Genomic DNA, 57179 nt, shown 5'->3' with positions numbered 1-57179 from the left:
CACCGCGCCCAAGGAATACGCCTTCAACTTCACCGCGCGCGACGACGAAGACCTGTGCGCCGTCGAGCAGCGCACGCTGCAGATCACCCACACCGAGGCCGGCGCCTGGCTGATCGAGCGCTGGCAGCTCGATTCCTTCCTGGCCGACGCGGTGCTGTATCACCACGAGCCGAGCGAGCGCCTGGAGTCGGCCCATCCCCTGATCCGCATCGTGCGCCTGGCCCACGTGCTGTCCAGCCATCCGCATGACGAGCAGCTGGTCAGTGAAGCCGCGGCCCTGTGCGGCATCGACGGCGAGCAGGCGGCCCAGATGCTGGCCGGCGCCGCGCGCCAGGTCGACAAGGCCGCCGCCCACCTCGGCATCGACCTCACCGGGGCCGACGACATCCCCGCGCCGCCGGCCTATGCGCCGCCCGCGCTCGACCCGGTGCAGCAGCGCCTGTCGGAAGAAGTGCGCAACATGGTGCTGGTGTCGGAAGTGGGCCAGAGCTTCGCGCGCCAGCAGGGAGAAAACGGCCTGCTGGAAGCGATGACGCGCTCGGCCCGCATCCTGTTCGACTTCGGCAATGCCGTGGTCCTGCTCGAGAACCCGACCGGCCACGCCCTGGTCGGCGCGCCCACCCAGGGCAGCCAGCGCATCGCCGAATTCGCCGTGCCGCTCGCCAAGGGCGGCGCGATCGCCAAGAGCGCACTGGAGCGCCGTCCCGCCTTCATCGGACGCGAACCCCAGGACGGCAGCCCGCTCGGCCTGGCCGAAGAACAGCTGCTGCGCATGCTCGGCACCGAGAGCATGGTCTGCGTGCCGCTGGTCGCCGGCGCGCGCTGCCTGGGTGTGCTGATCGGCGGCATCGCCAACTGGCAGATCCCGTACTGCCAGCGGCGCGAGCGCTTCATGCAGTCCTTCGGGGCGCAGGCCGCCGGCGCGCTGGAAAACATGCTGTCCGAACGCGGCCATGCAAAACGACAGCTGGCCCACGTGGCCGAGGAATACCGCGAGGCCTCGCGCCGCGTGGTGCACGAGGTGAACAACCCGCTGTCGATCATCAAGAACTACCTGAGTGTCCTCGACAGCAAGCTGGCGCGCCAGGAACCGGTGAACACCGAGATGTCGATCCTGAACGAGGAGATCGACCGCGTCGGCCAGCTGGTCTCCAGCCTGGCCGACCTGAAGCCGACCGAATCGGGCCCGATGCCGACCGACGTCGCCAAGGTGGTGGACGAGGTGCAGCGCCTGTTCCGCAGCACCGGTTTCGTACCGAGCTCGGTGGACATCCTGGTCACCATGCACGAGGAGGCGACCCGCATCGAGGGCGACGCCGACGTGCTCAAGCAGATCCTGGTGAACCTGGTGAAGAACGCGATCGAGGCCCTCGGCGCCAACGGCGGCCGGATCGAGATCGTCAACCGCGGCCATGTGAACCGCGAGCGCCAGCTGTACCTGGAACTGGTCGTCAGCGACAACGGCCCCGGCCTGTCGCGCGAAGTGCTGGCCCACCTGTTCTCGCCGGTGAAGAGCACCAAGGACGGCGCCCACCATGGCCTGGGCCTGTCGATCGTCCACAGCCTGGTCAAGAAACTGGGCGGCCATATCGCCTGCCGCAGCGGCCGCAGCGGCACTGCATTCGAAATTCTCCTGCCGGCGTGGTCCGGCGCCGGCACGGGTTTTGGTGAGCCTGTCGCGCTGCCGGCCCGCGCGCTGGGATCCGCATAAAGTGATGATGAACGCGCAAAACGCCCTGTTTCCCGGCGATCCGTCTCCCTACTCCCCGTCCCTGGAAACCGACAGCCAGCCGCGCCTGTTGCTGGTCGACGACGAGCCGCGCCTGCTCTCCTCGCTGTACGAACTGCTGCGCGACCGCGGCTACCAGCTGACCACCGCCAGCTCGGGCAGCGAAGCCCTGGCCAACCTGTCGCGCCTGCGCTTCGACCTGGTCCTGCTCGACCTGCGCCTGCCCGACATCGGCGGCCACGAGATCATGGACTTCATCAACGAGAAGGGCATCAACGCCGACGTGATCGTGATGAGCGGCGAAGTCGGCATCGATGCCGCGATTGGCGCGCTCAAGCGCGGCGCCTACGACTACCTGCGCAAGCCCTATTCGCGCGAAGAGCTGCTGGCCACCGTCGCCAACGCGCTCAAGGGACGCCGCCTGGCGCTGGAAAACCAGCGCATGGCCACCCAGCTGGAAAACTCGGAGAAGATGTACCGCTACCTGGTGGACTCGTCGCCGGACATCATCTACACGCTGAACCACGAAGGCCGCTTCACTTTTGTCAACGACCGCGCCTACCAGCTGCTGGGCTATTCGCGCGACGAGCTGCTCGGCAAGCACTACTCGGTGCTGGTGCACGAAGAAGACCTGGAACGCGCGCGCTACGTCTTCAACGAGCGCCGCGTCGACGAACGCGCCTCGCGCAACGTCGAACTGCGCCTCAAGTGCCGCGGCGGGAACAGCCAGGACCGCACCTTCAACAATACCCTGATGACGATCTCGCTGAACGCGATCGGCATGCACGTGCCCGACCAGGAAGTGAAGAAGCTCGAGTTCTTCGGCACCTACGGCGTGGCGCGCGACATCACCGACCGCAAGCGCGCGGAAGAGGTCATCTCCTACCAGGCCTACCACGACATCCTGACCGACCTGCCGAACCGCATCCTGTTCAAGGATCGCCTCGGCCTGGCGGTGATCCAGGCCAAGCGCAAGAAGACCGAGCTGGCGGTGATGTTCATCGACCTCGACCGCTTCAAGCTGGTCAACGACACCCTCGGCCACGTCAAGGGCGACGAGCTGCTGCAGCAGGCCGCGACGCGCCTCAAGGATTGCCTGCGCAAGGGCGACACCCTGGCGCGCCAGGGCGGCGACGAATTCACCATCGTGCTGCCGGAGCTGCGCGACCGCGACGACGCGCGCGTCATCGCCGACAAGTTCCTCGAGACCCTGCAGCGTCCCTTCGACCTGGACGGCCACGAAGTGCACATCTCGGCCTCGATCGGCATCGCGATCTACCCGACCGACGGCGAATCGATCGACGAGCTGCTGCGCCACGCCGACATCGCGATGTACCAGGTCAAGGCCCAGGGCAAGAACGGCCACAGCTTCTACCACACCTCGATGCTGGACATCTCGCACCAGAAGATCGCCCTCGAGCAGGCGCTGCGCCGCGCGCTCGAGCAGGACGAACTGGAGATGTACTACCAGCCGCAGATCGATGCGCTCACCGGCCGCATCGTCGGCGCCGAAGCCCTGATGCGCTGGAACCACCCGACCCGCGGCCTGTTGTCGGCCGGCGAGTTCCTGCCGTTTGCGGAAGAGAACGGCCTGATGCTGCCGATCTCGGACTGGATGATCGGCGCCCTGTGCCGCGACATGCTGCAGTGGAACGCCTCCGGCACCGATCACGTGCGCCTGTCGCTGAACCTGTCACCGCAATACCTGGACCGCGGCGACTTCTTCGAAAAGATGCGCAACGCGCTGGTGCGCTACGGGATCGCGCCGGGCCAGATCGAAGTCGAGATCACCGAGAACATCTGCATCCGCAATCCGCAGTATGCGATCGAGCAGCTGAACAAGCTGTGTCAGCTCGGCGTGTCGGTGGCGATCGACGACTTCGGCACCGGCTACTCGTCGCTGTCCTATCTGCACCGCTTCCCGATCCACACCGTCAAGATCGACCAGTCCTTCGTCAAGGAGATCCACGAAGAGGGCGGCCACTATCCGGTGATCCTGGCGATCATCTCGATCGCGCGCGGCCTGGGACTGAACCTGATCGCGGAAGGCGTCGAGACCGAGGAACAGGCGCGCTACCTGCGCGCCAACGGCTGCATGACGATGCAGGGCTACCTGTACTACCGCCCGATCCCGCTGGGCGAATTCATGAAGTCGCTGCGCACCCAGCCGACTTTGTTCGGCCTACGGGCAATACAAGCGTAAACCCGGCGTAAGAAACCATCATGCTCGACATCCCCGCCCAGCCGGGCGACCTCGAAGGTCGCCACACCGCAGAATTCCTGCGCGTGAAGGGGATGGCCGAGCGCGGCGTGCCGAGCGCCCAGCACAGCCTGGGCTTCATGTACGCCAGCGGCCAGGGCGTGCCCCGCAACTACGAGCTGGCGGTGGCCTGGTACCGCATGGCGGCCAGCGCCGATCTCGAACTGGCGCAGTACAACCTCGGCGTGATGTACCAGAAGGGGCAGGGCGTGGCCCAGGACTACGGGCAGGCCGCCTACTGGTACCGCCGCGCCGCTGAACAGGGCTACGCGCCGGCCCAGTACAACCTGGGCTGGCTGTATGCGAAAGGCCAGGGCGTGTCGAGCGACGTCGGGCAGGCGCTGCACTGGTTCAGCCAGGCCGCCGACCAGGGCGAGCCCGGCGCCCAGCACAACCTCGGCATGATGTACGAGACCGGCAAGGGCGTGCCCCAGGACCAGGATGCCGCCACGATGTGGTACCGCCGCGCCGCGGAGCAGGGCTATGCGCGCTCGCAGTTCAGCCTCGCCCTGCGCTCCAATGGAAGCCAGGCGATCGACTGGTTCCGCAAGGCCGCCGAACAGGGCCACGCGCCGGCGCAGTTCAACCTGGGCCTGCGCTACGACAAGGGCCAGGACGTCGAGCAGGACAGCGCCCTCGCGGTCCTGTGGTACGGCCGCGCCGCCGGACAGAACCACGCCAGTTCCCAGTTCAACTTGGCCCTGATCCATGACAGCGGCCACGGCGTGCCGCGCGACGAAACGCTGGCCCTGCACTGGTACCGCCGCGCGGCCGAACAGGGCCACGCCGGCGCCCAGGACAACCTCGGCGTGCGCTACGAGCACGGGCAGGGCGTCGAACGCGATGCGGCCAGGGCAGCGCACTGGTACCGCCAGGCGGCCGAGCAGGGCATGCCGTCGGCCCAGTACCACCTCGGCCAGCTGTATGACGCCGGCAGCGGCGTACCGAACGACCCAAGCCAGGCGGTGCACTGGTACCGCAAGGCGGCCGAGCAGGGCCACCTGCGCGCCCAGTTCGACCTCGGCCTGCGCTACGAGGGCGGCGTCGGCGTGGCGCGCGACGAAGCCCAGGCGCTCGAGTGGTACCGGCGCGCGGCTACCCAGGATTACGCGCCGGCCCAGTACATGGTAGGCACCCTGCTGGACCGCGCCGACTACGCCGATCCACGCGAGGCAACCGAGTGGTTCCACAAGGCGGCCGACCAGGGACACGCGCTGGCGCAGTTCGAGCTCGGCCTGCGCCACGACTGCGGCAAGGGCATCGAGCGCGATTACGAAGCGGCCCACTTCTGGTACCTGTGCGCGGCGCGCCAGGGACACGCGCGGGCGCAGTTCAACCTGGGCGTGATGTACTCGGCAGGGCAGGGCGTGCAGCGCGACCTGGTCGAGGCCTATGCGTGGCTGCAGCGTGCCGGCGGCGCCGGCGTGGCGGCGGCGTCAAGCTACCTGAAGAAGATCGCGGCGCGCATGGAGCCGCAGTTGCTGGCGCAGGCGCAGTCGTTTTCCTGACCGCGTGGGCGGCATAGCCGCCCACCCTACGTATGTACCTATTTCTGCTGGCGTCAGCTCATTGTTTATTGTAGGGTGGGCGGGTTTCCGCCCACGCGGTCAACCGGCGCGTGATCGGACGGGACGCATACATACAACAACTGTCCACGAGACGCCCATGAAAAAACTCGCCATCCCTTTCCTGCTCGGTCTCGCAGCCGCAGCAGCGCTGCCTGCCCACGCCGCCGCACCGACCACCGCGCCACTCAAATTCGACCGCAAGGCCTACAGCATCGAGCATAAAAAATTCGTGCTGCCCAACGGCTTGACCCTGCTGGTCCACACCGACCACAGCGTGCCGGTGGTAGGAGTGAACATGTGGTACCACGTCGGTTCGCGCAACGAGAAGCGCGGCAAGACCGGCTTCGCCCACCTGTTCGAGCACTTCTTCTTCAACGGTTCCGAGAACTACCCGCACGGCTTCCGCGAAGCGATGGACGACCTGGGCGCGAACAACCGCAACGGCACCACCAATACCGACCGCACCAACTTCTTCGAAGACGTGCCGGTGTCGGCGCTCGAGCGCACCCTGTTCCTGGAATCGGACCGCATGGGCTTCCTCGGCAACTACATCTCGAAAGAGATGCTCGAGCGCGAGCGCGGCGTGGTGCAGAACGAGAAGCGCCAGGGCGAGAACCAGCCCTATGGCCGCGTGTGGCAGGAAATCTCGGCCAAGATGTACCCGTATTCGCACCCGTACTCGTGGTCGCCCATCGGCAGCATGGAAGACCTGCAGGCGGCTTCGCTGGAAGACATCAAGGAGTGGTACCGCACCTATTACGGCCCGAACAACGCGGTGATCTCCCTGGCCGGCGACATCACCCCGGAGCGCGCCCTTGAACTGGTCAACAAATACTTCGGCGCGATCCCGCCGGGACCGGCGCTGCCGCGTACCGAAAAATGGATCCCGCAGCTGGACCGCAACATCCGCGACGAGATGGAAGACCAGGTGCCGCAGGTGCGCATCTACCGCGCCTGGCACGCCTCGACATGGAAGGACGCCGACACCGCGCGCCTGAACCTGCTGGCCGGCGTGCTGGCCGGCTCCAAGAGCGCGCGCCTGACCAAGCGCCTGGTCTACGACAAGGGCCTGGCGACCAGCGTCTCGGCCGGCGTCAACGATGCGGAACTGGGCAGCACCTTCAACCTCATCGTCACCGTCAAGCCGGGCGCCGATCCGATGGAAGTGGAACGCGAGATGGAGCGCGTGCTGGCCGAGCTGCTGGACAAGGGCCCGACGGACGCTGAACTCAAGCGCGTGAAGACCAGCGACCTGGCCGACTTCTCGCGCAGCCTGGAGCGCCTGGGCGGCTTCGGCGGCCGTTCCGACGTGCTGGCCGAGAGCATGACCTATGGCGGCAAACCGGACGCCTACCTCGACCGCCTCGAGGTCTTCGCCACCAGCAGCCCGCAAGACGTCAAGCTTGCCGCCAACCGCTGGCTGCGCGCCAACCACTACACGATGACGGTGCGTCCGGCGCCCAAGCTGGCCGCCACCAAGTCGACCATCGACCGCAAGGTCCTCCCGAGCCTGGGCGACGCGCCCGAGGTCAAGTTCCCGGTATTGCAGCGCGCCCAGCTGAAGAACGGCCTGAAGGTCGTGCTGCTGGAGCGCCATTCGGCGCCGATCTTCAACGTCGCGCTGGCGCTCGACGCCGGCGCCGCGTCGGACAGCGCTGCCAAGGCCGGCGCCGCTTCGCTGGCGCTCGACCTGCTGGACAAGGGCACGAAAACCCGCGACGCCTTTGCGCTGTCGGATGCGCTGGAAAACCTGGGCGCGCGCCTGTCCACCGGCACCGGCCAGGACATGTCCTATGTGCGCCTGCAGGGCACCAGCGCCAACCTGGCGCCGTCCCTGGCCCTGATGGCGGAAGCGGCCCTCAGCCCGAGCTTCCCGCAGGACCAGTTTGCCCTGTCGAAGAGCCGCCGCATCGCCCAGATCGGCCAGGAGAAGGCCCAGCCGAACAGCCTGGCCATGCGCCTGGTCCCGTCGGTGCTGTACGGCGCCGAACACGCCTACGGCAAGCCGGCCAGCGGCTATGAGGGCAGCGTGCAGGGCCTGAACCGTGAAGACCTGGCCGCCTGGCACGCCACCTGGTTCAAGCCGGGCAGCGCCACCATCGTGGTTGCCGGCGACACCACCATGGACAAGCTCCTGCCGGCATTGGAAGCCAGCTTCGGCAAGTGGCAGCAGGGCGCGGCGCCAGGCAAGCAGATGGCGGTGGTGCCGCCGACCCAGGGCAAGCGCCTGATCCTGGTCGACAAGCCGAACGCGCCGCAGTCGACCATCGTCGCGACCCACGTGTCGCAGGCGTATGGTCAACCGGAAGACCTGGCGATGGAACCGGTGATGGCCAACTTCGGCGGCATCGCGACTTCGCGCCTGAACCGCAACCTGCGCCTCGACAAGCACTGGAGCTACGGCACCCAGGCGCGCCTCACGGAAGTGCGCGGCCAGCGTCCCTTCATCGTGATCGCGCCGGTACAGACTGACAAGACCATCGAGGCGATGCGCGAAGTGCAGAAAGAGCTGCGCGGCGTGGCGGGCGAGCGTCCGCTGGTGGGCACCGAGTACGAAAGCATCATGCGCAACGTGACCGCGCGCCTGCCGGGCCGCTTCAGCACCCTGGACGCGCTGGAATCGGCGGGCCTGTCGACCGTCAATCTGGGACTGGCGGACGACTACTGGAACAAGTACGCGTCGAACGTGCGCGCCCTGACCCCGCAGCAGCTGGGGACGGCGTCGTCGAAGTTCATCAAGCCGGACGAGGTGGTGTGGATGGTAATCGGCGACCTGCGCAAGATCGAGGCGGGTGTGCGCTCGCTCGGCTGGGGCGAGGTCAGCGTCGTGGATGCGGATGGCAAGCCGATTCGCTGATCGGTAGGGTGGGCGGGTTCCCCGCCCACGCGGTGATCGTTAGCGGTCGATGCGACGAACGGGCTAATCTCGCCACGTTTGAACGCGTGGGGTGATCTGGTCCAGTGGACCAGATCACGAGCCGCCCACCCTACGCACGACCCGAATATTTGTGATGATGTCCCAGCTTTGAACCGCCGACACGCTCGCACACTTGACCCCGGTCGCACTGTGCATACGCGCGCGATAGTATACTGTATGCCCATACAGTTCAGGCATCGCGATGGAACTTACCGACAAGCTAGAAATCCTGGCCGACGCCGCGAAATACGATGCGTCCTGCGCCAGCAGTGGCGCGCCGAAACGCTCGTCCGAGGACAAGGACGGCTTCGGCGCCACCACCGGCATGGGCATCTGCCACAGCTACACGCCCGACGGCCGCTGCGTCTCCCTGCTCAAGATCCTGCTCACCAACTTCTGCATCTACGACTGCCAGTACTGCATCAACCGCCGCAGCTCGAACGTGCCGCGCGCCCGCTTCTCGGTCGAGGAAGTGGTCAAGCTCACCCATGATTTCTACGTCCGCAACTACATCGACGGCCTGTTTCTGAGCTCGGGCATCATCCAGTCGGCCGACTACACCATGGAGCAGCTGGTGGCCGTGGCGCGCCAGCTGCGCGAAGTGCACAAGTTCCGCGGCTACATCCACCTCAAGACGATTCCCGATGCCGATCCGCTGCTGATCGAGGAAGCGGGCCGCTGGGCCGACCGCCTTTCCGTCAACATCGAGCTGCCGACCCACGACAGCGTGACCCGTCTCGCGCCCGAAAAGAACGTCCACACCATCAAGCTGGCGATGGGCTCGATCCGCCGCAAGCTGGACGAAAAGGCGGAGGAGCCAAAGGCGCCGAACTTCGCGCCGGCAGGGCAGAGCACGCAGATGATCGTCGGCGCCGACAGCAGCGACGACCACACCATCCTGAACACGGCCGAGACCCTGTACGGCAGCTATAAACTCAAGCGCGTGTACTACTCGGCCTTCAGCCCGATCCCGCAGAGCCCGAAGAGCGTGCCGCTCGCTCCGCCGCCGCTGCTGCGCGAGCACCGCCTGTACCAGGCCGACTTCCTGCTGCGCGGTTACGGCTTCACGGCGGGCGAGCTGATGCCGCAGTCCGGCAACCTGGCGCTCGACGTCGACCCCAAACTCGGCTGGGCCCTGTCCAACCGCGAGCACTTCCCGCTCGACCTGAACCGCGCCGACGAGACCATGATCGCGCGCGTGCCGGGCATCGGCATCCGCAACGCCAAACGCATCGTCGAGCTGCGCCGCATCCGCCGCATCCGCTGGGAAGACCTGTCGCGCCTGCGCTGCAGCATGAAGAAGCTGGCCCCCTTCATCGTCACCGCCGACTACAGGCCGGCGCAGGACGCGGCCAGCTCCCACATCCTCCGGCGCCACCTGGCCGACGCGCCCGAGCAGATGAACCTGTGGCCGGAACTGCAGGCGGCATGAGCCCTGGCGCCGCCGCGGCAAGCTTCGTCGCCGCCAGCGGCCAGCCGCTGGCGGTGAGCGACTTCGCCGAGTGGCGCGAGGCGGCGCGCGAACTGCTCAAGGCGGGCGTGCCGCCCGAGGCGGTGAGCTGGGGCACGCCTGAGGGAGGCGACCTGTTCTCGGGTGCGCCCCCTGCGGCTGGGCCGGACGATAATGCGGGCAACCCACCATTGCAATCGTCGCAACCGCCGCGACCTGCCAATCCGGGTTCGTCCCCGCGCGTGCCGCGCGCCCTGATGGAGATGCTGCAGAAAGCCGCCTGCTTCCGTGCCCCGGACCGCTGGGCCTTCCTGTACCGCGTCCTGTGGCGCTGGACCCGGGGCGAGCACGACGTGCAGTCGCCCGCCGACCCGGACGGCAGCCGCCTGCATGGCATGGTCAAGGCGGTGCGCCGCGAGGAGCACGACATGCATGCCTACATCCGATTCCGCGAGCGTCCCATCGATGCCGGCCCGCCGCGCTTCGTGGCCTGGTTCGAACCGCGCCACGACGTGCTGCCGCAGGTGGCCCAGCATTTCGTGGCCCGCATGGGCAAGGTCAGCTGGATGATCGCCACGCCCGACGCCAGCGTGCTGTGGGACGGGAATACCCTGCACAATACCGGACCACTGATGTCGAGCGCGGCCGACCTCGACGACGCCGGCGAAGCGCTCTGGCTCACTTATTACCGCAGCATCTTCAACCCGGCGCGCGTCAATGCCCAGCTGATGCAGAGCCACATCCCGTCGCGCTTCTGGAAGAACCTGCCGGAGGGCGCCATCGTGCCTTCCCTGGTCAGCCAGGCCGAACTCGGCGCCCGCAAGATCGGCCAGGTACAGGCGGTGGGGCGGCGCAGCGGCGCCACCATCCCGATCAGCGCCGAGGCGGCGCAGCCGGACCGCGAGCAGCCGTCCAAGCTGGACGAGTGCCGGCGCTGCGAGCTGTGGCAGTACGCCACCCAGGCGGTGGGAGGGGAAGGCTCGAAGCGTTCGCCGATCATGATCGTGGGCGAGCAACCGGGCGACCAGGAAGACCTGGCCGGCAAGCCCTTCGTCGGCCCGGCCGGCAAGCTGCTCGACCGCGTGTTCGCAGAAGCCCAGGTCGACCGCAAGTCCATCTACCTCACCAACGCCGTCAAGCATTTCAAGTGGGAGCCGCGCGGCAAGCGCCGTCTGCACAAGACCCCGGTCCAGCGCGAAGTCGAGGCCTGCCACTACTGGCTGGAAAAGGAACTGGCGGCGGTCAAGCCGAAGGTCATCGTGGCGATGGGCTCCACGGCGCTGAAGTCCGTCATGCGCAAGGGCACGGTGACCCTGAAGGACTTCCTCGGCAAACCGGTGCGGGTGGATGGCTGCTGGGTGGTGACCATCTACCACCCTTCCTACGTGCTGCGAGTGCCGGATGAAGCCTCCAAGCACGAAGCCTTTTCGGTGATGGTGAAAGGGCTGAAGCTGGCCTACGAACTCCTGGAGCGGCCGGACGTGCCGGAGCCGGAATGAAGCGGCGTCGCATGCATACAAGATGCCGCGCGCATGAAATGCGGGCGCGCCCTCATCCTTAAGTATTCGCTCATATTGCAGAGCTAAGCTTGACGGACAACCAACAACAAGGAAGTCCTGATGCTGAAACTCGCGCTTCTGCCCACGCTGTGCCTGGCCCTGTGGGCCGCGCCTTCCTGGGCCCAGTCCACCCCTGCCGAAACCGCGCCTCCTGCGGCAGTCGCTGACGCGCCCGCGCCCGAGCAGATCCTGGTGGTCGGCCAGAAGCCCGGCCCCGGCATGTGGAAGATTTCGAAGGGAGACCATGTGCTGTGGGTGTTCGGAACCTATGCACCGCTGCCAAAGAAAATGGAATGGCGTTCCCAGCAGGTCGAAGCGGTGATCGGGCGCTCGCAGGAATACCTGGCGCCACCGGGCGCCACCGCCTCGCCGGGATTTTTCAAGGGCTTGACCCTGCTGCCGTCCCTGATCGGGATACGCAAGAACCCCGACGGCGCGCAGTTGCGCGACCTCATGCCGCCAGAGGAGTATGCGCGCTGGACGGAACTGAAGACCAAATACATGCCGAACAACAGAGACGCGGAGCGCGAGCGTCCGATATTCGCGGCCCAGGCTCTGGCGCGTGCCGCCCGCAAGCAGGCCGGCCTGGATAACGACGAAGCCGTGCGTAATCGCATCCAGGAACTGATCAAGAAAAACAAGCTGAAAACGACGAACTCGGTCGTCGACCTGCCAATGGACAATGCGGGGGCCATGCTCAAGAATTTCAAGAAGACGCCGCTCAACGACGTCGCCTGCCTGTCTAAAACCATGGCTACGCTCGAGACCGACATTGCCGAGGCTAGCGCACGTGCAAATGCCTGGGCCAGGGGCAACCTGGACGAGATGCGCAAGCTCGATTTCGTCGAGCGCGAGCAAGCCTGTTTCAGCAGCGTCTTCGACAGCGCGGTATTCGACAACGAGCCTGCATTCAGGAACATGCGCTCGCTGATGCGACAAAAGTGGCTAGCCGCGGCAGAAAATGCGCTCGCCACCAATACGTCTACTTTTGCGCTCATGACGATCAAGGACATCCTCGATCCGAACGGCGTGATTCCGGCGCTGGCGGCGAAGGGCTACCGGGTTGAAGAGCCGGACTGAGGACCAGCCTGTTTGATGCAGTGCCAGACTATTCGATCAGGAAGAAAGCTGTCGTGACGTGATTCTGAGCAGGGCCGCCGTGCGCAAGGACCGGAACTTCCAGTCGGTACGCCCGCGCTTGAAGCCGCTGTGGGTGACTTCCGTGGAAAGCGCGCTGAAACGCAATGCCTTGACCTTCGCGCTATTGCCGATCAGGGATATCTTCGATCCGAAGGGCATGGTGGCGGCACTCGCAGCCAAGGGCTATACGGTCGAGCAGTCGGGTGAAGCGCCGGGTACAGGTTGTCGAAAAGCTTTACAGTGAAACAAGATGAAGCAGATGCAGAAAATATAGCACCGGCTAAATCTTTGTTTCTAAATGTTAATTTCTTTTAGTAAATTGCGGGCACGGTTTTTGCTCGATATCCTGCATTAATGCTTAAGGAGATTCAATGAACACCGTATCCCGTCTTACCCTGACCCTGCTGCTGGGCGCCATGTCGGCCTTCGCTACCGCCGGCCCCATCACCCCGGAGTTCTCGGTTTTCGGTCCGCTGCTGCAAGCGACCTATGGCGGCTCGGGCATTCCCAACGATGCTAGCGCCATTACTTTCCGTGAAGGCTTCCTGTTGGGGCTGACGGCACACCAGCGTTTCAGCGGTCCCAACCTGGAAAATGACGAGCAGGGCACCTTCTTCGCCAACCCGGGTACTACGACCTCGCCTAGCGGCCTGAATGGCTCGACCTGGAACATCGGCTATTACATCCAGGTCGACCAGGACTCGATCGAGGATAGCGGCCTGACTTTCAAGCTCCTGTACGACTTCGATGCCGGCACCGATACCGACGAGGCGCAACTGGGCGTGCTCAACCTGAGCGCGATCTTCCCGTTCGGCGCAGGCGGTTCGGCAGCCGCTACCAAGCAGGATTCCCAGAACCTGCTGTTCGGCTACCTGGCCACGCCTTCCTTCTTCGTGGCGCCGCCGCCGGGCGCGTTCAACCCGAACGCCAACGGTCAGTACAGCTTCGCGCTGGTCGCGTATAACGGCCAGGGCGATGAACTGGGACGCAGCGCCATCAATGTGCAAGTCGGTGCGCAATCGGCCGACGTGCCGGAACCAGGCGTCTTCGCGCTGCTCGGTCTCGGCGCCGCCGGCCTGGCCGCCGCACGCCGCCGCAAGCAGCAGGCCTGAGCGATCCCTTTGGCTTGCCCGCGCGGCGTTCCATGCCGTGCGGGCTTGAGAATTTGTCAAACAAGCGGTATGCCGCGTAGAATGCGAATTCACGCGGGTGTAGCTCAATGGTAGAGCAGAAGCTTCCCAAGCTTACGACGAGGGTTCGATTCCCTTCACCCGCTCCAGTCCCCCTCTTCCCCGACCTGATTCCTTCATGCCGACACACCAGTTGCGCGCACTGCTGCAACGTACGTGCGGCTGACCGGCACCTCCAGCCCATTGTGCAGCGTGAGCGACAGGCGCCCTTTGTCGCGGCCGAGCGAGCGCACCGCGCCATGCGCCACCCACCAGCTGCGGTGCACCTGCAGGCCGGCGCTGTCGCCCAATTCGACCAGCGCGTCGGCAAAGCGCATCAGGATCAGGTCCGAGCCGGCGGCCGTGATGATGCGCAGGTAGTGGTCTTCGGCGCTCAAGGCCAGCAATTCCTGGCCGAGGTGCGGAGGGATGCGCCGGTAAAAGGCAGGGGTGGCCTCAGGAACAGCTACCGGTGCGGGTGAATCCGCCTGCTCCCGACGTAGTAGCAGGGCCGACAGCGAAGGCTGCAGCCGGGTCAGGAACAGCAGCATCACCAGCTGGATCAGCGCGACGCAGCCGTACACGCGGGGGAAGACCGACAGCGGCACCGAATGCGCCAGCCGCGTCACTGATTCGACCCAGGCCACCGCCAGCGTGGTCGGCACGCTGGATACCAGGGTCACGACCATCAGGGTCCAGCGGTGGCGCAGGCCGGGCCGCAGGCTCGCCACCGCATGCGCGGCCAGCAGGATGTTCAGGTAGCCGACCAGCACCAGGCCGATCCAGTAGGCATAGCGTACCGGCACGCTCAGGTCGGTATAGGTGCCGAAGGGGCCGAGCACCGCAAGGCACAGCGCCAGGCCGAAGACGCTTGCCAACTGGGTGAGCAGGGGCGGATTCATTTCACGCTTCGTGAACGGCATGCGGGTGCAACTCGCGAAAAAGGGGTGTCGATCGGCGCAACCATGCTGGCCGGGGCCGGGCACGGTCAATACAGTGGGCATTCTAACCGCAAGCGCCGGGCCTGCCGAGGCCCTGGCTTGCGGCCCCATCGACCTCTTGGAGAACCCATGAAACGCTTGTTGAGTATGCATGCCTGCGCGCTGGCGCTGCTGTCGGCCGCCATCCTGCCGGTGCAGGCCGCCGCCCCCGCCCTTGCCGCCGTTCCGTCGGCCCCATCCGGCGGGATCGCCGACGTGATGACGGCGCTGGCCGACCGGTCCGACGCTGTCTGGAACCGGCGCGATGCCACAGCCATGGCGGCGCTGTATGCGCTTGACGCCACGACGACCATCGGCCGCGATATCCGGCTCAAGGGCCGGCCGGAGATCCAGGCCCATTTCACGCGTTCCTTTGCCGGTCTGCCGGCGGGGATGACGCACCGGACGGTCGTGCAGCGCATCGAGCCGCTGGGCGACATGTTCGCCGTCGACTCCCAGGTAGCGATCGAGATGCCGGACGGCGCCGGGGGCAAGCGCGTGCTGCGCGAGTTCTTCACCTTCGCGCTGGTGCGCCCGGTGGCCGGCGGTTGGGAATTCCTCGCGGTGCGCGCCACGCCGCTGGGCGCCGCGCCCAGGGCTTAACCGGGTGGCAAGCGCCGGCGCATCAGCCACACCCGGCTGCCCTGGCTAGGGGCCAGGCTGCTGTTGACCAGCGCGACCAGCCTGTCGCCGGCCGCCAGCTTCCTGCCGAGCAGGCCTTGCTGGCTGCCGTTGCGTCCCGCGTCCGCGCTGCCCGGGACGGCAAGGGGAGGGGTGAAACCGCTTCCCGCATCGACCGTGTAGCGCAGGCCGTGCGGGGGTGTGTCCCAGGCGACGTGCAGCCTGTCATCCGCGTCGAGCGCCAGCTGCGGGGCGCCGACCCCTTCGCCGGGCGCGGACAGCGTCCGCGGCGGGCCGAACACCAGGTCGCTGCCGGCGTGCGCGTAGCGGATCACAGCCGGGCCCTTGCCAGCCCCCTCCAGGTAGACCAGGTGCAGTCTGCCGGCCCGGTCCAGCGCCAGGCGCGGCGCATCGGCACGGGCTCCGGGCGCGCCGACCAGCACCGACTTCCCATCCTCACGCGCGACGCGGATGTCGGCATCTGCATCCTCGCCGACGGTCCAGGCCAGGTAGACGTGGCCATCGGCGCTGACAGCCAATGCCGGCGCCCGCGCCGGACGGGCCGCGTCGCCGGCGATGCGCCGCGGCGCGCCGAACCTGCGTCCGCCGTCGGGCGAACGCGCCAGCCACAGGCTGCCCTCGTAGTCGGTCCAGGCCGCGTGGACAGCACCACCGGGATGCGCCACGATGTCCAGGCTGCCGTTCGACCAGGTGGCGCGGTCGAGCCGCCCCTTGCCGTCGCCGGCGCGCGAAGCCGACAGGTTCACGGGGCGCGAGAAACTGCGTCCGCCATCTAGGGACCGCGCATACAAGATGTCGCCGCCGTGCGACCCGCCCGAGAAGATGATCTCCTGCCAGAGCAGGTGCAAAGTGTCCGCTCCGCTCGTGGCAATGCGCGGCATCCAGGAGAAGGTGTCCGGACTGCGCGAGACGTCCACCGGGGCCGACAAGGCCCGGCCATCGGCGCCGCGCAGCTGCAGCAGCACCTCCTTGCGGGCCTGGTCGGCCCAGGCGACGGCGAGCTTGCCGTCCTGCGTGAAGGCGATGGTGCCGTCGTCCACATAGTCGTAGCGCGAATCGTTCTGGCGCCAGGGGCCTTTGGTTCCGCCGCCGGCGGCGATCTCCACGACCGGCAGCCAGGCGTCCGCCCAGGAAGAAGCAGGAACGGGTGCGCAGGCGAGCAGCAAGGCGGCAAGGGGATGACAACGCATGGGACGAGCCCTCCGGCTGGTGCGCCGCGTGGAACGGCGGCGCGCTATGCTCGCATCCTAGTCCTGCTATCCGACAAGGAGCGCCCGCATGCCCCACGTGTCCCGCTCGCGCCGCCGCCTGCTTGCTTCGCTGCTGGCGTTGCCCGCGCTACCTCATCTTGCCCACGCACAGGGCCCCTTGCTCACGCGCGCGATTCCCTCGTCCGGCGAGCAGATCCCGCTGGTCGGCCTGGGCAGCTGGATCACCTTCAACGTCGGGCGCGACCCTGGCGCGCGTGCCGAATGCGGCGAGGTGATGCGCCAGTTCTTCGCCGGCGGCGGACGGCTGATCGATTCCTCGCCCATGTACGGTTCGGCCCAGGACGTGATTGGCGAAGCCATCGCCAGGCTCAAGCCCGGGCGGCTGTTCGCCGCCGACAAGGTATGGATCGGCGAAGGCGCGCAGGGCCCGGCCCAGCTTGAAGCCTCGCGCCGCCTGTGGCGGGTGCCACGCTTCGACCTGCTGCAGGTGCATAACCTGCTGGCCTGGGAAGCCCACCTGCCGATGCTGCTGCGGATGAAGCGCGAGGGCAAGCTGCGCTACGTCGGCATCACGACGTCCGAAGGTCGGCGCCATGGCGAGATCGAGAAAATCATGGCCAGCCAGCCGATCGACTTCGTGCAGATCTCCTACAACCCGCTCGACCGCGAGGTGGAGCAGCGCATCCTGCCGCTGGCGCGCGAGCGCCGCATCGGCGTGATCGTCAATCGGCCCTTCCGCCAGGGCGACCTGACGCAGGCGCTGGCGGGCAAGCGCCTGCCCGGCTGGGCTGCCGACATCGGCTGCCGCAGCTGGGCCCAGGCCCTGCTCAAGTTCATCATCGCGCACCCGGCGGTAACCTGCGCCATTCCTGCTACGTCGAGCGTGGCCCACGTGCGCGAGAACCTGCTGGCGGCGACCGGACCGCTGCCGGACGAGGCGCTGCGCCGCCGCATCGTCCAGGATGTCGAAAGGCTGGCATGAGCGAGTGGTGGACCTATTCGCTGTCCGACTTCCTGATGTTCTCGGCACGGACCTATTACCGCCAGTTCGAACTGATGAATCGTGAGTGGTGGCCGCTGCACCTGCTGGCGCTGGGTGCGGGGGGCGCGATCCTGGCCTGCATGCTGCGTCCGCGCAGCGCCGGCGCCAGGATCGCGTTTGCGCTGCTGGCCCTGGCCTGGCTGTGGACCGGCTGGGCCTACCACCTGGAGCGCTATGCCGATATCAACACCGGCGCCCCGTATTTTGCGGCCGGATTCCTGGTGCAGGCGCTGCTGCTGGCATGGGCGGCGCTGAAGTACGGGAGCAGGGTCCCGGCCGCCGGGCTGCCCGCAGGATTCGGATCGCTCTGCATGCTGCTGGCGCTGGCCTATCCCGTGCTGGCTGCGTTGGCCGGACGCAGCTGGTGGCAGGCCGAGACCTTCGCTATCGCGCCCGATCCCACCGCGCTGGCCACATTCGGCGCCCTGCTGTGCTGGCGCGCGCCATGGCTGCTCTGGGTGTTGCCGCTGTTGTGGTGCGCGGTGAGCAGCGCCACACTGGCCGAACTCCATGTGCGGACGGCCTGGATGCCGCTGGCGGGCGGTCTGCTGGCACTGGCAGCGGGCATCTGGTCCAGTGCCGTGAGAAAGCGTGCGTTTTCGGTCTGAATGCCGCGCTATCATGACCGCTACCTTGAGAAGGGCCACCCCATGACGCCACGTCGCACGCCATTGCTGCTGGTTTTCTCTGCCGTTCTCGCCCTGCCGGGAATGGCCGCCGCCGCGCCCATCGACTGCACCCTGGCGCGCAGCGACGTCGAGCAGGCGATCTGCGCGCATCAGGACTTGCTGGCAAAGGACCGGGCCATCTCGCAGCGCCTGGCCACGCTCGGGCAGCAATGCCCGGCCAACAAGGCGCTGCTGGCGCAGGGACAGACGTTCTGGTTACGCGAGCGCTGGGATTGCCGCAATGGTGAAGGCGCGCTGGGTCCCAGCGGCAAGCTGGCCGCCTGCCTGGGTGAGCGCATGGATAAGCGCTTGCACGACCTGGGCGCCGTCAGGCAGGGATGCGATTTTTCGTCGCTGGCGGGCACCTACCGCTTCGTCGACCCCGGCTATCTGCGCCAGTTCAGCCGTGCCTATGTCGGCAAGCCGGTCGCGGTATTCGGCTGGATGGATCTGGGCGCCTGCCACGACAGGACCGGCCCGCGCACCGTGGCCGAGCTGGTCGGTCAACCGGGGAAGACCCGCTTCCCTGTTCGGTTCAGCAGCATGCCCGACCAGGAAAAGGACTTCCTGTGTGCCCAGCAGCCTGCGGGGCACTGGCAGGGCGTGGTGAAGGACGACGGGCAAGGCGCCTATCTGTACCTGACAGATATCCTCGGCCAGAAGCTGGCCCCCTGAGCCAACAAGCGCTCAGGCGCTCAGCAGGTCGCCGCTGCGGAAAGACTCGGTCCCGGCGATCTTGCAGACGTGCATGCCACGCAGCAGGTGGCGGTGCGCCGTGCTGGCGAACAGCAGCCCGGGGTGCCCGGCCGAGAGGGTCGTCACCTGGCCGCTGACCGGGTTGACGATGTCGGCCACCGGTTCGCCCGCTTCGACCAGCTCGCCCAGCCGCTTATGGAACACCAGCACGCCGGCATGGGGCGCCGACAGGGGTTCGACCGCGTTCAGGGGCGTCGCCCGGCACGGGGTTTCCGGCAGCGGCGCGAGGTCGATGTCGAGCACGCCGGAGTGGCCCAAGTACTGGAGCAGGGCAGCCGCGTCCAGGCGCGCGTAGTCGTAGCGCACGTCGTTCTCGCCGCGCAGCTCGACCGTGACGGCGGCGCAGGCGGGCGGGATCGCGGTGCCTTCGAAATGGTCGGCCAGGTCCCACCACAGGCGGCTGCAGGCTTCATCGAAGGCTTCGCCGCCCGAGGCCTTGGCCACCAGCAGCACGCGCGCGCCCAGCAGGGCGGTCAGCGGCGCCACGGTCTCGACCAGCGGGGTGCCGGTGTACATGTGCAGCAGCGCCTCGTTATCGCAGTGCAGGTCGAGCACGATGTCGGCGTCGATCGCCATCGAGAGCAGGGTCTTCTTCAGGGTCTCGGTGTCGTCCTTCGGTTCCCAGCTGGCGACGTGCTTGCGCGCTTCCTCGCGGATCAGGGCGACGTTGGCGTCGATATCGCTGCCGAGCCGGCCCTCGAGCGACTTTTTCAGCTCGTCGGCGACGTGCTTGTAGGCGCGGTTGAAGTTGGTGCCTGACTTGAGATCATAGCGGCCGAAAGGGGTACCGTGCACGACCTGGGACAGCCCGATCGGGTTGGCGGCCGGGACCAGGATGACTTCGCCCTTGATCCGGCCTTCGGCCTCGAGGCGTTCCAGTTCCTGGCGCAGCACGTGCGCCACCAGCATCGCCGGCACCTCGTCGGCATGGACGGCGGCCTGGATATAGACCTTCTTGCCGCTGCCCGGGCTGCCGTAGTGGAACGAGGTCAGGTGGGCGGTGGCGACGTTCTCGTCGACGGCGATCGGGTGTTTCAGGGAATGCATGGAAGGGGCTCCGGTACGCGGCAGTGGCGAAAGCACGATTATGCGCGATTCTGCTGACGGACTTCGCACGCGCCGCCTGGGCTATAATGACAGCCGTTTTTTTCCCTCACTACCCATCCCCATGTCTGAAGAAAAGCCTACCAACGGCCCGGCGCGTTCCATGCTGTACGACCCGACTGAACACCGCATCCGCAGCTTCGTCACGCGGGCCGGCCGGCTGTCGACCGCGCAGGCGCGCGCGCTGGAGGAGCTCGGTCCCCAGTACCTGATCGACTACAGGAAGGAATTCCTCGACCTGGAGCAGGCCTTCGGCCGCAAGGCGCCGGTGATCCTGGAGATCGGCTTCGGCATGGGCGACACCACCGCGCACATTGCGCGCCTGATGCCGGAAAAGGATTTCATCGGCGTCGAAGTGCATACCCCTGGCGTGGGCAGCCTGCTCAAGCAGATCGGCGAGCAGGGCATCACCAACCTGCGCCTGATCCAGCACGACGTGGTCGAGGTATTGAACCACATGATCGCGGACGGTTCGCTCGCCGGCGTGCACGTGTTTTTCCCGGATCCGTGGCACAAGGCGCGTCACAACAAGCGCCGCCTGATCCAGTCGCCCTTCGTGAAGGTCCTGTGCGACAAGCTGGCCCCCGGCGGCTACATCCACTGCGCCACCGACTGGGAAGACTACGCGGTGCAGATGCTGGAAGTGCTGGGCAACGAGCCCCTGCTCCAGAACACGGCCGAAGGCTATGCGCCGCAACCGGCATACCGGCCGCTGACCAAATTCGAGAACCGTGGCCTGAAACTCGGCCACGGGGTCTGGGACCTGGTGTTCACCAAGAAGTAAAGCTAACGCGCCGCAGGGCGCGTTTTTTCATTAGGCGCCGTGCGGACGGCGCGCGTACAGCCCGAAATACACGATCACGGCATAGCACACGGCCGGCACGATCAGCGACATCTTCAGCCCCGCCATGTCGGCCGCGAAGCCCATGAGCAGGGGCACGATGGCCCCGCCCACGATCGCCACGCAGATCACGCCCGAACCTTCCGCGGTGCGCGCACCCAGGCCTTCGCAGGCCAGCGTGAAGATGGTCGGGAACATGATCGAGTTGAACAGGCCGATGGCCAGCAGCGACCAGCCCGATACGGCGCCGGTGGTGTTCGCGGACACCAGCAGCAGCGTGATCGTCACCGCTGCCGCGAAAGCGAGCACTTTACCTGGCGAGAACATGCGCAGCAGCGCCGCGCCGATGAAGCGGCCGACCATCGCACCGCCCCAGTACAGCGGCACGTGCTTGCCGGCTTCCTCCGCCCCCAGCCCCATCACGTGCGACTCCATCAGGTAGTTCACGATGACCGAGCCGATCGCCACTTCGGCGCCGACGTACAGGAAGATGCACAGCGCGCCGAGCGCAAAGCGCGGCTGCTTGAGCAGGTCGAAGGCATGCAGGATGTTTTCCGACGGCGCTGCCGTTTCCACCAGCTTGCGGCGGTTGATCCACACCGCGCCGCCCAGCAGCGCCAGCGCGATCGCCAGGCCGATGTAGGTGTTGACGACGACACGCGTTTCTTCCTGGCGGTAGGCGTCGAGCGCCGCGCCGCTCAAGGTCGAAACGTCCACCGTCGCCAGCGAACCCAGGATCAGGATTGCGCCGACGTAGGGGAAGACCGTGGTGCCGAGCGAATTGAAGGCCTGGGCAAAGGTCAGGCGGCTGGACGCCGTCTGCGGCTTGCCCAGCATCGAGATCAAGGGGTTGGCCACCACCTGCACGATGGTGATGCCCGAGGCCAGCACGAACAGCGCCAGCAGGAAGGTAATGAACATGCCCGAGTACGAGGCCGGGATGAACAGCAGGCAGCCCGCCGCCATCGTCAGGAGGCCCACCACGGCCGAACGCATGTAGCCGATGCGCTGCACGACGGCGGCGGCGGGGATCGAGACGAAGAAGTAGGCGGCGAAGAAGGCCGACTGCACCAGCATCGCCTGGGCGTAGCTGAGCGTGAACAGGTCCTTCAGCTTGGGGATGATGACGTCGTTCAGGCTGGTGATGCCGCCGAAGACGAAGAACAGGGCGAACACGAAGGTCTGCAGGCTGGCCGCATTCTGCGGGACCTGGGCCTGGGCGCCGTCCTTGGAAGGCGCGGCGGTGGTGCTGGTGGGAGTGGGGATGGACATGGTGTCTAAGGTTGAACGGATTCAACCTTAGACCTTACATCATCTCATTGATGATGGCGACAATTTCATCGCCGTAGGACACCAGCTTCTTTTCGCCGACGCCGGACACCCCGCGCAATGCGTCGATCGAGGACGGCTTGACCTTGGCGATCTCGCGCAGGGTGGCGTCCTGGAATACCACGTAGGCCGGCACCCCATGCTCGCGCGCGGTGCCCATGCGCCAGGAGCGCAGGCGCTCGAAGATCTGCTGCTCGGAACGCGACAGTTCCATTTCCTCGTAGCCGCCGCTGCGCGAGGACGAGGGGCGCTTGGCCTTGACCGGCTTCTGGTACTGGCGCAGCTGCACCTTCTGCTCGCCCTTGAGTACGGGACGGGCGGCGTCAGTCAGCTTGAGCGAGCTGAAGGCGTCGTGGTCCACAGTGACGAAGCCGAGCGCGATCGCCTGGCGCACGATGGCGCGCCATTCCTGCTCGGAGCGGTCGGCGCCGACGCCGTAGACGGTCAGCTTGTCGTGGTGCCACTGGGTGATGCGTTCCGTCTGCGCGCCGCGCAGCACGTCGATCACATGGCCGGCGGCGAAGCGCTGGTCGACCCGGTAGATCGCCGACAGCAGCTTTTGCATCGGCACCGTGCCGTCCACCTGGATCGGCGGGATCAGGCAGGTATCGCAATTGCCGCAGGGGCCGGAGCGCTCGCCGAAGTAGTCGAGCAGGCGCATGCGCCGGCAGCTCAGCGTCTCGCACAGGCCCAGCATGGCGTCGAGCTTCATCGACAGCACGCGCTTGAAGGTCTCGTCGGCCTCGGATTCGTCGATCATCCGGCGCTGCAGCACCACATCTTGCAAACCATACGCCATCCAGGCGCTGGCCGGCATGCCGTCGCGGCCGGCGCGGCCGGTCTCCTGGTAGTAGCCCTCGATGCTCTTCGGGAGGTCGAGGTGGCAGACGTAGCGCACGTCCGGCTTGTCGATGCCCATGCCGAAAGCGATGGTGGCCACCATCACGATATTGTCTTCACGGAGGAAGCGCGACTGGTTGGCGGCGCGCACGCTGTGCTCCATGCCGGCGTGGTAGGGCAGGGCACGAATGCCGTGCTGGCACAGGAAGTCGGCGGTTTCCTCGACCTTTTTGCGCGACAGGCAGTAGACGATGCCGGAATCCTGCGGGTGCTCGCTGCTGATGAAATCGATCAGCTGCTTGCGGCCGGTGGTCTTCTCGACGATGGAGTAGCGGATGTTCGGGCGGTCGAAGGACGACACGAACTGGCGCGCATCGTCGAGCTGCAGGCGGTGCGCGATTTCGGCGCGGGTCTGCTGGTCGGCGGTGGCCGTCAGGGCGATGCGCGGGATGCCCGGATAGCGCTCGTGCAGCACCGACAGGCGGATGTATTCCGGCCGGAAGTCGTGGCCCCACTGCGACACGCAGTGCGCTTCGTCGATGGCGAACAGTGCGATCGGCGAGGCGTCGATCAGCTCCAGGCAACGCTGGGTAAGCAGGCGCTCGGGCGCCACGTAGACCAGGTCGATCTCGCCATTGCGCACCAGGCGCTCGATGCGCAGGGTTTCCTCGAAGGTCTGGGTCGAGTTGAGGAAGGCGGCGCGCACGCCGACTTCTTCCAGCGCGTCGACCTGGTCCTGCATCAGTGCGATCAGCGGCGAGATGACCACGCCCACCCCGTCGCGCAGCAGCGCCGGGATCTGGTAGCACAGCGACTTGCCGCCGCCGGTGGGCATCAGGACGAGTGCGTCGCCACCGCTGGCCACGTGCTCGACGATCTCGGCCTGCTGCCCGCGGAAGGCGGGATAGCCGAAGACCGTCTCGAGGACGTGCAACGCGCGCGCTTGAAGCTCGGAAGTCATGCTGAACGTGTTTCTACAGGTTTGCCTGGTGTTGTGTTATTCCGCCCAGGTCACCAGGTTGAAGTGCGCGGTCACGAGAACGACGATACCGAATACGATACGGTACCAGGCGAAGATCGTGAAGTCGTGCGTGCTGATGTAGCGCAGGAGCCAGCGCACGCACAGGAAGGCCGAGGCGAAGGCCGCAAGGCCGCCCAGGCCGAACATCGGCAGGTCGGCCATCGACAGCAGGTGGCGCTCCTTGACCACCGAGTACACGGTGGCCGACAGCAGGGTCGGGATCGCCAGGAAGAAGGAGAATTCGGTGGCGGCCTTGCGCGACAGGCCGAACAGCATGCCGCCGATGATGGTCGCGCCCGAGCGGCTGGTGCCCGGGATCAGGGCGAAGGCCTGGGCAATACCCACCTTCAGCGCGTCCAGGGTGCTCATTTCGTCCACGGTCTCGACGCGCGCCACGCGGTCCTTGCCGGTATGGCGGCGTTCGACCCACAGGATCACCAGGCCGCCCACGATGAAGGCGGTGGCCACCGGTACCGGCGCGAACAGCTCGGCCTTGATCGCCTTGTTGAACAGGAAGCCGAGCACGGCCGCCGGCATGAAGGCGACGATCAGCTTGAGGACGAATTGCTGCTGCTTCGGATCCGAGCCGAGGCCGGCGAGGACGGCGCCGATGCGCTGGCGGTATTCCCAGATCACGGCCAGCATGGCGCCGGCCTGGATGGCGATCTCGAAGACCTTGACCTTCTCGCCGGTGAAATTGAGCAGGCTGCCTGCCAGGATCAGGTGGCCGGTGGAAGAAATCGGAAGGAATTCGGTGAAGCCTTCGACCAGGCCCATGATGATCGCCTTGACGGCGAGAAGAATATCCATGTACGCGTTATTCAGTTCGGCTGAGGGAGAGTGACGGGAGTACGGCGGGGTCGAAGCTTAACATGATCACAACAGACGGCGTCGCCCGTCGTGTCCGGTCCAAGATTGTACCGCGCCAGGCTTGCCGTAGGGTTAGCACATGCTTACGACAGCAAAATTATGTCGTGCGCCATCCGCGCAAACGCGTGCTACACTCAAGCGCATGAGTATTCCTGACTCGATTGCATGAGTATCTTTGTTGTCCTGATCCTTGCTGCGCTCGCCTGGGCAGCATTTCACGGTTGGCAAAGCCCAACTTCCTTGCGTTACCGTCCCTGCCAGGGCCGGGCCTGGCGCAGCACATTCCCTACCGCTTCGCGAAAAGACATCCGCGATTTCCTGTCCGTCGTCGTGTCCGCATTTGCCTTCCGCGAAAGCGAGAAGCTGCATTTCCGTCCCGACGACGAAGTGCTCGGCATCTGCCGCGCGGTGAAACCGGCGCGCCGGGTGCCGGATGCGCGGGAGATCGAGACGCTGGCGAAGGAATTGCGCGACAAATACGGCCTGATGCTCGAGGAAATCTGGCACGACGGCCTGACGCTGGGCGGGCTGTTCCAGCGCGTGCAACAGGCGCGCGGCAAGCCGGTCGCTGCCTGAGAAGCGGCTGCGCAGCCAGACATCGCACATTACCCTGAGCGGGTAAGGGTACGCCCTTGTGATTTGCCAGCTCGGCAATATGTGCTGGCCATGCTCAAAGAGAAACTGAACTGGCGGCGGCCACTGTTCTTTGGACTGCTGCCGATCTTCCTCGTGATGGCCTTCCTCGGCTTCCCCTTGCCGGTCGCCCCGCCGCCGCCCACCAAGCCGGCGGTCGAGGATGCGACCATCATCAAAAGGAAGAAAAAGCGTTTCAAGGTCTTGACGCCCGAGGGCGGCGAGGCCGAGGAGGAGCCTTGACAGCCCCGGCTCAGGGCATGGTGGCGCGTTCCAGGTCGTCCAGCCAGCGGATCGCCTGCTCGCGGCTGGAGCCGCACATCTCCAGCGAGGGCTGCAGGCCGCCGCAGAAGGCCGGGCGTTCGGGCCGGCCGAAGATGCGGCAACGGTTGTCCTCACCCAGCTGCACGCAGCGCACGCCGGCCGGCTTCCCCTCCGGCATGCCGGGAATCGGACTGGTAATCGACGGGGCGGTGCAGCAGGCGCCGCAGTTGTCTCTGCACTGCATGGGAATGGGATCAAAGCGGGAAGGAAGGGGGCAAGTATACCGCCGCCGCGCCTGAAGCGGGCGCGTCGCCCGCCGTTTTCCTGCTAGCTTGCAGACATCCACATCGTCAGCAGGAGGCCCCATGTCCAGTCCCCTCAAACCCCTGAACCGCCAGGTCCTCGTCATCACCGGTGCATCGAGCGGCATCGGCCTGGCCACCGCGCAGGAAGCGGCAAAACAGGGCGCGCAGCTGGTGCTGGCCGCGCGCGGCGCCGACGTGCTCGAGGCCGTGGTGCAGGGACTGGTGGACGACGGTTTCGACGCCGTTGCCGTGGTGGCTGACGTATCCCTGCGCGCCGACGTGGAGCGCATCGCCGAAGTCGCGATCGCGCGTTTCGGCCGCATCGACACCTGGATCAACAATGCCGGCGGCACGATTTACGGGCGCCTGGACCAGGTGTCGGAAGAAGACAGCCGGCGCCTGTTCGACATCAATTTCTGGGGCATGGTGCACGGCTCGCTGGTGGCGCTGCCGCACTTGAACCGCCAGGGCGGGGCCCTGATCAACCTCGGCAGCGAGGCATCCGAGGTGGCGATCCCGATGCAGGGCATGTACTCGGCCAGCAAGCACGCGGTGAAAGGTTTCACCGATGCGCTGCGCATCGAGGTCGAGCACATGGACGGGGCGCCGGTCTCGATCACCCTGATCGAGCCGACCGCCGTCGACACGCCGCTGCCCCAGCATGCCCGCAACTACATGGACCGCGAACCGAAACTGCCTGGGCCCCAAGTCGATCCGCACGAGGTGGCGGCGGCGATCCTGCATGCGGCGGTGGTGCCGATGCGCACGGTGCGAGTCGGCATGATGGCCGAGCTCGACGTCATGCTGGAGAAACTGGTTCCCGGCGTGGTTGACCGCCTGGCGGTGTTCCAGGTGCCGCGCCAGCAGCGCGACGTCCCGCCGCGCAACCCCGACGGCGCCTTGTACACTTCGCGCGCCAACGGCCGTATTTACGGCCCGGGTATGAGTTGAGCAAATAGCGTAAATACCTGTTTATATTGACAGTTTCGGTGCCACAACGATTGCTTGACTGCTCTGAAAGCCACGTCTATATTCTATGGTTCTTCAGTTGTCAGGCAGAAACATGGAATGTCCACTCGACAGCAAGCCGCGGTGGGAACGCCGAAAGGATGCCCGTCCCCAGGAGCTCCTTGCTGCCGCTATTGAACTGTTCGTCGAACGTGGCTTCGCCGCTACCCGGCTGGAAGACGTCGCGCGCCGCGCCGGCGTGTCCAAGGGCACGCTCTACCTGTATTACACCAACAAGGAAGAATTGTTCAAGGCTGTAGTGCGCGAGAGCATCCTGCCTTTCCTCGGCCAGGCCGAGCTGTCGGTCGCCGAATTCCACGGCCACAGCGCCGACCTGCTGCGCGAGGTGGTCATGACCTGGTCGCGCCAGATCGGCCAGAGCAAGGCTTCCGGCCTGGGCAAGCTGATGCTCGCCGAAGCGGTCAATTTCCCGGAACTGGCGAAGTTCTACCGCGAAGAGGTCATGAGCCGCACCGTCCGCATGATTTCCAGCATCCTCGAGCGTGGCGTCGACCGCGGCGAGTTCCGTCGTTTCGACATCGAGCAGATGACCCGGGTCCTGATTGCGCCGATGATGATGCTCAACGTATGGAAGCACTCGGCCGTGGCGCCCTGCGACTGCGCCGAACTGCAACCCCAGGTTTTCCTCGAACACCTGCTGGACGTGAGCCTGCACGGCCTGATTCCCCACGCAGCGAGCGTCTAACAAAACCCCCATTGCAGCGTTGTGTCGTCTCGCCGTACTAAAGTACTGTCTTCGACGACACGCCTTGCCCTGGGGATTTTGTTAGACGCTCTAAGCTGCGTTTGCGACAACGCGCCATTTTTTTGGCGTTCAACCCCTCTAAACTGCAGACTGTCGCAATTTCCCCTGGTCTCGGGCAGCCCATCGCTAAGATGTGCGTCCTGAGGCCGTTCAACGATAAAATATCGGATTATTTATTTTCCACCGAGAATCCAAATGAATATCGAACAAGCCCGCTTCAACATGATCGAACAGCAGATCCGTCCGTGGAACGTGCTCGACCAGGACGTGCTGGACATGCTGCATGTCGTCAAGCGCGAACAGTTCGTGCCGGCCGCGTACCAGAACCTGGCGTTTGCCGACGTCGAGATCCCGCTGCCGGGCGGTGAAGCGATGTTCAACCCGAAGGTCGAAGCGCGCATCGTGCAGGAACTGGCGATCAAGAAGCATGAGAACGTCCTCGAAATCGGCACCGGTTCGGGCTACATGGCGGCATTGCTGGCGCATAAGGCGCGCCAGGTGACCACCGTGGAAATCCAGCCGGAAGCCGCGAAACTGGCGCGCGAGAACCTGGCGCGCGCCGGCGTGAGCAACGTGACGGTCGAAGAAGGCAATGGCGCCGGCGGCTGGGACAAGGGCGCGCCCTACGACGTGATCGTCGTCTCGGCCGGCCTGCCGGTCCTGCCGGAAGCCCTGCTGAAGCAGGTGAAAGTGGGTGGCCGCCTGGGCCTGATCCTGGGCGATGCGCCGGCGATGAGCTTCAACATCGTCACCCGCACCTCGGAAACGGGCTACGACACGGTCAAGCTGTTCGAGACCAATGTCAAGCCGCTGACGGGCGCCCAGGCGCCGTCGCGCTTCCAGTTCTGAGGCCGCGATGCAGCACTTGACCGCACCGGAGCTGGCCGCCCGGCTGGCCCAGGCTGAAGCCGGGGCAGCCGAGCAGCCCCTGCTGCTGGACGTGCGCGAGAACTGGGAATTCGAGACCTGCCACATCGCAGGCTCGACCCAGATCCCGATGCACCTGGTGCCGATCCGCGCCGGCGAACTGCCGGATGACCGCGAAATCGTGTGCATCTGCCACCACGGAGCGCGCAGCATGCAGGTAGCGAGCTTCCTGGAACGTAACGGGTTTGACAACGTAACGAATTTGACGGGCGGGATACACGCCTGGGCCGTACAGGTCGATCCTTCGATGCCGAAGTATTGAACTGCTTCCTAACTTTGATGACTCCTGTGGAGAATGTGATGCAGAAACCCCTTCTTGCCGTGCTGGTTGCCAGCGCTCTCTTTTCGCTCAATGCCAGCGCGGCCGATTTGATCCAGGTGTACCAGCAGGCACTGGCCAACGACGCGAACTTCGCCAGCGCGCGTGCGTCGGCCGCCGCCGGCCGGGAACGGATCGCGCAGGGGCGTGCAGGACTTCTCCCGACCATCGGCATCACCGGCAGCAGCGTCAAGAACGACCGTGACGGTTCGCCCTGGAACGAGGGCCAGCTGGTCCCCAACGCCAGCGGTGGGCAGACCCGCGTGCTCGGTACCGGCACCAACGAGCGCACTACCGAGTACACGATCGGCCTGACCCAGCCGCTGTTCCGCTGGGACCGCTGGGAAACCTACCAGCAGAGCAAGCTCCAGCAGGCCATCGCGGAAGCGCAGTTCGCCCAGGCCCAGCAGGAGCTGATCACCCGCGTGGCGCAAGCCTACTTCGATGTGCTGGCAGCCCAGGACAAGCTGGAATCGACCCGCGCCCAGAAGACCGCGGTGACCGAGCAGCTGGCATCGGCCAAGCGCAACTTCGAAGTCGGCACCCAGACCATTACCGACACCCACGAAGCACAGGCGGCCTATGACCTGGTGATTGCCCAGGAATTCGCGGCCGTGAACGACCTCGACAACAAGCGCAACACCCTGCAGGCCATCATCGGCACGGAGCCGACCAACCTGGCGCCGCTCAAGGCCGGCATCGCCCTGACCGCGCCGTCGCCGGCCAATCCCGACCCGTGGGTGTCGGCCGCCGAAAGCCAGAACTACGGCGTGACCGTGCAGCAACTGGCGGTCGAAGTCGCCAAGCGCGAGATCTCGAAGACCCGCGCCGGCCATTACCCGACCCTGGACCTGGTGGCCAGCAGCTCGCGCCAGGACACCAGCGGCCGCGTGAACAATGTCTCGGGCGTGAACCGGAATAACGGCATCGGCGTCCAGTTCAGCGTCCCGATCTTCAACGGCTTCGGCGTCACCAGCCGCGTGCGCGAAACCATCGCGCTGGAAGACAAGGCGCGCAACGACCTGGAAGCGACCCGCCGCCAGGCCGCCCTGCAGGCGCGCCAGGCCTACCTCGGTGTGAACAGCGGCATGGCCCAGGTCAAGGCGCTGGAAGCAGCCGAAGTATCGAGCCAGTCGGCGCTGGAATCGAACAAGCTGGGTTACCAGGTGGGCGTGCGCATCAACATCGACGTGCTGAACGCGCAGCGCCAGCTGTACTCGACCCGCACCGACCTGTCGCGTGCCCGCTACGACACGATCCTGAACGGCCTGCGCCTGAAAGCTGCTTCGGGTTCGCTGCGCGAATCGGACCTGGCAGCGGTGAACGCCCTGCTGGAAAAGTAATCGCCGCGCAGGCTTGTCCTGCAGCGCAGAATGTAAAAAGCCCGGACCGTGTGTCCGGGCTTTTTACTTTTGGAAGCTCATCTAACTCATTGATTCGACGACAAAATAGTTGACGCACGACAAGTTTCGAACCGGCGGATTTTTTTGCAAAACTGATAAACTGACAACGTTAAACGCTCCCTGAATGGCTGGCCGGTTGAGCCCGCCAGCTGCTGGTGCCCCCCGGAGTCATGAATTCTCATTCCTAAGGATAAATAACATGCAAAAGAATATCGCGATTGTCGGCGCCGGTTTTTCCGGAGCCGTCATTGCACGCCAGCTGGCAGAGGCTGGCTACCAAGTCGAGATCTTCGAATCGCGCCCTCACATCGCAGGCAACTGCCACTCCGAACGCGACGCCGAGACCGGCGTGATGGTGCACATCTACGGTCCGCACATCTTCCACACCGACATCGAGCGCGTCTGGGAATACGTGAACCGCTACAGCCGCTTCATGCCCTATGTGAACCGGGTCAAGGCGATCACCAACAACAGCGTGTACACGCTGCCGATCAACCTGCTCACCATCAACCAGTTCTTCGGCAAGACCTTCCGTCCGGCCGAAGCCCAGGAATTCCTGACCTCGCTGGGCGACAAGTCGATCGAGGACCCGGTCACCTTTGAAGACCAGGCGCTGCGCTTCGTCGGCAAGGAACTGTACGAAGCCTTCTTCAAGACCTATACCGTCAAGCAGTGGGGCATGCAGCCGACCGAGCTGCCGGCCAGCATCCTCAAGCGCCTGCCGGTGCGCTTCAACTACGACGACAACTACTTCGCGCACAAGTACCAGGGCATGCCGGAAGACGGCTACACCGCGCTGGTCGAGAAGATCCTCGACGTGCCGGGCGTCACCGTGCACCTGAACACCACCTTCGACCCGGCCAACAAGGGCGATTACGCGCACGTGTTCTATAGCGGCCCGATCGACGCCTGGTTCAAGCACACCGAAGGCCGCCTGCCGTACCGCACGCTGGACTTCGAAGTGTTCCGCGACACCGGCGACTACCAGGGCAATGCCGTCATCAACTACTGCGACGACAGCCAGCCCTACACCCGCATTACCGAGCACAAGCACTTCTCGCCGTGGGAAAAGCACGAGAAGACGCTGATGTACAAGGAATACAGCCGCCAGTGCGAAGAGAAGGACATCCCGTACTACCCGATCCGCCAGGCGCGCGACAAGCAGCAGCTGGAACGCTACGTGAACGTGGCGCGCGAGGAACCGAACGTGACCTTCGTCGGTCGCCTCGGCACCTACCGCTACCTTGACATGGACGTGACCATCAACGAGGCACTGTCGACCGCCGACAAATTCCTGGAATGCGCGACGAACAACCAGCGCATGCCGGCGTTCGTGATCGATCCGCTGGCCTAAGGGAATCGGGTCTTGTAGGGGTGATCTGGTCCAGTGGACCAGATCACGCTCCGCCGACCGCGCGTTCAAATCACCTATAAGCCGCTTGAGCGTCTGCTGCTCTGCTGGTTGGACGCGCGGTCGGGAGGACCCGACCACCCTACGACCTTAACGGGCTTTACGCCATTCGATCATCTCCGCGATCGTCAGGATCGGGAAGCCGTGCAGGGCGGCGAACTCCTCGATCTGCTCGCCGCGCATCATCGTCCCGTCAGGATTCATCAGCTCGCACAGCACGGCGGCCGGTTCCAGCCCCGCCATGATGGCCAGGTCGACCGAGCCTTCGGTATGGCCGGCGCGCGCCAGCACGCCGCCCGGTGTGGCGCGCAGCGGGAACACGTGACCCGGCCGCACCAGGTCTTCCGGCTTGGCGTGGGCTGCGATCGCGGTGCGAATGGTGGTGACGCGGTCCGCGGCCGATACGCCGGTCGACACGCCATGGCGCGCCTCGATCGACACGGTGAAGGGCGTGCCGTAGCGGCTGCCGTTCTCCGCCGCCATCGGCGGCAACTCCAGGGCGCGTACCTTGTCGCTTGATAAGCACAGGCACACGATGCCGCTGCATTCGCGAATCATCAAGGCCATCGTCTCGACGCTCAGTTTTTCGGCTGCGACGATCAGGTCGGCTTCGTTCTCGCGGTCGAAATCGTCGAGCAGGATGACGGGAATTCCCAGGCGCGTGGCTTCCAGGGCGGCGCTGATGCGGCCTTCCAGGTCGGTGCTGGTGAGGGAGTGGGTGGTGGTGACTAACATGTGAAACGCTCCTCGCAGTAAGTTGGCGAAAAACGCTTCAGGGCAAAGCAAAGCGCGCGCCGGTCCCTGCGCAAAAAGCGGCGGGAACAGCGCGTGACAGCGCACATCTTCTTTCATCCGGACTATACCGTCGGCCCTGGCTTCTCACCAGGTCTGCTGACCCTGCTTGCGCAGGCGCTCGCGGGCTCGGCCCGTTGCAGGCCATACCGCCGGTGGGGAATTGCACCCCGCCCCGAAGACGTATTTAGATTGTTGCCTGACAGCCAGGCCAGGCGATTGTAGCAGCGCCCGGCAGAGCTTGCCGGGCAGGGGAGATTTAGCTGCTCAGCCCAGCGCCGGCGGCATTGTCCTTGCGCTCGATGAGCTCGACCTTGTAGCCGTCCGGGTCGGTGATGAAGGCAATCACAGTGGTGCCGCCCTTGACCGGGCCCGGCTCGCGCGTGATGTTGCCCCCTAACTTGCGCACGCTGTCGCAGGTGGCGTAGATGTCTTCGGTGGAGAGGGCGATGTGGCCGTAGGCCGTGCCCATGTCATAGCTCTCGACACCGTAGTTGTAGGTCAGCTCGAGTTCGGCGTGCTCGGGGTTGCTGCCGTAGCCGAGGAAGGCGAGCTTGTACTTGTACTCGGGGTTGTCGCTGGTGCGCAGCAGCTTCATGCCGAGCACATTGGTGTAGAAGTCGATGGAACGCTCGAGGTTGCCGACGCGGAGCATGGTGTGCAGGAAGCGCATTGTGGATGTCCTTCTGGATGAAACGGAAAGCGGCCATTTTATGCGTTGGCCGCGATTCGTGCCGGACGCAGCCCGATTACGCAAAGGACAGTTGACCGCGTGGGCGGGAGGACCCGCCCACCCTACCGACTTAGCTCTCCAGGCGCGAGGTCATCGTGATGTTCGCGTTGAGCAGCTTCGACACCGGGCAGTTTTCCTTGGCGGTGTTGGCGGCCTTGTCGAAGGCTTCCTGGCTGGCGCCCGGGATCTTCGCGACGAGGTCGAGGTGCACGGCGGTGATCGAGAAGCCGCCTTCGACCTTTTCCATCGAGACGGTGGCGGTGGTGCGCAGTTCCTCGGCGGTCATGCCGGCCTGGCCCAGCTGGCCGGACAGCGCCATCGTGAAGCAGCCCGCGTGGGCCGCGCCGATCAGTTCTTCCGGGTTGGTGCCCGGGCCGTCCTCGAAGCGGGTGTTGAAGCCGTACTGGCTATCCTTCAGCACGCCGCTCCCGGTCGAGACGGCGCCCTTGCCGTCTTTCAGGCCGCCGCTCCAGACGGCGCTGCCGTTACGCTTGATGGTCATTGCATTCTTCCTTATCGGTTCTTGCCCGGCTCCGAATCGACGGAGTCGTGGCGGGTCATCGACCGGTGGCGGTCGGGTTGCGGGTTTGCCTGTCCGGTGGCGCCGGGAGCGGGTTCGACTGCGCGGTCCAGGTCGCCTTCGCCGTTGGTCCCGTACATGTCGGTGTTCACCAGCCCTTGCGCCATGTCCTCGGCAGCCTGCTTGATGATGCCGCGCGGTTCCTGGTCCTGCGCGTCCGGGCTCTCGTCGCGCTCGTGCGGCTGGCGTTTCATGCCGTCGTTTTCGATCGGCTTCTTCGTGTTCACGAAGCGGTCTTTGGTTTCGGTCACCATGATGGCCTCCTTCTATTGCAGTTGACTGAATCCTAACCCCGGCCAGATGAAGCAGTCGCGCAATTGGTGCGGCAGCAATGCAAGTGTGATAATCCGAGATGCTTTTTTGCAATTGAACAGCTAACATGAGGGCTGGAACGACTCAGCCGGATCTCACTGTGACCACCGACGCACTCGCCACTCTCCACGACGCCGACATCTGCAAGAACTGCGGCGCCACTACCCAGGGCAACTACTGCCACCAGTGCGGCCAGGCGGCCCACCTGCACGTGCCCAGCGCGCGTGAGTTCCTGCACGAGTTCCTTGCGCACTACGTGGCGCTGGAAGGCAAGCTGTGGAAGTCGCTGGCGCTGTTGCTGTTCAAGCCGGGGTTCCTCAGCCGCGAATACATCGAGGGCCGGCGCGTGCGCTACCTCGAACCGCTGCGCCTGTACCTGAGTTTCAGCATCATCTTCTTCGCCCTGGTCAAGTTCAGCGGCGCCGAACTGTTCGATCCCGAGACCACCATCGAGCGTCCCGCCGTCACCGCGCCGGCAAGCGCCGGGCCCACGCATGACACCGCGCTGGGCGCGGCCACGCAGGAGCAGGCCGATACCTGGGCGGATACCCAGGAGCGCTTCGTCGCCTGGACGGCCTCGATCAATCCGCTGCTTGGCAAGAAGGTCGACAAGTTCCTGGACCAGCCGGTCGCGGCGCAGCAGGACGCCGTCAAGCGCGCCTTCTTCGGCTACGCCCCGTACGCGATCTTCGCCCTGATGCCGCTGTTCGCCGGCTACCTGAAACTGCTGTACCTGGGCTCGGGCCGGCGCTACGGCGAGCACTTCCTGTTCGCGCTGCACACGAATGCCTTTGCCTTCTTCATGCTGAGCATCACGATCCTGGTGCCGGGCAGCTGGGACTTCATCCGCTTCCTGCTGACCGTGTGGCTGGCCTTCTACCTGCCGACCGCCATGCGCCGCGTCTACGGCGGCGGGCGTCTCATCACCGGCTTGCGCTGGGTGGTCCTGATGACGCTGCACCTCCTGAGCATCGTCCTGGCCATCATCGTGGCCGTGGGGCAGGCCCTGATGGGCTGATACTTGCCCCCGAGTGCGCGCCGCCCTTATACTGTTTATTTGTACAGTCTTATCCGGGCGTGCGCAGGGGCTGAAGTGGCAGCCGCAGGGATAATCGGTTAATCTCGCAAGTCCTTACCCAACCGCTCCAGACCATGTCAGTGTCGCCTGAAAAGCAAGAAATCATCGCGCTCGTGGTGCGGCAGAACACCCCCGGCATCGAAGAGCCGGCCCGGCAGCTCACCGATTTCCTGGCCGGGGCGGGCTACCGCGTGGTGTTCGAGGCCGATACCGCCGCCTACCTGAACGCCCTCGGCATCGACGCGGCCGACGCCATGTCGGTGGCCGAGATCGGCGAGCAGGCCAGCTACGCCGTGGTCATGGGCGGCGACGGCACCATGCTCGGCATCGCGCGCCAGCTCGCCAAGTACGACATCCCGCTCATCGGCATCAACTCGGGGCGCCTCGGCTTCATCACCGACATCCCGCTCGAGCGCATGGTGCCGGCGCTGCACGAGATCCTGCAGGGCCAGGCGCGCAAGGAGGAGCGCACCCTGCTGCAGGCGCGCGTGGTGCGCGACGACCAGGAGATCTTTTGCAGCGTCGCCTTCAACGACGTGGTGGTGGCGCGCGGCACCGGCGCCGGCATGGTCGAGCTCAAGCTCACCGTGGACGGCGAATTCATGTACAACCAGCGCGCGGACGGCCTGATCGTCTCGACGCCGACCGGCTCCACCGCCTACGCGCTGTCGGCCGGCGGCCCCCTGCTGCATCCGCGCGTGCAGGGCGTCGTGCTGGTGCCGATCGCGCCGCATGCGCTGTCGAACCGGCCGATCGTGGTGCCCGAGTCGAGCGAGATCGTGGTCGAACTGGTGGCCGGGCGCGACATCAGCGTCAACTTCGACATGCAGACCTTCACCAGCCTGCAGCTGGGCGACCGCATCGTCATCTCGCGCTCGCCGCACACGATCACCTTCCTGCACCCGCGCGGCTGGAGCTATTACCATACGCTGCGCGAAAAGCTGCACTGGAACGAATACCCGACCAACGAAGGCAAATTGACGTAATCGCGTCAAAAGCAGAGTAAAACCAGGAGACCCGATTTTTCATGCTGCGCACACTTACCATCCGTGACTTCGTCATTGTCGACGCCATCGAACTCGAGTTCGCACATGGCTTCACGGTGTTCACCGGCGAGACCGGCGCCGGCAAGTCGATCCTGATCGACGCGCTGCAACTGGCGCTGGGCGGACGCGGCGACGCGAGCATGGTGCGCGAAGGCGCGGCCAAGGCCGACGTCACCGCCGAATTCGCGCTGACCTCGCCGGCCTCCTCCTGGCTGCTGGAGAACGAATTCCCGAATGACGAAGGCGTGGCCCTGATGCGCCGCGTGATCGACAACGCCGGCCGCTCCAAGGCCTGGATCAACGGCATCACCGCCACCGCCGCGCAGCTGCGCGAGCTGGGCGACATGCTGGTCGACATCCACGGCCAGCACGCGCACCAGTCGCTGCTCAAGCTCGATGCCCAGCGCGCCCTGCTCGACAACCAGAGCGCGGTGCGCGACACCAGCGCGCAGGAAGACGTGCATGCCACCGCCGCGGCCTGGAAGGCCTGGCGCGCCCTGGTGCGCCAGCGCGAGGAATTCGAGAACGATGCGCGCAACGTGCTGCTCGAGCGCGAGCGCCTGGAATGGCAGGTGACTGAACTCGACAAGCTGGCGCCGAAGGCGGGCGAGTGGGCCGAGATCAGCAACGAACATAGCCGCTTGTCGCATGCGGCCAGCCTGCTGGAGGGCGCGCAGGAAGCGCTGCAGGCCATCTCCGAAGCCGACCATCCGATCTTGTCGCAGCTGTCCTCGCTGAATGCGAAACTGGGCAAGCTGGTGGACGTCGACAGCCAGCTGCAGGCGGTGCTCGACTGCATGGAGCCGGCCCGCATCCAGCTGCAGGAAGCCGTGTACGCGCTCAACAACTACATCGACAAGGTCGAACTCGACCCGGACCGCCTGCGCGAGGTGGACGCGCGCATGGAGGCGCTGCACAGCGCGGCGCGCAAGTACCGCACCACGCCGGAAGAGCTGCACGAAGAACACGCCGCACTCAAGACCCGCCTGCAGCAGCTGGCCGACGCCAGCGACATCGACGGCCTGCGCAAGCAGGAAGAGAAGGCCAGGGAAGCCTATATGGAGGTGGCGCAGCGCGTTTCGCACCGGCGCGGGGCGGCGGCGGCGATGCTGGGCTCGGCCGTGACCGGGGCGATGCAGGACCTGAGCATGAGCGGCGGCCGCTTCGAGGTGGCGCTGACCGAGGGCGAGCCGGGCGCGCACGGCCTCGAGCAGGTCGAATTCCTGGTGGCCGGCCACGCCGGCGTGGCGGCGCGGCCGCTGGCCAAGGTGGCCTCGGGCGGCGAACTGGCGCGCATCTCGCTCGCGATCGCCGTGATCACCGCCAGCGCCACCATCACCCCGACCCTGATCTTCGACGAGGTCGACACCGGCATCGGCGGCGGCGTCGCCGAAGTGGTGGGGCGCCTGCTCAAGCGCCTGGGCCAGGCGCGCCAGGTGCTGTGCGTGACCCACCTGCCGCAGGTGGCCAGCCAGGCCAACCAGCACTTCCAGGTCGCCAAGGGCACCACCAGCGAAGGCCGCACAGTATCGCGCATCGACGTGCTCGACACCCGGGCGCGGGTGGAGGAGGTGGCGCGCATGCTGGGCGGGATCGAAATCACCGAGACAACGCGCAAGCATGCGCGGGAGCTGCTGGCGTCGTAATGATTTTGTAGGGTGGTCGGCTCTGCCGACCGCGCGTTCAAATCACGCATGAAGAGACGCAAGGTCGGTTCACGAGCCGGCTGAACGCGCGGTCGGCGAAACTTGATCTGGTCTACTGGACTAGATCACCCTACCGTCATCCTCCTTTCACCATTCTGTGGCAAAGTGATAAACGCTCCGCATCCGCGGACCCGTCCACAACAACACAGGAGGAAGTTCGAATGAGCATCGACAAAGTGCTGTACCGCGCCCAGGCCACCTCGCAAGGCGGCCGCGAAGGTAGCTCGAAAAGTTCCGACAACGTGCTTGACCTGAAGCTGAGCACCCCGAAAGAGCTCGGCGGTGGTGGCGGCTCCGGCACCAATCCCGAGCAGCTGTTTGCGGCCGGTTATTCGGCCTGCTTCCTGGGCGCCCTCAAGTTCGTGGCAGGCAAGGAGAACGTGACGCTGCCGCAGGACCTGACCGTCACCGGCGACGTCGGCATCGGCCAGATCCCGACCGGCTTCGGCATCGAGGTCGACCTCACCATCAAGGCCCCCGGCATGGACCAGGCCCAACTGAAGCAACTGGTCGACAAGGCGCACGTGGTCTGCCCCTACTCGAACGCCACCCGCAACAACATCGACGTGCGCCTGCACACCACTACCTGACCCGGTGTTGTTTGCCGTAGACACGTAAAGCAGGGGAGCGCCACTTATAATGGCGGTCCCCCGGTTAACGCCCTTCACACATGCCCTTCAGAAAAGAACCGCCTTTCACCCATGGCACCGTGCCCTCCAGCGCCATCGTGCTGGTCAACCTGGGCACGCCGGACGAGCCCAGCCGCAAGGCCGTCCGCCGCTACCTGAAGCAGTTCCTTTCCGACCCGCGCGTGGTCGAGATCCCGGCCAGGATCTGGTGGTTCATCCTGAACCTGGTCATCCTGCCGTTCCGCTCCGGGAAGTCGGCCGCCAAGTACCGCCTGATCTGGACCAAGGAGGGTTCGCCCTTGAAGGTGCACACCCAGAAGCAGGCCGCGCTGCTGGAAAAGACGCTCGCCGAACGGGGCCACGAAGGCGTGAAGGTGGTAATGGCGATGCGCTACGGCTCGCCTTCGCTGCCCGAGGTACTGGACCGGCTGCAGGAACAGCACTGCCAGCGCATCGTGGTGCTGCCCGCCTATCCCCAGTATTCCGGCACCACTACCGCCTCGGTCTGGGACGCCGTCTACGCGCACTATGCGCAGGTGCGCAACATCCCCGAACTGCGCCTGGTGCGCCATTACCACGACCACGAAGGCTACATCGAGGCGCTGCGCGAGCAGGTCGAATCGTATTGGGAAGCGCACGGCCGCGGCCAAAAGCTGGTGATGAGCTTCCACGGCACCCCCAAGCGCACCCTGATGCTGGGCGACCCCTATTTCTGCGAATGCCAGAAGACCGCGCGCCTGCTGGCCGTTGCCCTGGGCATGGGCGCCGACGAATACATCGTCACCTTCCAGTCGCGCTTCGGCAAGGCCGAGTGGCTGCAGCCGTACACGGCGCCCACGGTGCAGGAGCTGGCGCGCCAGGGGATCGAGCGCATCGACGTGATCTGCCCGGGCTTTACCAGCGACTGCCTGGAAACCCTGGAAGAGATCAACATGGAAGTGCGGCAGGACTTCGAAGCCGCGGGTGGCAAGGAATACCACTACATTCCCTGCCTGAACGAAGCGCCGGCCTGGATCACCGGGCTGGCCGAGATCGCGGAACAGCACCTGATCGGCTGGCCGACCATTCTCACGCCGGCCCAGCGCGCGGCGCAGAAGCGCGACGTGCAGGTCGGGGCGCAGCATGCGGCCCAGTTGGGCGCTCCGGCGGGAGTCTGAGCCGAGGGCGCGCAGGGACGCGCCTCGACAAGCTGCTAAAATAGGCGGTTGCCCATCAATGCCAGGGCGCCGCGCCGATACCGACGTAGCACAGCCATGCCAGCACCGCGATGGTGTACAGCACAACGGCGCCACTGATCAGTTGAAGTCTCATGTTGTCTCATCCCCGGCAGCTGCGGCCCATGCCGCAAGCTTGTCAGGAAGATTAAGACTTTTCGCTGGGAAATGATTCAGGGAAACCGTAAATCTTGTAACAAATGATTTCTACTTTTTCATGGGGCGAACTGGAAATGCCCCTTGAAAATGTAGGACATCGCCCCATGTAGGGGCCTGTGAGTACGGCAGGATACGTTACCAATTCAGCCAAGTCCTTGATTCTAGGAGTTTTTTCGATGCAAGACCAAGAAAACCAAGAGCTGTCCCAGCAGGGCAACGGAATGGACCCCGCCACCGCTGCTGCCGCCAACGAGGCTGCACAGGCAAGCGCGGGCCAGGCCGGCGTGCCGCCGACCGGCGACGCAGCGTCGGCGCAGTCGGACCTGGAAGCCCAGCTGAGCGCCACCGAAGCCAAGCTGGCCGAGATGCACGACGCATTCATGCGCGCCAAGGCCGACGCGGAAAACATCCGCCGCCGCGCCCAGGAAGACGTGACCAAGGCCCATAAATTCGCCATCGAAAGCTTCGCCGAGGCCATGGTGCCGGTGCGCGACAGCCTGGAAATGGCGCTGAAGGTCGAAACCCAGACCGTGGAAGCGATCCGCGAAGGCGTGGAAATGACGCTCAAGCAGCTGAGCGCCGCGTTTGAAAAGAACCGCCTGCTCGAGGTGATGCCTCAGGCCGGCGAGAAGCTGGACCCGAACAAGCACCAGGCCGTCGCCGTGGTGCCGTCCGAGCAGGAGGCCAATACCGTGGTCACCGTGCTGCAAAAGGGCTACATGATCGCCGACCGCCTGCTGCGTCCGGCCATCGTGACGGCTGCAGCGCCGAAGTAAGCAGGAGCTGGACGCTGCGCCTACGAACCGTAGCGAGCGGCGGCAATGGTGGTTGAGAAGCGCAGCTGTACGGGAGTACAGCGAGCATCGCAAACCGCCAGTGCAACGCGCAGTAGGTTCGCCCTTGAAAGAGCGCGGTATTTCCCAATATTGAATTAATCCGAAACTACAGCATTTAAAAGGAAAACAAACATGGGCAAGATCATCGGTATCGACCTGGGAACCACCAACTCCTGCGTCGCGATCATGGAAAATGGCCAGCCTAAGGTCATCGAAAACGCGGAAGGTGCGCGCACCACCCCGTCGATCATCGCTTACCAGGAAGACGGCGAGATCCTCGTCGGCGCCCCGGCCAAGCGCCAGGCTGTCACCAACCCGAAGAACACCCTGTTCGCCGTGAAGCGCCTGATCGGCCGCAAATTCGCGGAGAAGGAAGTCCAGAAAGACATCTCGCTGATGCCGTACCAGATCCTGGGCGCCGACAATGGCGACGCATGGGTCGGCGTGCGCGACAAGAAGCTGGCGCCGCCGCAAATCTCGGCTGAAGTCCTGCGCAAGATGAAGAAGACCGCCGAAGACTACCTCGGCGAAGAAGTGACCGAAGCCGTCATCACCGTGCCGGCCTACTTCAACGACTCGCAGCGCCAGGCGACCAAGGACGCCGGCCGCATCGCGGGCCTGGACGTCAAGCGCATCATCAACGAGCCGACCGCGGCCGCGCTGGCATTCGGCCTGGACAAGACCGACAAGGGTGACCGCAAGATCGCCGTGTACGACCTCGGCGGCGGCACCTTCGACGTGTCGATCATCGAGATCGCCGACGTCGACGGCGAGAAGCAGTTCGAAGTGCTGTCGACCAACGGCGACACCTTCCTGGGCGGCGAAGACTTCGACCAGCGCGTAATCGACTACATCATCGACGAATTCAAGAAGATCAACGGTCTCGACCTGTCGAAGGACCCGATCGCCCTGCAGCGCATCAAGGCTTCGGCCGAGCGCGCCAAGATCGAGCTGTCGTCCTCGCAGCAGACCGAGATCAACGAGCCGTACATCGCCATGGCGAACGGCGCGCCGGTCCACCTGAACCTGAAGATCACCCGCGCCAAGCTGGAAGCGCTGGTGGAAGAACTGATCGCCAAGACCATCGAGCCGTGCCGTGTCGCCATCAAGGACGCCGGCGTGAAGGTCTCGGACATCGACGACATCATCCTGGTCGGCGGCATGACCCGCATGCCGAAGGTCCTGGAAAAGGTGAAGGAATTCTTCGGCAAGGAGCCACGCCGCGACGTCAATCCTGACGAAGCCGTCGCTGTCGGCGCCGCGATCCAGGGCTCGGTGCTGTCGGGCGACCGCAAGGACCTGCTGCTGCTGGACGTGACCCCGCTGTCGCTGGGTATCGAAACCCTGGGCGGTGTGATGACCAAGATGATCCACAAGAACACCACGATCCCGACCAAGTTCTCGCAGGTGTTCTCGACCGCCGACGACAACCAGCCGGCCGTGACCATCAAGGTCTACCAGGGCGAGCGTGAGATCGCAGCGGGTAACAAGGGCCTGGGCGAGTTCAACCTCGAAGGCATCCCGCCGGCACCACGCGGCACCCCGCAGATCGAAGTGACCTTCGACATCGACGCCAACGGCATCCTGCACGTGGGCGCGAAGGACAAGGCCACCGGCAAGGAAAACAAGATCACCATCAAGGCCAACTCGGGCCTGTCGGAAGAAGAAATCCAGAAGATGGTGAAGGACGCCGAGCTGAACGCGGAAGAGGACAAGAAGGTCAAGGAACTGGCCGAAGCCCGCAACCAGGGCGACGCGCTGGTGCACTCGACCCGCAAGTCCCTGACCGAGTACGGCGACAAGCTGGACGCCGGCGAGAAGGAAAAGATCGAAGCGGCCATCACCGACCTGGAAGGCGCGATCAAGAGCGGCGACAAGTCGGACATCGACGCCAAGACCGCGGCCCTGTCGACTGCGGCCCAGAAGCTGGGCGAGAAGATGTACGCCGACATGCAGGCGCAGCAGGCTGGCGCGGCCGGCGCAGCCGGTGGCCAGCAGCCTGGCGGCGAACAGCAGCCGCAGCAGGACGACGTCGTGGACGCGGACTTCAAGGAAGTGAAAGACGCGAAGTAATCCCCGGTGGGGCGGCCTTGATGCCGCCCTCCCGCGGGAATCGCCGAGCCGCTGCGACCACCAGGTTCCCCGGCTCGGTTTTTTTGCAACCACCGTTTTACCAGTACAACAAGCAAGGTGCCGCCAATGGCAAAGCGTGATTTTTACGAGATCCTCGGGGTCGCCAAGACCGCGTCGGAAGACGACATCAAGAAGGCCTATCGCAAGCTTGCGATGAAATACCACCCTGACCGCAACCCTGACAACAAGGAAGCGGAAGAGAAGTTCAAGGAGGTCAAGGAAGCCTACGAGATGCTGACCAATCCGGAGAAGCGCGAGGCCTATGACCGCTACGGTCACGCCGGCGTGGACCCGAACATGGGCGGCGGCGGCTTCGGTGGCGGGGCAGGCGGGTTCGGCGACGCCTTCGGCGACATCTTCGGCGACATCTTCGGCGGCGGACGTGGCCGCAGTTCGGGCCCGCAGGTCTACCGCGGCGCCGACCTGCGCTACAACCTCGAGATCACCCTGGAGCAGGCGGCCCACGGCTACGAGACCACCATCCGCGTGCCGAGCTGGGACAAGTGCGACACCTGCCACGGCAGCGGCGCCAAGCCGGGCACCCAGCCGGTCACCTGCACCACCTGCTCGGGCCACGGCCAGGTGCGCATGCAGCAGGGCTTCTTCAGCATCCAGCAGACCTGCCCGAAGTGCCATGGCAGCGGCAAGATCATCCCGGAACCGTGCGCGGCCTGCGGCGGCGCCGGACGCATCAAGCGCAACAAGACGCTCGAAGTGAAGATCCCGGCCGGCATCGACAACGGCATGCGCATCCGCTCGACCGGCAACGGCGAGCCGGGTACCAACGGCGGACCGTCGGGCGACCTGTACGTGGAGATCCACATCAAGCCGCACCCGGTGTTCCAGCGCGAAGGCGACGACCTGCACTGCGAAATGCCGATTTCCTTCGCCAAGGCGGCGCTGGGCGGCGAGATCGAAGTGCCGACGCTGACCGGCAAGGTGTCGTTCACGGTGCCCGAAGGCACCCAGACCGGCAAGACCTTCCGCCTCAAGGGCAAGGGCGTCAAGGGCGTCCGTTCGGGCTACACCGGCGACCTGTTCTGCCACGTGGTCGTCGAGACCCCGGTCAAGCTGACCGACAAGCAGAAGGACCTGCTGCGCGAGTTCGAGCGCTCCACCAGCGAAGGCGGGGCCAAGCACAGCCCGCAGAGCAAGGGCTGGATGGACAAGGTCAAGGACTTCTTCGAGTAAGAGACCATACTGAACCGCCGGCGGCGAAGGCCCCGGCGGTTTTTTTTCGTCCGGCTGGTATACTTTCGTCTATTCAGCACGCATCAGACAGGAGAGAAATTGGAAAACAAGACGACGGGCGTGACCGCCGAAGACCTCTTCGCACGCAACCGCAAATGGGCCGCCTCGATGGTGGCCGAAGACCCGAACTTCTTCAAGGCGCTGTCCGAACAGCAGGCCCCGGAATACCTGTGGATCGGCTGCTCCGACAGCCGCGTCCCGGCCAACGAGCTGCTGGGCATGGCGCCGGGCGAGCTGTTCGTCCACCGTAACATCGCCAACGTGATCGCGCACTCCGACCTGAACGCCCTGAGCGTGCTGCAGTTCGCGATCGACGTGCTGAAGGTGAAGCACATCATCCTGTGCGGCCACTACGGCTGCTCGGGCGTGGGCGCGGCCCTGACCGGCACCCGCGTCGGCCTGGCCGACAACTGGCTCGGCCACGTGCGCGACGTGCGCGACAAGCATGGCAAGTATCTCGGCAACGTGGCCGGCAAGGCGGCGGTCAACCGCCTGGTCGAACTGAACGTGGCCGAGCAGGTGATCAACGTGGCCCAGACCACCATCGTGCGCGACGCCTGGGAACGCGGCCAGCCGCTCACCATCCACAGCTGGGTCTACGGCGTGCATGACGGCCTGCTGCGCGACCTCGGCATCACCGTCAGCAGTTTCGAGGAGATCGCACCGAAGCTCGAGCGCGTGCTGCAGGGCTACATGGACGGGGACCAGGTTCGTGACGAACGCCGCGGACAGTGATCTGATCCGGCTGCGCGAGCTCGTCCGCACGTTTGTGGACGAGCGCGACTGGGACCAGTTCCACACGCCCAAGAATCTCGCCTCCGCCCTCAGCGTGGAGGCGGCCGAGCTGCTCGAGCACTTCCAGTGGCTGCAGCATGGCCGCCTCGAGGAACTGGGCCCCGACAAGCTGGTCCAGGTGCGCCACGAGATGGCCGATGTGCTGGTCTACCTGGTGCGCCTGGCCGACAAGCTCGACGTGGACCTCTTCAAGGCGGTGCAGGAAAAGATGGTGCTCAACCGGGAGAAATACCCGGCCGAGCAGGTGCGCGGCGACGCGCGCAAGTACTACGAATACAAGAAGTAAGCGCCTCAGGCCAGGGCCAGGGCCTGCGTCGGGCGAAGCTCCCGGCCTGCCGCCCTGCGCACGCCGCCTGCCGCGCCGTCCAGCCTGAACACGCTGACCGCCTCGGCCAGGCGCGCCGCCTGCTCCTGCAGCGACTGCGCCGCCGCCGCCGCTTCCTCGACCAGTGCCGCGTTCTGCTGCGTCACGGTGTCCATCTCGCCGACTGCCCCGTTGATCTGCTCGATCCCGGTCTCCTGCTCGCGGCTGGCGAGCGTGATCTCGCCCATGATGTCGTTGACGCGCGCCACGCTGCGCACGATCTCGTCCATCGTCGCGCCGGCCTGCTCCACCTGGCGGCTGCCGGCGCCCACGTTCTCCACCGAGGTGCCGATCAGCGCCTTGATTTCCTTGGCCGCGCTGGCGGAGCGCTGGGCCAGCGTACGCACCTCCGAGGCCACCACCGCAAAGCCGCGTCCCTGCTCGCCGGCCCTGGCCGCTTCGACGGCCGCATTCAGCGCCAGGATATTGGTCTGGAAAGCGATGCCGTCGATGACACCGATGATGTCGACGATCCTGTTGGCCGATTCCCGGATCGCGCTCATGGTCGTGGTAACGCCCGCGATCACTTCGCCGCCGCGCTGTGCGACGCTGGAAGCCTGGAGGGCGAGCTGGTTGGCCTGGCGTGCATTCTCGGCGTTCTGGCGCACGGCGCTGGTCAGCTCTTCCATCGAGGAGGCGGTTTCCTCCAGCGAACCGGCTTGCTGCTCGGTGCGGCTCGACAGGTCGAGATTGCCGCGCGCGATCTCGTCCGATGCGGTGGCGATGGTGTCGGCGCCGCTGCGGACTTCGCCCACGATGGCGCGCAGGCTGGCATTCATCTCGCGCAAGGCGCCCAGCAGCTCGCCGGTTTCGTCCTTCGCTTGCGTGTCGATGTCGCTGGAGAGGTCGCCGGCGGCGACGGTGCGCGCCACAGCGACGGCACGCGCCAGGGGCCGGGTGATCGAGCGCGTCACGAACACCGTGGCCGCGGCCGCGATGACGAGGGCCACGGTGCACAGCACGCCCAGCAGCAGCTGGCCACGGCTGTTCGCCTCGGCGATTTCCTGTTCCATTTCGCTGGCGCGTTTGCGCTCGTTGCCGGCCAATGCGCCCAGGGTCGCATCGTAGGCGTCGAATGCCGCCTGCATGCGCGCATTGCCCTCGGTGCTCGCGGCCTGGTCGCCCGCATCCTCCGCCGCCAGCAAGGCCTTGCGCACGTCGATGTACGCCGTGCGCTTGGCCAGGATGTCCGCCAGCAGGGCCTTGCCCTTGGGAGTGGCCACGGTCCGTTCCAGTTCCTTCAGGATTTCCGTGATGCGTTCGCTGGTCTGGCGCATGGCTGCCTGGGTGGCGGCGCGCTGTGCGGCATCGCCGGTGGCCAGCGCCAGCGCGGTGCGGGTGGCGTTGAGTGCGTTCAGGTGGCGCCATTCGGTGACCAGACGTTCTTTCGGAACCGCGTTATGCATGATGCGCTCGTTCAGGGAATCGAAGTTGCGAAGCAGCCAGGCGCCGGCGCCGGTGAGCAGAACCATCAGAATCAGCAATACGCCATGGCTCGCGCCCAAGCGTATGCCGATGCGAACATCAGTCAATTTCATAGTGTTTGAATCCATGTACCGTCAAAGTTTAGACAACGAATATTGTCATAATTGACGAATTGTACGCGATTATTGTGCTAATGGTAAAAGGTGTTGGCGTACGGAAACAATTTAGCTGTTCAAAGTCCGTTCACCACGGTGCTGATACTGAAGCACATATGACTTTGGTTGAAATAATATTTCTCAAGTAGCCAAGAAATGAAAGAAAATTTCATGAGGCCGAACCGTGTTGGCACGCTTTAGGAGTTACCGTTAAGCTTTTGCTATGGATTTTCGGGGGACAATCGAATAGGTCGGCTCCCGTTCCCCGGCAGATCAGCGGCAAGCAGCAGCTCTGCGCCGACGTAGCTAGGCGTATTTGATCTGAATCAATAGCCCCTCGCGCCCGGACCAGAATGCTCGTATCATGGTTTCGTGCGCTTCACGACAAGGTAGAGACCATGCGCCCCATCGTCATCGTCCCCGCATGCACGCGTGATTTCGGCGAACACCCTTATCACGCCGCCCAACACAAGTACGTCGACGCCGTCGTCCTCGGCGCCGATTGCGCACCCATGATCCTGCCTTCCCTGGGCGAATCGCTGGACCTGGAAACGGTGCTGGCCCTGTGCGACGGCATCATGCTGACCGGCTCGGCCTCGAACGTGCACCCCAGCTACTATTCCGAAGAAGTGCTCGACCCTTCGCTGCCGCAGGACCCGGCGCGCGACCAGACCACGCTGCCCCTGATCCGCGAAGCGGTCAAGCGCGGCATCCCGATCATCGCGATCTGCCGCGGCTTCCAGGAAATGAACGTGGCCATGGGCGGCAGCCTGCACCAGGCGGTGCAGACCGTGGCCGGCAAGTTCGACCACCGCGAGAATCCCGAGCTCGGCATGGACGAGCAGTACGGGGACGCCCACAACGTCACCATCACCCCCGGCGGCTGTCTGGAGCGCATGCTTGGCGCGTCGGAGATCCCGGTGAACTCGCTGCACGGGCAGGGCGTCAATGAACTCGCACCGGGCCTGAGCGTCGAAGCAGTAGCGGAGGACGGGCTGGTCGAAGCCTTCTCGGTCTCCACCGCGCCCGGCTTCACGCTGGCGGTGCAGTGGCACCCCGAATGGCGCATCCAGCACAACCCCTACTCGATGAAGATGTTCGGCGCCTTCGGCAATGCCTGCCGTGAATACCAGGCGCAGAAACAAGCCCTGCAACGGAGCTCCGCATGATGTCGACTGCTCTCGAGACGCCCTTTCTGTGGACGACCAGCGCCGTCCCATAGCTTCCCTGCCTGATGTGACCAGCGCACCCGGCCTGAATACGCCGTGCGCCCGAAACCCGAACCAGACAGTGAGGCAATCATGGCAATCCGCGACAATTTTTCTTACACCGACATGGAGGAGTGGCTCAACGCGAAACGGGTCACCGAAATCGAATGCCTGGTCCCCGACCTGACCGGCGTGGCCCGTGGAAAGATCCTCCCCCGCGTCAAGTTCACCGACGACCGCGGCATGCGCATCCCGGAAGTGGTGCTGGGCATGACCGTCACCGGCAACACTCCCGAGCGCGACGAATCCTATAACCGCGCCATCGCGGCCACCGACCGCGACATGATCCTGAAGGCCGACCCGACCACCATCACCATGGTGCCGTGGGCGGTCGACCCGACCGCCCAGGTCATCCACGACTGCTACTTCGCCGACGGCAAGCTGGTCGACTACGCGCCGCGCAGCGTGCTGCGCCGCGTGCTCAAGCTGTACGCCGAGCGCGGCTGGAAGCCGGTGGTGGCGCCCGAGCTCGAGTTCTACCTCACGGCCAAGAACATCGATCCCAACCTGCCGCTCACCTCGCCGGTGGGCCGCAGCGGCCGCGCCGAGACCAGCCGCCAGGTCTACAGCATCGACGCCGTCAACGAATTCGACCCGCTGTTCGAGGACATCTACGACTACTGCGAGATGATGAACCTCGACGTCGACACCCTGATCCACGAGATCGGCGCCGGCCAGATGGAGATCAACTTCCTGCACGGCGATCCGCTCGGCCTGGCCGACAAGGTGTTCTACTTCAAGCGCACGCTGCGCGAAGCGGCGCTCAAGCACGAGATGTACGCCACCTTCATGGCCAAGCCGATGGCTGACGAGCCCGGCTCGGCGATGCACGTGCACCAGAGCGTGGTCGACCTGGAAACCGGCCGCAACATCTTCAGCAACCCGGATGGTTCCCCGGCGCCGGCCTTCCGCCACTACATCGGCGGCCTGCAGCGCTACATGCCCTCGGCAATGGCCATCATCGCGCCCTACGTGAATTCCTACCGCCGCATCGTGCGCCACTCGGCGGCGCCGATCAACCTGCAGTGGGGCATGGACAACCGCACCGTCGGCTTCCGGGTGCCGGTGTCGGGCGCCCAGGACCGGCGCGTCGAGAACCGCGTGATCGGCGCCGACGCCAATCCCTACCTGGCGCTGGCGGTCACGCTGGCCTGCGGCTACCTGGGCATGCTCGATGCGCTGGATCCGAGCCCGATGGTCGAGGTCAGCGCCTACGACATGCCGGTCGAGCTGCCGCAAGGCCTGTCGGAAGCCATCACCCTGTTGCGCCGCGAAGACCGTTTGCGCGACGTCCTGGGCGAGCGCTTCATCGACGTGTACTCTGCGGTAAAGGACCTCGAGCATCAGGAGTTCATGCGCGTCATCAGTCCGTGGGAGCGGGAACACCTGCTGCTGCACGTCTAACTGGTCCTCACGACAATGGGAGCCAGCCATGACAACCAATTCGATGGTGGCCTCGCTGCGCGTGACTGCGCCCGAGGCATCCGAGACCTATGACACCCAGGCCCTGCAGCAGCTCGACAGCGCGCACTACCTGCACCCGTTCACCGACCACGCCGCGCTGCGCGAACGCGGCGCGCGCGTGATCGTGCGCGCCGACGACGTCTACCTGTGGGATTCCGAAGGCAACAAAATCATCGACGGCATGGCCGGGCTGTGGTGCGTCAACGCCGGCTACGGGCGCGCCAGCATCGCCGACGCGGTGCACGCCCAGCTGCTGCAGCTGCCCTTCTATAACAGCTTCTTCAACACCACCAACGTGCCGGCGGTGAAGCTGGCCGCGCTGCTGGCGCGGCTGGCGCCGCCGAACATGCAGCACGTGTTCTTCACCGGCAGCGGCTCGGAAGCGAACGACACCATCGTGCGCATGGTGCGGCGCTACTGGCAGCTGGCCGGCAAGCCGGGACGCAAAGTCATCATCAGCCGCCGCAACGCCTACCACGGCTCGACCCTCGCCGGGGCCTCGCTGGGCGGCATGGCGGGCATGCACGCCCAGGGCGGGCTGCCGATTCCAGGCATTGTCCACATCGGCCAGCCCAGCTACGCCGAGCACGGGCAGGGCATGAGCGAAGCGGCCTTTGGCCTCGAGGCCGCGGGCTGGCTGGAACAGAAGATCCTCGAAGTGGGGCCGGAGCGCGTGGCCGCCTTCATCGGCGAGCCGGTGCAGGGGGCGGGCGGCGTGATCATCCCGCCCTCGACCTACTGGCCCGAGATCCAGCGCATCTGCGACAAGTACGACATCCTGCTGGTGTCGGATGAAGTGATCTGCGGCTTCGGGCGCCTGGGCACCTGGTTCGGCTGCGAGCTGTTGAAATTCCAGCCCGACCTGATCGCTTTTGCCAAGGGCGTCACCTCGGGCTATGTGCCGCTCGGCGGCGTGCTGGTGGGCTCACGGGTGGCGCACATGCTGATCGAGAAGGGCGGCGACTTCAACCACGGCTTCACCTATTCCGGCCACCCCGCGGCCTGCGCGGCGGCGCTGGAGAACCTGCGCATCATCGAGGCCGAAGGCCTGGTGCAGCGGGTGGCGCTGGAAACCGGGCCGCACCTGAAGTCCCGCGTCGCATCGCTGGCGATGCATCCGCTGGTGGGGCATGCCGAGACCTGCGGCATGACGGCGGGGCTGAACCTGGTGCGGCGCAAGGGGGCATCCAGGCACGAGTGCGAGGCCTTCCCCGCGGTGCACGCGGTGGGCATGGTCTGCCGCAAGCACATGTTCGACAACGGCGTCATCATGCGCGCGGTGGGCGACCGGATGATCGTGGCGCCGCCGCTGTCGATCACGGTGGGGCAGATCGACGAGATGGTGGAGCGGATCGGGTATTGCCTGGATTTGACGCTGGAGGAGGTGGTGCAGAAAGGGTGGATGGAGTAGCTAGCGGTCTGCTGGCAAACTTGGGTTCCCGCCTGCGCGGGAACGACGGTCTTAGGGCTGGTGAATAGAGGTAGCGTTACCTTTTTGCCCACACCTCTAGCACGTCATCCCGGCGCAGGCCGGGATCCAATTTTCTTGAATCAGTGTGAACTCAAGCGCTCGCCACAATATGCTTCGTCGGCTCCCCGCCATTGCGGAAAAACTGCGGCGCCAGCGAGCCCGCGAACATGCCGACGAACGCCGCCAGCAGTCCCGCCAGCTGTCCCGGGAAGTGCTCGCCCCAGCTGGTGAGCTGCGGGAAGAACAGCAGCCACACCACGATGCCCGCGCCGATCGACAGGATGGCGCCTTGGGTGGTCGCGCGCTTCCAGTACAGGCCCATCACCAGCGGCACGAAGGCGCCGACCAGGGTCACCTGGTAGGCGCTCGACACCAGTTCATAGATCGAGGTGCCTTCCATCGCGATCGCGTAGCTCAGCACCAGCGCGGCGAAGATCACGATGGTCAGGCGCATCGCGAACAGCTGCTGCTTGTCGCTCATGCCCGGACGCAGGTTCTTCAGGATGTTCTCCACAAAACTGGTCGACGGCGCCAGCAGGGTGGCCGAGGAGGTGCTCTTGATCGCCGACAGCAGGGCGCCGAAGAACAGGATCTGCATCACCAGCGGCATCTTGGTCATGATGAAGGTCGGCAGCAGGCGCTGGTAGTCGTTCTTGGCGATCTCCATCGCCGAGTTGCCCATCACGACCACGGCCGCGGCCACGATGAACATCGGCACGAAGGCGAACAGGATGTAGCTGGCGCCGCCGATCACGGCGCCGGTGCGCGCGGTCGGGGCGTCCTTGGCCGACATCACGCGCTGGAACACGTCCTGCTGCGGGATCGAGCCGAACATCATGGTGACGGCCGCGCCGACGAAGAAGGCGATGTCGGTGAAGCTCGGCTCCGGGAGCACGCGCCACAGGTCGGCCTGCTGCGCCATCGCCAGCACCTTGTCCGGACCGCCGGCCAGGTCGGCCGCGAAGAAGGCGATGATGGTCATGCCCACCACCAGCACGATCATCTGGATGAAGTCGGTGATCGCCACCGCCAGGAAGCCGCCCACCACGACATAGATCAGCACCGCCAGGGTGCCGATCACCATGCCGGTGGCCGGCGCCATCGCGCCATTGGTGAGCACCGTGAACACCAGGCCCAGGGCCGTGATCTGCGCCGCCACCCAGCCCAGGTAGCTCAGGATGATCGCCACCGAGCAGAATACCTCGATGCCCTTGCCGTAGCGCTGGCGGTAGTAGTCGCCGATGGTCAGGAGGTTCAGTTTATACAGCTTGGAAGCGAAGAACAGGCCGACCAGGATCAGGCACATGCCGGCGCCGAACGGGTCTTCGATGATGGCGTTCAGGCCGCCCTGCACGAACTTGGCCGGCACGCCCATCACGGTCTCGGCGCCGAACCAGGTCGCGAAGGTGGTCGTGATCACCATGATCAGCGGCAGGCTGCGGCCGGCCACGGCGAAGTCGCTGGTATTCTTGATCCGCGTGCCCGCCCACATCCCGAGCCCCAGCGTGCCGAGCAGGTAAAGCGCGACGAAAACGATCAAAGTGGTGTTCATGCGGTCGTGGCTCCGAGGAGGAAAAATTATCGGGCGGAAAATCCGCGATTATAAAGGCAGATTCCTGCCGCGGGCATACACTTTGCTCGCTTTTGTCGCAGATGTTGCTTGAATGGGAAGGAATGGAAAAAGCCCGCCATGGAAGCCATGGCGGGCCGGTGGGCTGGGGTGGGCTATATAGGAGGAGCGCTTATTCCTTCAGCGCGGCCGCCAGCCTGGCGATGGTGTCGGCATCGGCGCCGACCGCCTTCACGAGGCGCTGGCCGTAGCCGGCGTCGGCCTTCCAGAAGTGCGACAGCATGGTGTGCAGGATGTCCTTGTTGCTCACACGTTTGAGGTCGCCGGACAGGTTGGCGATCAGGTCATCCTGGTCCTGCTTGCTCAGGGAGCGGTAGAACTCGCCTGCCTGGCGGAAGTTCAGGGTCTTGGCGATCCCTTGCTGCTGGGTGGCGCCGCGCAGGGGCAGGGCGGAAGCACGGGCATGCGGGCTGGCCGGGAGCCGCGCCAGGCGGCTCGGCTCGTAATTCACGGAACCGGTGCGGCCGCTGATGTTGGCGGCGCCGTCCTGCTGGTGGTTCCTGACCGGGACCAGCGGGCGGTTGATCGGCAGCGACTGGTAGTTGGTGCCCACACGGTGGATCTGGGTGTCGTTGTACGAGAACAGGCGGCCTTGCAGCATGCGGTCTTCTGACGGTTCGATACCCGGCACCACGTTACCCGGGGCGAGGGCGACCTGCTCGGTCGATTCGAAGAAGTTGTCCGGCACGCGGTTCAGCACCATGGTGCCGATCTTGCGTTCCGGTACTCCGGTCCAGACCTTGGTCGCATCGAGCGGGTCGAAGTCGAACTTGTCCAGGTCTTCCGGCTTGAGCGTCTGAATGGTCAGGTCCCAGGTCGGGAACTGGCCCTTGCCGATCGCCTCGTACAGGTCGGAGGTTGCATGGTTGGTGGTCCTGGCCTGCACGGCGCCGATCTCGGCCGGACGCAGGTTGCGCTCGCCCTGGCGCGACTTCCAGGCAAACTTGACGTAGGTGTAGGCGCCCTTGGCGTTCACGAATTTGTAGGCATGGACACTGCTGCCGTTCATTTCGCGGTAGTTCGCCGGCACCCCGTAATTGGAATAGACGCGGGTCAGCATGTGCGTCGCTTCCGGGATATGCGAGAAGAAGTCGAAGGCGCGCTGCGGGTCGCCCGTATTGGTCACCGGGTCCGGCTTGAGCGAATGGATCATGTCCGGGAACTTGATCGCATCGCGGATGAAGAAGATCGGCAGGTTGTTGCCGACCAGGTCCCAGTTGCCCTCTTCGGTGTAGAACTTGGTGGCGAAGCCGCGCGGGTCGCGGGCAGTCTCGGTCGAGCCGGCGCCGCCGATGACGGTCGAGAAACGCACGAACACCGGGGTGACCTTGCCCTTGCTGAACAACTTGGCCTGGGTCAGTTCGCCCAGGTCTTCGGTGGCGGTGAAGCTGCCGTGGGCCCCCGTGCCGCGCGCGTGCACCACGCGTTCCGGGATGCGCTCGCGGTCAAAGCGCTGCAGCTTCTGCACCAGGTGCACGTCCTGCAGCAGCACCGGGCCATTCGGGCCGGCGGTCTGGCTGTTCTGGTTGTCGCCGACGGGGGCGCCGTTATCTTTTGTTAATTGGGCCTTGGCGCCGTTGATCATGGCCATGAGGCCAACTGCAAGGGTCAGGCTGCATGCGACCATGCGGCCGGTAGGAAAGTGCCGAGTTTTCATAACTTCTCTCTATCGATTAATGTCATTCGAGAGAATTATTCTATTGCTCATGCATATGATTGAAGAAATTGATTGTTCCAATCGCAGCGATAGTATTTAGACGAAAGGCCTCGACGCGCTAAGATTGTCAGCAATAGCTAACAGTCGGAGACAGCGATGACGAATTCTGTGTGGCATGAACGGGCAGATAGCTTGCGGACGGACGGCCGCGCCTTCATCGATGGGTTCCGGGTCGATGCGCGTTCAGGAAACCGCTTCGATTGCTTCTCACCGGTCGACGGCCGCAAGCTGGCCGAGGTCGCCCGCTGCGACGGCCAGGACGCCGACGCGGCCGTGCGCGCCGCCCGCGCCGCCTTCGAGGACAGGCGCTGGGCCGGCAAGGCGCCCGCGGAGCGCAAGAAAATCCTGATCCGCTTCGCCGACCTGATGCTGGCGCATCGGGACGAGCTGGCCCTGCTCGAAACCCTCGACATGGGCAAACCCATCCGCTACAGCCTGAGCGTGGACGTGCAGCTGGCGCAGAACTGCATCCGCTGGTACGGCGAGGCGATCGACAAGATCTACGATCAGGTGGCGCCCACGGGAGAGGACAGCCTGGCCCTGGTCACGCGCGAACCTAGCGGCGTGGTGGCCGCCGTCATCCCCTGGAACTACCCGATGCTGATGGCGGCCTGGAAGATCGGCCCGGCGCTGGCAAGCGGCAACAGCCTGGTCCTCAAGCCGTCGGAAAAAGCGCCCTTGACGTCGCTGCGCCTGGCCGAGCTGGCGCTCGAAGCGGGGGTGCCGCCCGGCGTGTTCAACGTCCTGCCCGGCTACGGCAACGAGGCCGGCAGCGCGCTGGCCCTGCACATGGACGTGGACTGCATTGCGTTTACCGGCTCGACCCGCGTCGGCAAGGAGATCCTGCAGATGGCCGGCCAATCGAACCTGAAGCGCGCCTGGACCGAACTGGGCGGCAAGTCGGCCAACATCGTCTGCGCCGACTGTCCCGACCTGGACGCCGCGGTGGAAAGCGCGATCGGCGCGATCTACTTCAACCAGGGCGAGAGCTGCAACGCACCGTCGCGCCTGTTCGTCGAAGCGTCGATCAAGGATGCGTTCCTGGAAAAGGCGATGGCGCTGGTACCGCGCTACGCGCCGGGCGACCCGCTGGATGAAGCCACCGTGATGGGCGCGATCGTCGACCCGATCCAGATGAAGACGGTGCTCGGCTACATCGAGGACGGCAAGCGTGAAGGCGCGCAGCTGCTTGCAGGCGGCGCCACGGCGCGCCAGGACAGCGGTGGCCTGTACATCGAGCCGACCCTGTTCGACGGTGTCGACCCCACGATGCGCATCGCGCGCGAGGAAATCTTCGGGCCGGTGCTGTCGGTGCTGTCCTTCACCGACCTCGACGAGGCCGTGCGCCAAGCCAACGCGACGCCCTATGGCCTCGCCGCCGCGGTGTGGACGGCGGACATGGGCAAGGCGATCCGCACCGCGCGCGCCCTGCGTGCCGGCACCGTGCACGTAAACCAGTACGACAACGACGACATCACGGTGCCCTTCGGCGGCTACAAGCAGTCGGGCAACGGGCGCGACAAGTCGCTGCATGCGTTCGACAAGTACATGGAGCTGAAGACGACCTGGATCCAGGTGCGGTGAGCGCCTGGCTCTCCCGTGAGGCGGCCCTCGGGGCGCTCGTGTATGCTTGGCCGATCAGGATTCCGCTATCGCATGCCATTTACCAGTGGAATGTGACAGCAAGTTTTTATGAAGAAATTCACGCTGCGCCCCCCGGTTACCATCGCCACCATCCTCAGCCTGCTGGTGCTGGCGGCCGCGCTTGCGGTACTGGCCCAGGGCATCCGCAACCAGTCCGCTTCGTTCCAGTCGGTGGTGCACACCCGCGAGGTGCTGGAAAACGTCCAGTCCACCATCGCCCACACGAGCGAAGCCGAAGCAGCCCAGCGCGGTTTCCTGCTGACCGGCAGCACGCCCTTCCTGGCGAGCTACCGCCAGGCACGCGATGCCGTGCTGCCCCAGGTTGCCGAGCTGCGCCTGCTGACGCAGGATAACCCGCGCCAGCAGGCCTCGCTGCGCGAATTCGAGGGGGCGCTGCGCACGCGCTTCGACCTGCTCGAGCGCGTCCTGCAGGAACAGCAGGCCGGCCATCCACCCACCCTGGCAACCCTGGAGTCGGGCCTGCGGCTCAAGGAGCGCATCCTGGCGCTGTCGGTGGCGATCCGCGCCGAGGAGCAGCGCCTGCTGGGCGAGCGGCAGGCACGGGTCGAGGCAGGGCGCCGCGAACTGATCGCCGCCTTCGCCACCACCGGCGCGACGGCGATCGCGCTGGTGGTCCTGCTGTGG

51 protein-coding genes, 1 tRNA gene and 1 riboswitch (2 of these 53 only partly in view) are annotated in these 57179 nt (G+C 65.4%); of the genes, 38 read left to right on the top strand and 14 right to left on the bottom strand.

Features of this window, described 5'->3' with window-relative positions; genetic code table 11:
• The 10 genes from LK539_RS15995 to LK539_RS15950 form a co-directional block, all read left to right on the top strand.
• Positions 1 to 1711, top strand: partial view of an HDOD domain-containing protein gene (locus tag LK539_RS15995; RefSeq protein ID WP_227802044.1) — the 3' portion only. Its footprint begins 461 nt before the window's first position; the window shows 1711 of its 2172 coding nt (coding positions 462-2172); its start codon lies beyond the left edge, outside the window; the stop codon is at positions 1709 to 1711.
• Between the two features lie 7 nt (positions 1712 to 1718).
• The gene (locus LK539_RS15990; protein WP_227802099.1) at positions 1719 to 3932 is read left to right on the top strand and encodes a bifunctional diguanylate cyclase/phosphodiesterase; all 2214 of its coding nucleotides are present in this window, start codon (positions 1719 to 1721) and stop codon (positions 3930 to 3932) included.
• 20 nt (positions 3933 to 3952) lie between these two features.
• The gene (locus tag LK539_RS15985; RefSeq protein ID WP_227802043.1) at positions 3953 to 5497 is read left to right on the top strand and encodes an SEL1-like repeat protein; all 1545 of its coding nucleotides are present in this window, start codon (positions 3953 to 3955) and stop codon (positions 5495 to 5497) included.
• A 157-nt stretch (positions 5498 to 5654) separates the two neighbouring features.
• The gene (locus tag LK539_RS15980; protein WP_227802042.1) at positions 5655 to 8414 is read left to right on the top strand and encodes a pitrilysin family protein; all 2760 of its coding nucleotides are present in this window, start codon (positions 5655 to 5657) and stop codon (positions 8412 to 8414) included.
• A 262-nt stretch (positions 8415 to 8676) separates the two neighbouring features.
• Positions 8677 to 9906: a putative DNA modification/repair radical SAM protein gene (locus LK539_RS15975; RefSeq protein WP_227802041.1), complete on the top strand. Its 1230-nt coding sequence runs from the start codon at positions 8677 to 8679 to the stop codon at positions 9904 to 9906.
• The gene (locus LK539_RS15970) at positions 9903 to 11423 is read left to right on the top strand and encodes a UdgX family uracil-DNA binding protein (protein WP_227802040.1); all 1521 of its coding nucleotides are present in this window, start codon (positions 9903 to 9905) and stop codon (positions 11421 to 11423) included. Before LK539_RS15975 ends, LK539_RS15970 begins: the two co-directional genes overlap by 4 nt.
• A 120-nt stretch (positions 11424 to 11543) precedes the next feature.
• Complete coding sequence (locus tag LK539_RS15965; protein WP_227802039.1) at positions 11544 to 12563, top strand: TraB/GumN family protein; 1020 nt, start codon at positions 11544 to 11546, stop codon at positions 12561 to 12563.
• 79 nt (positions 12564 to 12642) lie between these two features.
• Entirely contained in the window at positions 12643 to 12867 is a 225-nt protein-coding gene (locus LK539_RS15960; protein ID WP_227802038.1) for a hypothetical protein, read from the top strand.
• Positions 12868 to 12994: 127 nt separating this feature from the next.
• Positions 12995 to 13735 (top strand): PEP-CTERM sorting domain-containing protein, encoded by a 741-nt coding sequence (locus LK539_RS15955; protein WP_227802037.1) that lies wholly within the window; start codon positions 12995 to 12997, stop codon positions 13733 to 13735.
• A gap of 93 nt (positions 13736 to 13828) precedes the next feature.
• A tRNA-Gly gene (locus LK539_RS15950) sits at positions 13829 to 13902 on the top strand.
• A 27-nt stretch (positions 13903 to 13929) separates the two neighbouring features.
• Here the strand turns inward: LK539_RS15950 and LK539_RS15945 are convergent.
• Positions 13930 to 14694 (bottom strand): LytTR family DNA-binding domain-containing protein, encoded by a 765-nt coding sequence (locus LK539_RS15945; RefSeq protein ID WP_227802036.1) that lies wholly within the window; start codon positions 14692 to 14694, stop codon positions 13930 to 13932.
• 168 nt (positions 14695 to 14862) lie between these two features.
• On the opposite strand from LK539_RS15945, the gene LK539_RS15940 reads away from it, so the two are divergent.
• Positions 14863 to 15375: an SgcJ/EcaC family oxidoreductase gene (locus tag LK539_RS15940; RefSeq protein ID WP_227802035.1), complete on the top strand. Its 513-nt coding sequence runs from the start codon at positions 14863 to 14865 to the stop codon at positions 15373 to 15375.
• On the opposite strand, the gene LK539_RS15935 is transcribed toward LK539_RS15940, so the two are convergent.
• Positions 15372 to 16604, bottom strand: a complete 1233-nt coding sequence (locus tag LK539_RS15935; protein WP_227802034.1) for a sialidase family protein — start codon at positions 16602 to 16604, stop codon at positions 15372 to 15374. The genes LK539_RS15940 and LK539_RS15935 overlap by 4 nt on opposite strands.
• A gap of 88 nt (positions 16605 to 16692) precedes the next feature.
• On the opposite strand from LK539_RS15935, the gene LK539_RS15930 reads away from it, so the two are divergent.
• Genes LK539_RS15930 through LK539_RS15920 form a run of 3 tightly spaced genes read left to right on the top strand, consistent with a single transcriptional unit; the run spans position 16693 to position 19010 of the window.
• Positions 16693 to 17607 (top strand): aldo/keto reductase, encoded by a 915-nt coding sequence (locus tag LK539_RS15930; protein WP_227802033.1) that lies wholly within the window; start codon positions 16693 to 16695, stop codon positions 17605 to 17607.
• A complete protein-coding gene (locus LK539_RS15925) occupies positions 17604 to 18275 on the top strand; it encodes a DUF6064 family protein (protein ID WP_227802032.1) in 672 nt (223 codons plus the stop codon). The genes LK539_RS15930 and LK539_RS15925 overlap by 4 nt, the downstream gene beginning before the upstream one ends.
• Before the next feature lie 42 nt (positions 18276 to 18317).
• On the top strand, positions 18318 to 19010 hold the full coding sequence (locus LK539_RS15920) for a lysozyme inhibitor LprI family protein (RefSeq protein WP_227802031.1): 693 nt from the start codon (positions 18318 to 18320) through the stop codon (positions 19008 to 19010).
• Between the two features lie 12 nt (positions 19011 to 19022).
• On the opposite strand, the gene LK539_RS15915 is transcribed toward LK539_RS15920, so the two are convergent.
• Positions 19023 to 20138, bottom strand: coding sequence for a succinylglutamate desuccinylase/aspartoacylase family protein (locus tag LK539_RS15915; protein WP_227802030.1), 1116 nt, complete (start codon positions 20136 to 20138; stop codon positions 19023 to 19025).
• Between the two features lie 160 nt (positions 20139 to 20298).
• Here LK539_RS15915 and trmB point away from each other — a divergent pair, with 160 nt between their 5' ends.
• Positions 20299 to 20979 (top strand): tRNA (guanosine(46)-N7)-methyltransferase TrmB, encoded by a 681-nt coding sequence (gene trmB, locus LK539_RS15910; RefSeq protein WP_227802098.1) that lies wholly within the window; start codon positions 20299 to 20301, stop codon positions 20977 to 20979.
• 30 nt (positions 20980 to 21009) lie between these two features.
• Here trmB and LK539_RS15905 read toward each other — a convergent pair whose 3' ends face one another.
• From LK539_RS15905 to LK539_RS15895, 3 genes are read right to left on the bottom strand one after another with little or no spacing between them, the layout of a single operon-like run.
• Complete coding sequence (locus tag LK539_RS15905) at positions 21010 to 22308, bottom strand: sugar MFS transporter (RefSeq protein ID WP_227802029.1); 1299 nt, start codon at positions 22306 to 22308, stop codon at positions 21010 to 21012.
• 34 nt (positions 22309 to 22342) lie between these two features.
• Positions 22343 to 24166: a DNA helicase RecQ gene (gene recQ / locus LK539_RS15900; protein ID WP_227802028.1), complete on the bottom strand. Its 1824-nt coding sequence runs from the start codon at positions 24164 to 24166 to the stop codon at positions 22343 to 22345.
• 36 nt (positions 24167 to 24202) lie between these two features.
• Positions 24203 to 25036: an undecaprenyl-diphosphate phosphatase gene (locus LK539_RS15895; RefSeq protein WP_227802027.1), complete on the bottom strand. Its 834-nt coding sequence runs from the start codon at positions 25034 to 25036 to the stop codon at positions 24203 to 24205.
• A 390-nt stretch (positions 25037 to 25426) separates the two neighbouring features.
• On the opposite strand from LK539_RS15895, the gene LK539_RS15890 reads away from it, so the two are divergent.
• Positions 25427 to 25672 carry a hypothetical protein gene (locus LK539_RS15890; RefSeq protein WP_227802026.1) on the top strand — a complete coding sequence of 82 codons (246 nt, stop codon included), beginning with the start codon at positions 25427 to 25429 and terminating at the stop codon, positions 25670 to 25672.
• A 90-nt stretch (positions 25673 to 25762) separates the two neighbouring features.
• The gene (locus tag LK539_RS15885) at positions 25763 to 25972 is read left to right on the top strand and encodes a hypothetical protein (protein WP_227802025.1); all 210 of its coding nucleotides are present in this window, start codon (positions 25763 to 25765) and stop codon (positions 25970 to 25972) included.
• A gap of 10 nt (positions 25973 to 25982) precedes the next feature.
• On the opposite strand, the gene LK539_RS15880 is transcribed toward LK539_RS15885, so the two are convergent.
• Positions 25983 to 26237 carry a YkgJ family cysteine cluster protein gene (locus tag LK539_RS15880; protein WP_227802024.1) on the bottom strand — a complete coding sequence of 85 codons (255 nt, stop codon included), beginning with the start codon at positions 26235 to 26237 and terminating at the stop codon, positions 25983 to 25985.
• A gap of 121 nt (positions 26238 to 26358) precedes the next feature.
• Here LK539_RS15880 and LK539_RS15875 point away from each other — a divergent pair, with 121 nt between their 5' ends.
• From LK539_RS15875 to glf, 6 genes are all read left to right on the top strand, one after another.
• Positions 26359 to 27249: an SDR family oxidoreductase gene (locus LK539_RS15875; protein ID WP_227802023.1), complete on the top strand. Its 891-nt coding sequence runs from the start codon at positions 26359 to 26361 to the stop codon at positions 27247 to 27249.
• A 112-nt stretch (positions 27250 to 27361) separates the two neighbouring features.
• Positions 27362 to 28012, top strand: a complete 651-nt coding sequence (locus LK539_RS15870; RefSeq protein WP_227802022.1) for a TetR/AcrR family transcriptional regulator — start codon at positions 27362 to 27364, stop codon at positions 28010 to 28012.
• A gap of 255 nt (positions 28013 to 28267) precedes the next feature.
• Positions 28268 to 28921 carry a protein-L-isoaspartate O-methyltransferase gene (locus LK539_RS15865; protein WP_227802021.1) on the top strand — a complete coding sequence of 218 codons (654 nt, stop codon included), beginning with the start codon at positions 28268 to 28270 and terminating at the stop codon, positions 28919 to 28921.
• Between the two features lie 7 nt (positions 28922 to 28928).
• Positions 28929 to 29261, top strand: a complete 333-nt coding sequence (locus LK539_RS15860) for a rhodanese-like domain-containing protein (protein ID WP_227802020.1) — start codon at positions 28929 to 28931, stop codon at positions 29259 to 29261.
• Positions 29262 to 29299: 38 nt separating this feature from the next.
• Positions 29300 to 30661 (top strand): TolC family outer membrane protein, encoded by a 1362-nt coding sequence (locus tag LK539_RS15855; protein ID WP_227802019.1) that lies wholly within the window; start codon positions 29300 to 29302, stop codon positions 30659 to 30661.
• Positions 30662 to 30920: 259 nt separating this feature from the next.
• The gene (gene glf, locus LK539_RS15850; RefSeq protein WP_229520747.1) at positions 30921 to 32075 is read left to right on the top strand and encodes a UDP-galactopyranose mutase; all 1155 of its coding nucleotides are present in this window, start codon (positions 30921 to 30923) and stop codon (positions 32073 to 32075) included.
• A gap of 147 nt (positions 32076 to 32222) precedes the next feature.
• Here glf and ribB read toward each other — a convergent pair whose 3' ends face one another.
• The 4 genes from ribB to LK539_RS15830 form a co-directional block, all read right to left on the bottom strand.
• Positions 32223 to 32867, bottom strand: a complete 645-nt coding sequence (gene ribB, locus LK539_RS15845) for a 3,4-dihydroxy-2-butanone-4-phosphate synthase (protein ID WP_227802017.1) — start codon at positions 32865 to 32867, stop codon at positions 32223 to 32225.
• A gap of 101 nt (positions 32868 to 32968) precedes the next feature.
• A riboswitch (FMN riboswitch) is annotated at positions 32969 to 33111 on the bottom strand.
• Between the two features lie 72 nt (positions 33112 to 33183).
• Positions 33184 to 33597, bottom strand: coding sequence for a lactoylglutathione lyase (gene gloA, locus LK539_RS15840; protein WP_227802016.1), 414 nt, complete (start codon positions 33595 to 33597; stop codon positions 33184 to 33186).
• Between the two features lie 130 nt (positions 33598 to 33727).
• Positions 33728 to 34159, bottom strand: coding sequence for an OsmC family protein (locus tag LK539_RS15835; protein ID WP_227802015.1), 432 nt, complete (start codon positions 34157 to 34159; stop codon positions 33728 to 33730).
• Positions 34160 to 34170: 11 nt separating this feature from the next.
• A complete protein-coding gene (locus LK539_RS15830; RefSeq protein WP_227802014.1) occupies positions 34171 to 34491 on the bottom strand; it encodes a hypothetical protein in 321 nt (106 codons plus the stop codon).
• A 158-nt stretch (positions 34492 to 34649) separates the two neighbouring features.
• On the opposite strand from LK539_RS15830, the gene LK539_RS15825 reads away from it, so the two are divergent.
• The 10 genes from LK539_RS15825 (at position 34650) to LK539_RS15780 (ending at position 45682) form a co-directional block, all read left to right on the top strand.
• Positions 34650 to 35567: a DUF3667 domain-containing protein gene (locus LK539_RS15825; protein WP_227802013.1), complete on the top strand. Its 918-nt coding sequence runs from the start codon at positions 34650 to 34652 to the stop codon at positions 35565 to 35567.
• Positions 35568 to 35701: 134 nt separating this feature from the next.
• Positions 35702 to 36613 (top strand): NAD kinase, encoded by a 912-nt coding sequence (locus LK539_RS15820; protein ID WP_227802012.1) that lies wholly within the window; start codon positions 35702 to 35704, stop codon positions 36611 to 36613.
• Between the two features lie 41 nt (positions 36614 to 36654).
• Positions 36655 to 38319, top strand: a complete 1665-nt coding sequence (recN, locus tag LK539_RS15815; protein WP_227802011.1) for a DNA repair protein RecN — start codon at positions 36655 to 36657, stop codon at positions 38317 to 38319.
• Positions 38320 to 38540: 221 nt separating this feature from the next.
• On the top strand, positions 38541 to 38969 hold the full coding sequence (locus tag LK539_RS15810) for an organic hydroperoxide resistance protein (protein WP_227802010.1): 429 nt from the start codon (positions 38541 to 38543) through the stop codon (positions 38967 to 38969).
• Between the two features lie 80 nt (positions 38970 to 39049).
• Positions 39050 to 40165, top strand: coding sequence for a ferrochelatase (gene hemH / locus LK539_RS15805; RefSeq protein WP_227802009.1), 1116 nt, complete (start codon positions 39050 to 39052; stop codon positions 40163 to 40165).
• Positions 40166 to 40557: 392 nt separating this feature from the next.
• Positions 40558 to 41157, top strand: coding sequence for a nucleotide exchange factor GrpE (gene grpE, locus LK539_RS15800; RefSeq protein WP_227802008.1), 600 nt, complete (start codon positions 40558 to 40560; stop codon positions 41155 to 41157).
• Between the two features lie 192 nt (positions 41158 to 41349).
• The gene (gene dnaK / locus LK539_RS15795) at positions 41350 to 43290 is read left to right on the top strand and encodes a molecular chaperone DnaK (RefSeq protein WP_227802007.1); all 1941 of its coding nucleotides are present in this window, start codon (positions 41350 to 41352) and stop codon (positions 43288 to 43290) included.
• A gap of 126 nt (positions 43291 to 43416) precedes the next feature.
• On the top strand, positions 43417 to 44541 hold the full coding sequence (gene dnaJ / locus LK539_RS15790; RefSeq protein WP_227802006.1) for a molecular chaperone DnaJ: 1125 nt from the start codon (positions 43417 to 43419) through the stop codon (positions 44539 to 44541).
• A 99-nt stretch (positions 44542 to 44640) separates the two neighbouring features.
• The gene (gene can / locus LK539_RS15785; protein WP_227802005.1) at positions 44641 to 45336 is read left to right on the top strand and encodes a carbonate dehydratase; all 696 of its coding nucleotides are present in this window, start codon (positions 44641 to 44643) and stop codon (positions 45334 to 45336) included.
• Positions 45314 to 45682 (top strand): nucleotide pyrophosphohydrolase, encoded by a 369-nt coding sequence (locus tag LK539_RS15780; RefSeq protein ID WP_227802004.1) that lies wholly within the window; start codon positions 45314 to 45316, stop codon positions 45680 to 45682. Before can ends, LK539_RS15780 begins: the two co-directional genes overlap by 23 nt.
• Before the next feature lie 5 nt (positions 45683 to 45687).
• Here the strand turns inward: LK539_RS15780 and LK539_RS24485 are convergent, their stop codons facing one another.
• Positions 45688 to 47298 carry a methyl-accepting chemotaxis protein gene (locus LK539_RS24485; protein WP_307729111.1) on the bottom strand — a complete coding sequence of 537 codons (1611 nt, stop codon included), beginning with the start codon at positions 47296 to 47298 and terminating at the stop codon, positions 45688 to 45690.
• Between the two features lie 440 nt (positions 47299 to 47738).
• Between LK539_RS24485 and LK539_RS15765 the strand changes: the two genes are divergently transcribed.
• The 3 genes from LK539_RS15765 (at position 47739) to LK539_RS15755 (ending at position 51483) form a co-directional block, all read left to right on the top strand.
• Positions 47739 to 48509, top strand: coding sequence for a gamma-glutamyl-gamma-aminobutyrate hydrolase family protein (locus tag LK539_RS15765; RefSeq protein WP_227802003.1), 771 nt, complete (start codon positions 47739 to 47741; stop codon positions 48507 to 48509).
• A 132-nt stretch (positions 48510 to 48641) separates the two neighbouring features.
• Positions 48642 to 50012, top strand: coding sequence for a glutamine synthetase family protein (locus tag LK539_RS15760; RefSeq protein ID WP_227802002.1), 1371 nt, complete (start codon positions 48642 to 48644; stop codon positions 50010 to 50012).
• 28 nt (positions 50013 to 50040) lie between these two features.
• Positions 50041 to 51483 (top strand): aspartate aminotransferase family protein, encoded by a 1443-nt coding sequence (locus LK539_RS15755; RefSeq protein ID WP_227802001.1) that lies wholly within the window; start codon positions 50041 to 50043, stop codon positions 51481 to 51483.
• A 151-nt stretch (positions 51484 to 51634) separates the two neighbouring features.
• On the opposite strand, the gene LK539_RS15750 is transcribed toward LK539_RS15755, so the two are convergent.
• Entirely contained in the window at positions 51635 to 53095 is a 1461-nt protein-coding gene (locus LK539_RS15750; protein ID WP_227802000.1) for a sodium:solute symporter family protein, read from the bottom strand.
• 190 nt (positions 53096 to 53285) lie between these two features.
• Complete coding sequence (locus LK539_RS15745; protein ID WP_307729110.1) at positions 53286 to 54830, bottom strand: catalase; 1545 nt, start codon at positions 54828 to 54830, stop codon at positions 53286 to 53288.
• A gap of 156 nt (positions 54831 to 54986) precedes the next feature.
• On the opposite strand from LK539_RS15745, the gene LK539_RS15740 reads away from it, so the two are divergent.
• The gene (locus LK539_RS15740) at positions 54987 to 56474 is read left to right on the top strand and encodes an aldehyde dehydrogenase (protein ID WP_227801998.1); all 1488 of its coding nucleotides are present in this window, start codon (positions 54987 to 54989) and stop codon (positions 56472 to 56474) included.
• 108 nt (positions 56475 to 56582) lie between these two features.
• Positions 56583 to 57179, top strand: partial view of a CHASE3 domain-containing protein gene (locus LK539_RS15735; protein WP_227801997.1) — the beginning only. The gene runs 1569 nt beyond the window's last position; 597 of the gene's 2166 nt are visible here — the first part of the coding sequence; its start codon is at positions 56583 to 56585; its stop codon lies beyond the right edge, outside the window.

This window comes from Massilia sp. IC2-476 (assembly GCF_020707295.1).
Lineage (GTDB): Bacteria > Pseudomonadota > Gammaproteobacteria > Burkholderiales > Burkholderiaceae_D > Telluria.
Note: the sequence above shows the minus strand (reverse complement) of the source record. Positions and strands in the feature narration are given on the sequence as shown.

Excerpts from the sequence above, each read along its gene's own strand:
- LK539_RS15990 (WP_227802099.1), top strand. The coding sequence starts at position 1,719 with ATGAACGCGCAAAACGCCCTGTTTCCCGGCGATCCGTCTCCCTACTCC.
- LK539_RS15985 (WP_227802043.1), top strand. The coding sequence starts at position 3,953 with ATGCTCGACATCCCCGCCCAGCCGGGCGACCTCGAAGGTCGCCACACC.
- LK539_RS15980 (WP_227802042.1), top strand. The coding sequence starts at position 5,655 with ATGAAAAAACTCGCCATCCCTTTCCTGCTCGGTCTCGCAGCCGCAGCA.
- LK539_RS15975 (WP_227802041.1), top strand. The coding sequence starts at position 8,677 with ATGGAACTTACCGACAAGCTAGAAATCCTGGCCGACGCCGCGAAATAC.
- LK539_RS15970 (WP_227802040.1), top strand. The coding sequence starts at position 9,903 with ATGAGCCCTGGCGCCGCCGCGGCAAGCTTCGTCGCCGCCAGCGGCCAG.
- LK539_RS15965 (WP_227802039.1), top strand. The coding sequence starts at position 11,544 with ATGCTGAAACTCGCGCTTCTGCCCACGCTGTGCCTGGCCCTGTGGGCC.
- LK539_RS15955 (WP_227802037.1), top strand. The coding sequence starts at position 12,995 with ATGAACACCGTATCCCGTCTTACCCTGACCCTGCTGCTGGGCGCCATG.
- LK539_RS15945 (WP_227802036.1), bottom strand. The coding sequence starts at position 14,694 with ATGAATCCGCCCCTGCTCACCCAGTTGGCAAGCGTCTTCGGCCTGGCG.
- LK539_RS15940 (WP_227802035.1), top strand. The coding sequence starts at position 14,863 with ATGAAACGCTTGTTGAGTATGCATGCCTGCGCGCTGGCGCTGCTGTCG.
- LK539_RS15935 (WP_227802034.1), bottom strand. The coding sequence starts at position 16,604 with ATGCGTTGTCATCCCCTTGCCGCCTTGCTGCTCGCCTGCGCACCCGTT.
- LK539_RS15930 (WP_227802033.1), top strand. The coding sequence starts at position 16,693 with ATGCCCCACGTGTCCCGCTCGCGCCGCCGCCTGCTTGCTTCGCTGCTG.
- LK539_RS15925 (WP_227802032.1), top strand. The coding sequence starts at position 17,604 with ATGAGCGAGTGGTGGACCTATTCGCTGTCCGACTTCCTGATGTTCTCG.
- LK539_RS15920 (WP_227802031.1), top strand. The coding sequence starts at position 18,318 with ATGACGCCACGTCGCACGCCATTGCTGCTGGTTTTCTCTGCCGTTCTC.
- LK539_RS15915 (WP_227802030.1), bottom strand. The coding sequence starts at position 20,138 with ATGCATTCCCTGAAACACCCGATCGCCGTCGACGAGAACGTCGCCACC.
- trmB (WP_227802098.1), top strand. The coding sequence starts at position 20,299 with ATGCTGTACGACCCGACTGAACACCGCATCCGCAGCTTCGTCACGCGG.
- LK539_RS15905 (WP_227802029.1), bottom strand. The coding sequence starts at position 22,308 with ATGTCCATCCCCACTCCCACCAGCACCACCGCCGCGCCTTCCAAGGAC.
- recQ (WP_227802028.1), bottom strand. The coding sequence starts at position 24,166 with ATGACTTCCGAGCTTCAAGCGCGCGCGTTGCACGTCCTCGAGACGGTC.
- LK539_RS15895 (WP_227802027.1), bottom strand. The coding sequence starts at position 25,036 with ATGGATATTCTTCTCGCCGTCAAGGCGATCATCATGGGCCTGGTCGAA.
- LK539_RS15885 (WP_227802025.1), top strand. The coding sequence starts at position 25,763 with ATGCTCAAAGAGAAACTGAACTGGCGGCGGCCACTGTTCTTTGGACTG.
- LK539_RS15880 (WP_227802024.1), bottom strand. The coding sequence starts at position 26,237 with ATGCAGTGCAGAGACAACTGCGGCGCCTGCTGCACCGCCCCGTCGATT.
- LK539_RS15875 (WP_227802023.1), top strand. The coding sequence starts at position 26,359 with ATGTCCAGTCCCCTCAAACCCCTGAACCGCCAGGTCCTCGTCATCACC.
- LK539_RS15870 (WP_227802022.1), top strand. The coding sequence starts at position 27,362 with ATGGAATGTCCACTCGACAGCAAGCCGCGGTGGGAACGCCGAAAGGAT.
- LK539_RS15865 (WP_227802021.1), top strand. The coding sequence starts at position 28,268 with ATGAATATCGAACAAGCCCGCTTCAACATGATCGAACAGCAGATCCGT.
- LK539_RS15860 (WP_227802020.1), top strand. The coding sequence starts at position 28,929 with ATGCAGCACTTGACCGCACCGGAGCTGGCCGCCCGGCTGGCCCAGGCT.
- LK539_RS15855 (WP_227802019.1), top strand. The coding sequence starts at position 29,300 with ATGCAGAAACCCCTTCTTGCCGTGCTGGTTGCCAGCGCTCTCTTTTCG.
- glf (WP_229520747.1), top strand. The coding sequence starts at position 30,921 with ATGCAAAAGAATATCGCGATTGTCGGCGCCGGTTTTTCCGGAGCCGTC.
- ribB (WP_227802017.1), bottom strand. The coding sequence starts at position 32,867 with ATGTTAGTCACCACCACCCACTCCCTCACCAGCACCGACCTGGAAGGC.
- gloA (WP_227802016.1), bottom strand. The coding sequence starts at position 33,597 with ATGCGCTTCCTGCACACCATGCTCCGCGTCGGCAACCTCGAGCGTTCC.
- LK539_RS15835 (WP_227802015.1), bottom strand. The coding sequence starts at position 34,159 with ATGACCATCAAGCGTAACGGCAGCGCCGTCTGGAGCGGCGGCCTGAAA.
- LK539_RS15830 (WP_227802014.1), bottom strand. The coding sequence starts at position 34,491 with ATGGTGACCGAAACCAAAGACCGCTTCGTGAACACGAAGAAGCCGATC.
- LK539_RS15820 (WP_227802012.1), top strand. The coding sequence starts at position 35,702 with ATGTCAGTGTCGCCTGAAAAGCAAGAAATCATCGCGCTCGTGGTGCGG.
- recN (WP_227802011.1), top strand. The coding sequence starts at position 36,655 with ATGCTGCGCACACTTACCATCCGTGACTTCGTCATTGTCGACGCCATC.
- LK539_RS15810 (WP_227802010.1), top strand. The coding sequence starts at position 38,541 with ATGAGCATCGACAAAGTGCTGTACCGCGCCCAGGCCACCTCGCAAGGC.
- hemH (WP_227802009.1), top strand. The coding sequence starts at position 39,050 with ATGCCCTTCAGAAAAGAACCGCCTTTCACCCATGGCACCGTGCCCTCC.
- grpE (WP_227802008.1), top strand. The coding sequence starts at position 40,558 with ATGCAAGACCAAGAAAACCAAGAGCTGTCCCAGCAGGGCAACGGAATG.
- dnaK (WP_227802007.1), top strand. The coding sequence starts at position 41,350 with ATGGGCAAGATCATCGGTATCGACCTGGGAACCACCAACTCCTGCGTC.
- dnaJ (WP_227802006.1), top strand. The coding sequence starts at position 43,417 with ATGGCAAAGCGTGATTTTTACGAGATCCTCGGGGTCGCCAAGACCGCG.
- LK539_RS24485 (WP_307729111.1), bottom strand. The coding sequence starts at position 47,298 with ATGAAATTGACTGATGTTCGCATCGGCATACGCTTGGGCGCGAGCCAT.
- LK539_RS15765 (WP_227802003.1), top strand. The coding sequence starts at position 47,739 with ATGCGCCCCATCGTCATCGTCCCCGCATGCACGCGTGATTTCGGCGAA.
- LK539_RS15760 (WP_227802002.1), top strand. The coding sequence starts at position 48,642 with ATGGCAATCCGCGACAATTTTTCTTACACCGACATGGAGGAGTGGCTC.
- LK539_RS15755 (WP_227802001.1), top strand. The coding sequence starts at position 50,041 with ATGACAACCAATTCGATGGTGGCCTCGCTGCGCGTGACTGCGCCCGAG.
- LK539_RS15750 (WP_227802000.1), bottom strand. The coding sequence starts at position 53,095 with ATGAACACCACTTTGATCGTTTTCGTCGCGCTTTACCTGCTCGGCACG.
- LK539_RS15745 (WP_307729110.1), bottom strand. The coding sequence starts at position 54,830 with ATGAAAACTCGGCACTTTCCTACCGGCCGCATGGTCGCATGCAGCCTG.
- LK539_RS15740 (WP_227801998.1), top strand. The coding sequence starts at position 54,987 with ATGACGAATTCTGTGTGGCATGAACGGGCAGATAGCTTGCGGACGGAC.